Source organism: Mesorhizobium sp. M1142 (assembly GCF_040318565.1).
Taxonomy (GTDB): Bacteria; Pseudomonadota; Alphaproteobacteria; order Rhizobiales; family Rhizobiaceae; genus Mesorhizobium.
The window spans coordinates 1-52185 of sequence record NZ_JAMYMK010000026.1 but is presented as its reverse complement, the minus strand read 5'-3'; the positions used below and the strand labels follow the sequence as shown (position 1 = coordinate 52185).

The 52185-nt window shown below is 60.7% G+C and carries 42 protein-coding genes and 1 pseudogene; 32 read left to right on the top strand and 11 right to left on the bottom strand.

Annotated features, from left to right (window positions below):
• On the top strand, nt 1–833 hold an 833-nt coding region (locus NKH42_RS28220), incomplete at its 5' end, for a recombinase family protein (RefSeq protein WP_352906315.1).
• Between the two features lie 379 nt (nt 834–1212).
• Here NKH42_RS28220 and NKH42_RS28215 read toward each other — a convergent pair.
• The 3 genes from NKH42_RS28215 to tssH form a co-directional block, all read right to left on the bottom strand.
• The gene (locus NKH42_RS28215) at nt 1213–1593 is read right to left on the bottom strand and encodes a hypothetical protein (RefSeq protein WP_352479406.1); all 381 of its coding nucleotides are present in this window, start codon (nt 1591–1593) and stop codon (nt 1213–1215) included.
• A gap of 528 nt (nt 1594–2121) precedes the next feature.
• Entirely contained in the window at nt 2122–2355 is a 234-nt protein-coding gene (locus NKH42_RS28210; protein ID WP_352479407.1) for a hypothetical protein, read from the bottom strand.
• A gap of 254 nt (nt 2356–2609) precedes the next feature.
• On the bottom strand, nt 2610–5360 hold the full coding sequence (gene tssH / locus NKH42_RS28205; protein ID WP_352752061.1) for a type VI secretion system ATPase TssH: 2751 nt from the start codon (nt 5358–5360) through the stop codon (nt 2610–2612).
• A gap of 337 nt (nt 5361–5697) precedes the next feature.
• On the opposite strand from tssH, the gene tssA reads away from it, so the two are divergent.
• The 18 genes from tssA to NKH42_RS28115 are packed head-to-tail and all read left to right on the top strand — an operon-like array spanning nt 5698 to nt 25677.
• Nucleotides 5698–6876: a type VI secretion system protein TssA gene (gene tssA / locus NKH42_RS28200; RefSeq protein ID WP_352752059.1), complete on the top strand. Its 1179-nt coding sequence runs from the start codon at nt 5698–5700 to the stop codon at nt 6874–6876.
• 6 nt (nt 6877–6882) lie between these two features.
• Nucleotides 6883–7419 (top strand): type VI secretion system contractile sheath small subunit, encoded by a 537-nt coding sequence (tssB, locus tag NKH42_RS28195; RefSeq protein WP_352479410.1) that lies wholly within the window; start codon nt 6883–6885, stop codon nt 7417–7419.
• Nucleotides 7420–7421: 2 nt separating this feature from the next.
• Complete coding sequence (gene tssC, locus NKH42_RS28190) at nt 7422–8924, top strand: type VI secretion system contractile sheath large subunit (RefSeq protein WP_023720342.1); 1503 nt, start codon at nt 7422–7424, stop codon at nt 8922–8924.
• Between the two features lie 46 nt (nt 8925–8970).
• Nucleotides 8971–9432, top strand: a complete 462-nt coding sequence (locus NKH42_RS28185; RefSeq protein WP_023678576.1) for an Hcp family type VI secretion system effector — start codon at nt 8971–8973, stop codon at nt 9430–9432.
• Entirely contained in the window at nt 9419–10174 is a 756-nt protein-coding gene (tssE, locus tag NKH42_RS28180; protein ID WP_352752056.1) for a type VI secretion system baseplate subunit TssE, read from the top strand. Before NKH42_RS28185 ends, tssE begins: the two co-directional genes overlap by 14 nt.
• Nucleotide 10175: 1 nt before the next feature.
• Complete coding sequence (tssF, locus tag NKH42_RS28175; protein WP_352752054.1) at nt 10176–12050, top strand: type VI secretion system baseplate subunit TssF; 1875 nt, start codon at nt 10176–10178, stop codon at nt 12048–12050.
• Nucleotides 12014–13081, top strand: coding sequence for a type VI secretion system baseplate subunit TssG (gene tssG / locus NKH42_RS28170; protein ID WP_352752052.1), 1068 nt, complete (start codon nt 12014–12016; stop codon nt 13079–13081). Before tssF ends, tssG begins: the two co-directional genes overlap by 37 nt.
• Nucleotides 13078–14547, top strand: a complete 1470-nt coding sequence (gene tagH / locus NKH42_RS28165) for a type VI secretion system-associated FHA domain protein TagH (RefSeq protein ID WP_352752051.1) — start codon at nt 13078–13080, stop codon at nt 14545–14547. Before tssG ends, tagH (NKH42_RS28165) begins: the two co-directional genes overlap by 4 nt.
• A 3-nt stretch (nt 14548–14550) precedes the next feature.
• Entirely contained in the window at nt 14551–15006 is a 456-nt protein-coding gene (gene tssJ / locus NKH42_RS28160) for a type VI secretion system lipoprotein TssJ (RefSeq protein WP_352508035.1), read from the top strand.
• A 39-nt stretch (nt 15007–15045) separates the two neighbouring features.
• Nucleotides 15046–16380 (top strand): type VI secretion system baseplate subunit TssK, encoded by a 1335-nt coding sequence (gene tssK, locus NKH42_RS28155; protein WP_352752050.1) that lies wholly within the window; start codon nt 15046–15048, stop codon nt 16378–16380.
• A gap of 4 nt (nt 16381–16384) precedes the next feature.
• Entirely contained in the window at nt 16385–17707 is a 1323-nt protein-coding gene (gene icmH / locus NKH42_RS28150) for a type IVB secretion system protein IcmH/DotU (protein WP_352752048.1), read from the top strand.
• Nucleotide 17708: 1 nt separating this feature from the next.
• Nucleotides 17709–21245 (top strand): type VI secretion system membrane subunit TssM, encoded by a 3537-nt coding sequence (gene tssM, locus NKH42_RS28145; protein WP_352974675.1) that lies wholly within the window; start codon nt 17709–17711, stop codon nt 21243–21245.
• A complete protein-coding gene (tagF, locus tag NKH42_RS28140; protein ID WP_352508031.1) occupies nt 21227–21766 on the top strand; it encodes a type VI secretion system-associated protein TagF in 540 nt (179 codons plus the stop codon). Before tssM (NKH42_RS28145) ends, tagF begins: the two co-directional genes overlap by 19 nt.
• A gap of 2 nt (nt 21767–21768) precedes the next feature.
• A complete protein-coding gene (locus NKH42_RS28135) occupies nt 21769–22638 on the top strand; it encodes a DUF4150 domain-containing protein (protein WP_352479422.1) in 870 nt (289 codons plus the stop codon).
• Nucleotides 22635–23057, top strand: a complete 423-nt coding sequence (locus NKH42_RS28130) for a hypothetical protein (protein ID WP_352508030.1) — start codon at nt 22635–22637, stop codon at nt 23055–23057. Before NKH42_RS28135 ends, NKH42_RS28130 begins: the two co-directional genes overlap by 4 nt.
• Complete coding sequence (locus NKH42_RS28125; RefSeq protein ID WP_352479424.1) at nt 23057–23539, top strand: hypothetical protein; 483 nt, start codon at nt 23057–23059, stop codon at nt 23537–23539. The genes NKH42_RS28130 and NKH42_RS28125 overlap by 1 nt, the downstream gene beginning before the upstream one ends.
• 3 nt (nt 23540–23542) lie before the next feature.
• Nucleotides 23543–24631, top strand: a complete 1089-nt coding sequence (locus NKH42_RS28120; protein WP_352508029.1) for a DUF2169 family type VI secretion system accessory protein — start codon at nt 23543–23545, stop codon at nt 24629–24631.
• Nucleotides 24628–25677: a hypothetical protein gene (locus NKH42_RS28115; RefSeq protein ID WP_352508028.1), complete on the top strand. Its 1050-nt coding sequence runs from the start codon at nt 24628–24630 to the stop codon at nt 25675–25677. Before NKH42_RS28120 ends, NKH42_RS28115 begins: the two co-directional genes overlap by 4 nt.
• 1 nt (nt 25678) lies before the next feature.
• Here the strand turns inward: NKH42_RS28115 and NKH42_RS28110 are convergent, their stop codons facing one another.
• The 3 genes from NKH42_RS28110 to NKH42_RS28100 are packed head-to-tail and all read right to left on the bottom strand — an operon-like array spanning nt 25679 to nt 29612.
• Nucleotides 25679–26842, bottom strand: a complete 1164-nt coding sequence (locus tag NKH42_RS28110) for a hypothetical protein (RefSeq protein WP_352508027.1) — start codon at nt 26840–26842, stop codon at nt 25679–25681.
• Between the two features lie 9 nt (nt 26843–26851).
• A complete protein-coding gene (locus tag NKH42_RS28105) occupies nt 26852–27274 on the bottom strand; it encodes a DUF6484 domain-containing protein (RefSeq protein WP_352479429.1) in 423 nt (140 codons plus the stop codon).
• A gap of 10 nt (nt 27275–27284) precedes the next feature.
• The gene (locus NKH42_RS28100) at nt 27285–29612 is read right to left on the bottom strand and encodes a type VI secretion system Vgr family protein (RefSeq protein ID WP_352508026.1); all 2328 of its coding nucleotides are present in this window, start codon (nt 29610–29612) and stop codon (nt 27285–27287) included.
• Nucleotides 29613–29916: 304 nt separating this feature from the next.
• Between NKH42_RS28100 and tagH (NKH42_RS28095) the strand changes: the two genes are divergently transcribed.
• The 7 genes from tagH (NKH42_RS28095) (at nt 29917) to NKH42_RS28065 (ending at nt 43083) form a co-directional block, all read left to right on the top strand.
• The gene (gene tagH, locus NKH42_RS28095; protein ID WP_352508025.1) at nt 29917–30960 is read left to right on the top strand and encodes a type VI secretion system-associated FHA domain protein TagH; all 1044 of its coding nucleotides are present in this window, start codon (nt 29917–29919) and stop codon (nt 30958–30960) included.
• Nucleotides 30961–31534: 574 nt separating this feature from the next.
• The gene (gene tssL / locus NKH42_RS28090; protein WP_352906305.1) at nt 31535–32770 is read left to right on the top strand and encodes a type VI secretion system protein TssL, long form; all 1236 of its coding nucleotides are present in this window, start codon (nt 31535–31537) and stop codon (nt 32768–32770) included.
• Nucleotides 32771–32795: 25 nt separating this feature from the next.
• Nucleotides 32796–36356 carry a type VI secretion system membrane subunit TssM gene (tssM, locus tag NKH42_RS28085; RefSeq protein WP_352508052.1) on the top strand — a complete coding sequence of 1187 codons (3561 nt, stop codon included), beginning with the start codon at nt 32796–32798 and terminating at the stop codon, nt 36354–36356.
• 513 nt (nt 36357–36869) lie between these two features.
• Nucleotides 36870–37643 (top strand): PP2C family protein-serine/threonine phosphatase, encoded by a 774-nt coding sequence (locus NKH42_RS28080; protein WP_352479434.1) that lies wholly within the window; start codon nt 36870–36872, stop codon nt 37641–37643.
• 5 nt (nt 37644–37648) lie between these two features.
• On the top strand, nt 37649–40237 hold the full coding sequence (locus NKH42_RS28075; protein ID WP_352752040.1) for a serine/threonine-protein kinase: 2589 nt from the start codon (nt 37649–37651) through the stop codon (nt 40235–40237).
• 12 nt (nt 40238–40249) lie between these two features.
• The gene (locus NKH42_RS28070) at nt 40250–40756 is read left to right on the top strand and encodes a DUF1036 domain-containing protein (protein ID WP_352508022.1); all 507 of its coding nucleotides are present in this window, start codon (nt 40250–40252) and stop codon (nt 40754–40756) included.
• Nucleotides 40753–43083, top strand: a complete 2331-nt coding sequence (locus NKH42_RS28065; protein WP_352752038.1) for a M23 family metallopeptidase — start codon at nt 40753–40755, stop codon at nt 43081–43083. The genes NKH42_RS28070 and NKH42_RS28065 overlap by 4 nt, the downstream gene beginning before the upstream one ends.
• Before the next feature lie 99 nt (nt 43084–43182).
• Here NKH42_RS28065 and NKH42_RS28060 read toward each other — a convergent pair whose 3' ends face one another.
• A complete protein-coding gene (locus NKH42_RS28060) occupies nt 43183–43719 on the bottom strand; it encodes an OmpA family protein (RefSeq protein ID WP_352479445.1) in 537 nt (178 codons plus the stop codon).
• A gap of 185 nt (nt 43720–43904) precedes the next feature.
• Between NKH42_RS28060 and NKH42_RS28055 the strand changes: the two genes are divergently transcribed.
• Nucleotides 43905–44477, top strand: a complete 573-nt coding sequence (locus tag NKH42_RS28055) for a DUF6931 family protein (RefSeq protein ID WP_352508020.1) — start codon at nt 43905–43907, stop codon at nt 44475–44477.
• Between the two features lie 129 nt (nt 44478–44606).
• Here the strand turns inward: NKH42_RS28055 and NKH42_RS28050 are convergent, their stop codons facing one another.
• From NKH42_RS28050 to NKH42_RS28040, 3 genes are all read right to left on the bottom strand, one after another.
• Nucleotides 44607–45086 carry a hypothetical protein gene (locus NKH42_RS28050; protein WP_352508019.1) on the bottom strand — a complete coding sequence of 160 codons (480 nt, stop codon included), beginning with the start codon at nt 45084–45086 and terminating at the stop codon, nt 44607–44609.
• 611 nt (nt 45087–45697) lie between these two features.
• Nucleotides 45698–46951 (bottom strand): caspase family protein, encoded by a 1254-nt coding sequence (locus NKH42_RS28045; RefSeq protein WP_352479438.1) that lies wholly within the window; start codon nt 46949–46951, stop codon nt 45698–45700.
• A gap of 11 nt (nt 46952–46962) precedes the next feature.
• Complete coding sequence (locus NKH42_RS28040; RefSeq protein WP_352508017.1) at nt 46963–48072, bottom strand: OmpA family protein; 1110 nt, start codon at nt 48070–48072, stop codon at nt 46963–46965.
• A gap of 541 nt (nt 48073–48613) precedes the next feature.
• Between NKH42_RS28040 and NKH42_RS28035 the strand changes: the two genes are divergently transcribed.
• From NKH42_RS28035 to NKH42_RS28015, 5 genes and pseudogenes are all read left to right on the top strand, one after another.
• Complete coding sequence (locus NKH42_RS28035) at nt 48614–49612, top strand: NAD(P)/FAD-dependent oxidoreductase (protein WP_352508016.1); 999 nt, start codon at nt 48614–48616, stop codon at nt 49610–49612.
• A gap of 45 nt (nt 49613–49657) precedes the next feature.
• Complete coding sequence (locus NKH42_RS28030) at nt 49658–49963, top strand: hypothetical protein (RefSeq protein ID WP_352752036.1); 306 nt, start codon at nt 49658–49660, stop codon at nt 49961–49963.
• A gap of 168 nt (nt 49964–50131) precedes the next feature.
• A pseudogene (locus tag NKH42_RS28025) lies at nt 50132–50266 on the top strand (IS630 family transposase); the annotation flags it as partial.
• 173 nt (nt 50267–50439) lie between these two features.
• Entirely contained in the window at nt 50440–50808 is a 369-nt protein-coding gene (locus NKH42_RS28020) for a hypothetical protein (protein WP_352508055.1), read from the top strand.
• On the top strand, nt 50723–51007 hold the full coding sequence (locus tag NKH42_RS28015) for a DUF982 domain-containing protein (RefSeq protein WP_352508014.1): 285 nt from the start codon (nt 50723–50725) through the stop codon (nt 51005–51007). Before NKH42_RS28020 ends, NKH42_RS28015 begins: the two co-directional genes overlap by 86 nt.
• Before the next feature lie 476 nt (nt 51008–51483).
• Here the strand turns inward: NKH42_RS28015 and NKH42_RS28010 are convergent, their stop codons facing one another.
• A complete protein-coding gene (locus NKH42_RS28010) occupies nt 51484–51849 on the bottom strand; it encodes a low affinity iron permease family protein (RefSeq protein ID WP_352508013.1) in 366 nt (121 codons plus the stop codon).
• Between the last annotated feature and the right edge of the window lie 336 nt (nt 51850–52185).

The window sequence follows — 52185 nt, the reverse complement described above, 5'->3', positions numbered from 1 at the left end:
GAGAACAGAAAGGGCTCGCTGGCGACCGCGTTCTCCTTGTGCCCGGCCCGCCAAACGAAATCGAGCTTGTGAGGCGCATCTTCAACATGTTTGTTGTTGAAGGGCAGAGCATGGCCGGCATATCGGTTCGTCTGAACAAGGAAGGAGTGCCCTCCACATACGGCTATGTGTGGACGACCGGGCGCGTCGCATCTCTTCTCAAAAGCGAGTTGATGATAGGCTACTATGTCTACAACCGAACGTCGCATAGTATGAGCAGCCAATCAAAGCCCAACACTCCCGATAAATGGGTCCGAATCCGGGTCATGGAGCCCATTGTAACGGTTCAAATATTCCGGAGGGCGCAACTCGCAAGGGGAAAACGCGGATACACCTATACAAAGCCCGAAATGCTCAAGAATCTGAAGCGGCTATTGAAAGAGAAGAAACGACTCAGCCTCACCGTGATCAATGCTTGTCCGTATACTGCGTCAGGACAGTGCTATGTCCGGCTTTTCGGCAGCTTGAAGGCGGTCTATGCGGCGGTCGGCTACGTACCGGATCGGCGGGGAGCTCTGCGAAAGTACTCGAACGAAGAGCTTCTAGACGGATTTCGGCGGCTGCGCGCCGCTCACGGGCACCTCACATTGTCGCTGATTAATGCGGACTCCGCTCTGCCCATATACCGTGTGTTCAAAAAGCGGTTTGGCTCGATGGCCGCGGCCTATACGCTGGCTGGCTTTCCAGGGCTGGAGTCGGAGCTAAAGCTGAGCGCGCTAGCGCGTATACGGCCCAGTGGCCCGGAAAGGCTCCGACGCGACGTCTCAAATGCTCAGGGCAAAAAAGGCGCATGACAAGAACAGACCGAAGCTGCGGCTCTTCAATGAGGAGCCCCGACTCTGTTTGTCACGGAGCTGTCCCGCCGCTCCCACCTGATCTCGTCTAGCAGGGTTCTCTGGTTGGGGTCATCGAGGTCAAGCTCCTCCTGATAATCGACCGGACCATGTCGCCCCGCGGGTCACGCGCTTCTCTTCGCGGTCGACGTTAGCCCGCCGCATGATGGGGTCAGTAGAGCGAGGCGTCTCAGTTCGTTGAACGTAAGCGCGAATTTCCCTGCACCTGTTGAGTGCTCTGATGCATGAGGTGTCCACCAAAATAGGTGGACACCTTGTGATGGAAGAAGATGAGCAGAAACTGCGGGTGAGGCTTGTCGGTCCGGACGGGCGACGCCAGTCAGCGGTCCGTCCACGAACTGCTGGCGCGAGCGGCATCGAAGCACACTTTGCTGCGGTGATCACTTTTCAGGCCGGCTTCCAACGCGGCAAAGCCACGCTTATAATCGCGGGTATTTATATATTTATCGTCTTGGGCCATAAATTTTCCGAAAGCGTCTTCGTTGTAAACTGTTTGAGAACAATTCAAATACGCGGCTTTCTGATACCCAGTTTCGTAAGCGATCGAACCGGCGTGGACGGTGGTTGAAACGAATGAGGTGATACAAATCGCCATTGCTGCAACGGACACGCTGCCCACGCAAAATGATTTCATGGTTGTTGCCCTCTCCCAAAACGCGAAGAACTTGCCAAAAATCTTGCCCTGAAACAAGACACCCATGGAATCGCCCTCAACGCAGTTCGCACGCGGTAGCCGCGTAGCCTTGGAATCGTCCCAACAGAGCCCGCCGTGCCGAAAGGTGCGGCGGGCTTTTGTTCGCTCCTAGCGGTACGCTCTCTCGGTCTGATTTTGAGCTATGAATGCACGCTCGGCGACGAACCGGTTGGTTGACGAGATCAGCGACAGGGCTTCGTGAAACGGGCGATCTCGCGAAGGAAATTGCGCGAGGGAAGTGATCCGCGCCCTTCCGGAGCGGGATCCAGATACAATACCCCATGGCCGTCCGAATAGCGGTTGTCCTCGCGCTTCTTTTCGCCTTCGCCTACGGTTTCGCAAAACTCGTGAAACACTATGGCGGCGTTCGCGACCAGCCCTCTCCGTGTGAAAACTTGCCGCATCCTGATTGTCCTGATCCCAGCGCACCTCCTCAGAAAGAAACCAAGCTTTGAGCTGGTGCGTGCGTGGAGCTGCAGCATTGGAACGGCTAGGCCTGACACTGTCGAATGCATCACTCCGTCGCTTTTTCGTTTAGGGGCCGCTCATCGACTGGCAAATTAGCGAAACCAAGCGATCGAGCGCATCCTTGTGGAGCGCACCTGTAGGGCGCCACGCAAGGAAATCATCCACGCTCTGCCAGTGCACCGGATTTGACCCAGCGTTCGGCCGGCTGAATTCCACATAGAGATGCAGATCGTCAGGCACAAAGACGATTCTCCACGTTCCCTGTGCGTCGGCGGCGAGGCTGTAAGCGAGGACGGTCATGGCGGGCACTCCTTCGCCCCGAAGCCTGCCTATCCCCGCCGCGCAAATCCATCGCAAGAAGTTGGTATTGACAGCGGTTTTTTGCGTTTTGTCGGACGTGATTGACCTGCACTCCTGATCATGAGCGGAATGAGGACATTCAGTCGGGGGCATGGGTCGGGAAATGACATTTCAGGCAGCCGCATTGATGGTAACATTGGTTGCCGCAACGCTTGCCACAGCCGAGGAAAGGAGCCGCCATAATATTCGCGCTCCTATTCGAAGGAATAGGTAAACCCTTGGCCTGAAGCGCCAACAGTGACCTTTGTCATCTTTTCACCAGCGAGCGACCGGTTCAGCACACCGCGGCTCAACTCCGGGAGGAGCGTGTTGGTCAGAATTGCGTCGATCATCCTGCCGCCCGATTCAATTTCCGTGCAGCGGGTCTTGACCAGATCCATGACACCGTCGCCGATTACCAATTCCGCGTCGTTGGTTGCACGCAGCCGGCGAGCAATCTTAGCAAATTGATGACGTGTGATCGCTTCGATCATCGAATCGGAAAGCGGAAAGTAAGGGATGGTCACCACCCGGCCGAGAAAGGCCGCTGGGAAGACCTTCAGCAACGGGCTGCGTAATGCGGTGTCCAGTTCATCGAGCCCTGCCCGTACCGCGCCATTCCTTGTGCGGTCCATGATGACTTCGGAGCCGACATTCGACGTGAGAAGGATCAGCGTGTTCTTGAAATCGATCCGTCTGCCTTCACTGTCGTCCATCATCCCTTTATCAAACACCTGGAAGAAGATTTCGTGCACGTCCGGATGCGCCTTCTCGACTTCGTCGAGAAGGATCACCGAATAGGGCTTGCGCCGCACCGCCTCGGTGAGAATTCCGCCCTTGCCGTAGCCGACATAGCCGGGGGGCGCGCCCTTCAAGGTAGAGACCGTATGCGCCTCCTGGAATTCGGACATGTTGATCGAGATCAGGTTCTGCTCTCCGCCGTAGAGCGTTTCGGCCAGTGCCAAAGCGGTTTCGGTCTTGCCGACGCCCGAGGGGCCGCAAAGCAGGAATACACCCACTGGCTTTTCCGGAGCGCCGAGACCGGCGCGGCTGGTCTGCACGCGCTTGGCGATCATCTCCATCGCATGATCCTGTCCGACAACGCGCTCGGACAGAGTGACCGCGAGCCGCAGCGCCTTCTCCGTCTGACTCGACAGCATCCGGCCCGTCGGGATGCCCGTCCAGTCCTGAACCACGGCCGCCACGGCGTTGCGGTCGACCGATGGCAGGATCAGCGGTGTTTCGCCTTGCGCCTCGGCCAGTTCGCTCATCAGTTCGCGCAGCCGAGCGAGATCGGCAGCCGGATCGGGAGGCGCAGGACCACCTGCCGCCGGAACCTTCGCCTCGGCATTGGACAGTTCGGTCTCAGGCACCTCCCCGCTCTTGGTCTCCGTGGCGGCCTCGTGCCCTTCCACGGCATCGAGCGGCACGCCGTCGCCGCGCAGCCTTGCACGCAATTCGAGTATCTCGGCCACCAGCGCCTTTTCGCGCTCCCAGCGCTGCTGCGCGGCTGCGAGCGTGCGTTCGGTCTCGGCAAGCCCAGCCTCGACCCGTGCCTGCCGCTCGGCCACTTCGATGCCGATTGCAGCCTCGCGGCCGATAATGCCGCGCTCGACCTCCAGCGCCTGGCGGCGGCGCATGATGTCCTCGACCTCGGCTGGCGTGGCGTGCTGCGATACCGCAACACGGGCGCAGGCGGTGTCGAGAAGGCTGACCGCCTTGTCCGGCAGCTGCCGCGCCGGGATGTAGCGATGTGACAGGCCGACCGCCGCGTCGATCGCCTCATCCAATATCTGAACCTTGTGGTGCTGTTCGAGGACGCCGGCCACGCCGCGCAACATGAGGATGGCCACCGATTCCGAAGGCTCGTCAATCTTTACCACCTGGAAGCGGCGGGTCAGTGCCGGGTCTTTCTCGATGTGCTGCTTGTATTCCGCCCAGGTCGTGGCCGCTATCGTGCGAAGCTCGCCGCGTGCCAGCGCCGGCTTGAGCAGATTGGCAGCGTCGCCGGTTCCGGCAGCACCACCGGCGCCGATCAGGGTGTGGGCTTCATCAATGAAGAGGATGACCGGCGATTCAGAGGATTGAACTTCGTCGATTACGGCCTTCAGCCGTTTTTCGAATTCACCCTTTACGCTAGCGCCTGCCTGCATCAATCCGACGTCGAGCATGCGCACGCTCACTCCCTGAAGTGGGGGCGGTACATCGCCTTTGGCGATGCGCAGAGCAAAACCCTCCACGACTGCAGTCTTGCCGACGCCCGCCTCGCCGGTCAGGATCGGATTGTTCTGCCGGCGTCGCATCAATATGTCGACAATCTGCCTGATCTCAGGATCGCGACCGACGACCGGGTCGATCTTTCCATCGCGGGCGCGCTGGGTCAGGTCGGTGGCGTATTTGGCCAATGCCGAATCCCCGCCCGGAGTCCGCCGCGGGGCCTCTGTCGCGGTGACCGTTGGCGCAGCGCCGGCTTCGAGTGAGCCCTCCGTGACATCGGCGAAGCGCGTCACGACGGCGTCGGCGTCGATCTTGTCGAACTCGCCGCTGATCTTCGACAGCAGGCCTTCCAGCACCGGTGTCTTCAGGCAAGCAAGCAGAACATGTGCGCTGCGGACCTCCTCCACGCCGAATTCCAGTGTTGCTAGATTCCAGGCCTCCTGGATGGCGTGGAAGATATGGTCGGAAAACTCTTCGATCGAGGTTGCGCCATAGGGCAGCTTGTCCACCGCGCGCGTCATATCGGCCGTAAGTCGGCTCGCATCCAGTCCTGCATCGGCAATCATCATTTGCACATCCGAGCGGTCGGAGAGCACCAGCTGCTCGATGAAGTGGACGAGTTCGACGTAAGGATTGCCGCGCAGCTTGGCACTGTCAGCCGCTGCCTTGAAGGCGCGCAAGCCTAGAGGGTTGAGCTTGCCGACCAGTTCCTTGCGCTTGAAGCTCTGCGATGACCGGCGCTGTTCCATCGAACGTGCTCCTGCACTCTGCAAGTCGATAACCTGCCACATAAGCAGCCGCTTGACAAAGTGCGGGATGAACAAAGGTTTCGATGCCCCGTTATGCGGGCTCCCATCATTCGTCGAAGATGCCGCATCGCGGCCGCAAACAACCACGAGCCTGACAGCCCAGGTGAGACGCATTCCCGATCCACGGCCCGGCAAACACGCCGGCGGATTCAACAATCAAGACAAGGCTGCATTAGCTTTTGTTAATTTTTTCCGTACTCGCTGAATTGTGGAAAAGCGCAACCGTGTGATAACGTAGGGACAGGTCGGCCTCAGGGCCGGTGACTGGGGGATCGGTGTGATCGACGTCGCACTCTGGCTTGCTCCGCTCGATGGTGAAAATCCGTCGGGAGAGGATTTGCGTAACGATCCGGCGTTTCACGAACTGGAGCGCCTGACAGAGCCTCAGGTCAAGGTTGTCCATGATGGCAACAACAAGCCGGTCTCGCAAAGCACCATTCCCGTCGACTGGCCAGCAGTACTCACCAAGGCCGAGGAATTGCGCGCGCGTGGCCGCGACCTGCGCCTGATTGTAATTGTCACACGCGCGCTGGCCAACGAGCATGGACTGGTCGGGTTGGCCCAGGGTCTGACGCTTATTGGGCGGACATTCGACCAGCATTGGGAAACCATGCACCCGGCGCTGCGGCCCAACACGTCGCCTCGCGAAGCCGCCTTGCGCCGCATCAATGCGCTGCTCGACCTTCAAAATGGTCAGGACGGGCTGTTGGCCAACCTGCGGCAAATGACTTTGTTTGCGCCACGCTCGATCGGACCGATCAGCGGACGCGATTTGGAACAAGCTGCGCTCGACGACCGCCTCATGCTACAAGAAGCAGCGTCAGGATTGAACGCGGCCGAAAAAGCAGCGCTTGTCAGTGCGCATGGACAATTGTTGAACCGTGTCCGTGCCGGGTGCGCGGCACAGGCGGATCAAGCCAACGAGGAAATGCAGTCGCTCATTACCGATGCGCGCGCGGCGGTTGCGGCACTGGAAGCCGTCGAGACAGCCCTCAACGCTCGCCTTGAAGGCAGCGGCGGGACCACCATTCCGGAATTAAAACGGTTCCTGCAGCGTTTGCTGACAACCCTCGAGCGCAACTCGGCTGCCGGCGCGATGGCGAATGGCGCAGTAAAGCCGTCCGCTTCGCCGGCAGAACCCGTAATGCCTGCCCGAAACGGTCATGGAGCCGATACTATGGCAAGTGTGGCTAGCTACGCTGACTCGAGCACCGGACTTCCCGACCGGATTACTTCGCGCGACGACGTGGTGAAATGCCTGGACCTCGTCGTCGCCTTTTATGACCGGACCGAACCGTCGAGCCCGATTCCCCACCTCGCCCGCCGTGTGCGCCGGATGGTGCATATGGATTTTGTTGAACTGATGGAAGATCTCGCCCCGTCGGGACTGAAGGAGTTCCGGCTGCTTGCCGGCGTTCCCGATGCCAAGAAGACGGCTCAGAAGGATGAAAGGTAGCAAGCAATGCCAGCCGAAAGCAAAGCCAAGGTCATCGAACGAAATCGCGCGCCGCGGGTGCAGATCGCCTACGACGTGGAAACCTATGGCAGTCCAACGACAATCGAGCTGCCGTTCGTCATGGCCGTCATGGCGGACCTTTCAGGCGCTTCGCAGACCAAGGAAGCGTCGAAGTCGGTACTGGACCGCTCCTTTGTCGAGACCGATGCGAACCGTTTCCCGCGGTTCATGGAGGCACTTGGACCACGCGTGAAAGCCCGCGTGAAGAATACGCTGCCTCAGGCCGAAGGCGCCGAGCGGGACGAGGAGCTGGCGCTCGACCTTACCTTCACCAAGATGGGCGATTTCGCGCCGGACAAGATTGCCGAGCAGGTCCCACAGTTGGCCGAAATCCTCAAGATGCGCCGCCAGCTCGAGGAACTTCTCGGCTTCATGGACGGGCGTGTGGATGCCGAAAAGCGCATTGCGCAACTGCTGAACAACGAACCGCTTCTTGGCAAGATCGCCAGCCAGGCGCTGGCGGACGACAAGGCAGGGGAATGACCATGGCCGAACAGCAAAAAACCGCCGCCGTCGCCGAGGCGGAAACCATCGATCTTGGAGAATTCAGCGGGCTCCTCGAGAAGGATTTCAAGGTCAAGAAGGACGACAGCGAAAAGCTGCAGCAATTGGTGCGCAATCTCGCACTTGCAGCGCAGACGCGTTCCGATACCACGACCATCTCGTCGAATGCTATCAAGTCGATCAAGTCGCTGATCGCCGGGATCGACAAGATGCTGTCGGAACAGGTCAACGAGATCCTGCACGCGCCGGAAGTGCGCGAAATGGAGGGCACATGGCGTGGCCTGTGGTATCTCGTCAACAATACCGAGACCGATCAGAAGCTGAAGATCCGGGTGATGAACATTTCCAAGGAGCAGCTGGCCGACACGCTTGAGGATTATGAGGGCCAGATGTGGGATCAGAGCCCGATCTTCAAGAAAGTCTACACGGACGAGTATTCGATGCTTGGCGGCGAGCCGATCGGCTGTGTGATTGGTGCCTACGAATTCTCCAACCACCCGCGCGACGTCGGTCTGCTGCGCAACATCTCCGGCATCTGCGCCTCAGCGCACACACCCTTTATCGCAGCTGCCTCGCCGCGCCTGTTCCGCATGGACAGCTGGCAGGAATTGCCGAACCCGCAGGACCTGCAGCAGATCGTCTCCAACCCCGCCTATGCCTCGTGGCAGTCGCTGCGCGAGAGCGAGGATGCACGCTACATCGGCCTGACCATGCCTCGCGTTTTGGCACGGCTGCCGTATGGCACCGATACCGTTCCGGTGAAGGGCTTCACCTTCGAGGAGGAGGTACATGGCGATCATAACAAATATGTTTGGATGAACGCCGCCTTCCCGATGGGCGTGAATATAAACCGCAGCCACAAGCTCTATGGCTGGGGCACGCAGATCCGCGGCGTCGAAAATGGCGGCACGGTCCTCAACCTGCCAGTGCACAGCTTCCCGACCGATGATGGCTCGATAGCGATGAAGTGTCCGACGGAGGTCGCCATCGACGACCGGCGCGAGGCGGAGCTGGCCAAGCTCGGCCTGATGCCCATCCTGCATCGAAAGAACACCGATCTCGCCGCCTTTATTGGCGCCCATTCGCTGCAGGACGACGAGACAAGGGCGGGACGGCTGGTCGACCCCGATGCGCAGGCCAACGAGCGGCTGAGTGCCAACCTGCCCTACCTTTTTCCGGTCTCGCGCTTTGCCCACTACCTCAAGGCGATCGCGCGCGACAAGGTCGGCTCGTTCAAGGAGCGCTCCGACATGCAGATCTGGCTGACCGAATGGATCAACCGGTATGTGCTGGCCAACCCGGCCTTTGCCGACGACAAGGCGCGCGCCAAGCGCCCGCTCGCCGCCGCCGAGGTCCAGGTGGACAGCGTGGAAGGGCGCCCCGGCTACTACAATGCGCGCTTCTATCTGCGCCCGCATTATCAGCTGGAGGGTATCAATGCCTCGCTCCGACTGGTTTCGGAACTTCCGTCGGTGAAGACTTGATTTGCAGCAACAACATCTTGGTTTTTGAAAGCGGTGGAGAAAAACAATGCCCACAAATACGAAGATTGATGGCTTTCTAAAGGTTCCCGATATCAAGGGTCCAAGCACTCGAGATGGCCATGAGGACGAAATCGAAATCCATGGCGTCGATTACAAGATGATCGCGCCCTATGATCCAAATTCGCTCTCGCGCCGCGGTCGTGTTTCATTGGGAATGATCAAGTTCACCAAGCACTATGACAAGTCTTCGCCCTACCTGAAAAAGGCGCTGTTCGAGAACAAGGCGCTGGACGAAGTCGTGTTTTCGGCACGGCGGACCATTGATGGCGAGACCAAGGATTACCTGGTCGTCACACTCACCGACGCCTCGATCATGGAATACGACATGTCGCAGGCCGAGGATGAGGAGGACCTGATCGAGGAAGAGGTCAGCTTTGCCTACAAGAAGATAAAGTTCGTCTACGACGACAACGACGAAATCGAAATGGATGTCTATGTCGGCAAGTGAGGCCCGGCGGCCCGGCGCGGACAAGTCGCTGGGTAGCGGCAGTTCGCGAGCAAAGCGCGAAGCGGTCCAGCCCTCTCTATGGGACCGCCTCGTAAACGATCTGCCGGGCGTGACCTCCGAGATAGACGGGCTGCGCCAGGCGCTGCAGGACGAGCTTGGCGCGGAGCGGCTGGACAACCTGGTTGCGGCCAGTGCGCGGCTCATCGACGCCGACGCGGAGTTGACCGCCGACCAGAAGCGGCGTCTGCATCGCCTGGCCTTTCAGAGCCAGCACCGCGCCGAACTCGAAAGCCGCAGCGTGGTGGTGTCGGTTCGTGTGCTCAAGGAGGCTGTGCGGCGCGATGTCGAGGCTTTGTTCAACACCGAACGGTTCGAGGCCGTACCGCTGCTCTCCGATCTTGAAAGCGAGCAGGCAGCGGACAACCCGCCGTCGCTCGCCGATTTTCCGGAGGTGCGTCGCAGCGTCGTCAATTACGGCGTGCCTTCCTTCTCGGGCCGTTCCTCCCGCGACTTCGATCGCGAGGCCCTGGCGCGCGAGATCCGCTCGGTGCTTGCCACCTTCGAGCCGCGGCTCAAGGACAGCGCAACAAAGGTTACGGTAACCCTTGGCGACAAAACCGTGGGCCTGAAGATCGAGATAGATGCGGTGTTGATCATGACGCCGACACCCGAACGCATGCGCCTGCGCACCACCATCAATCTCGATAACGGCTTGGCTCGGACCGAATTTAGGGAAGCCTGAGATGGATCGGGTCTTCGTAGAATATTACGAGGAGGAACTGACCCATATCCGTGCGCTGGCGGCAGAATTTGCCGACATGCATCCGGCGGTGGCGCGCAACCTTTCACTCGATACGGTCCCCTGTCCGGACCCCTATGTCGAGCGGCTGCTTGACGGTGTTGCTTTCTTGGCCGCGCGGACCCGGCTCAAGGTTGATGCGGAACGCTCGCGCTTCTCGCGAGCCGTTCTTGATGTTCTCTATCCCGATCTTGTCACGCCGGCGCCGGCAACGGCCATGGTGGTGCTCAAACCTGGACAGCAGGTCCAGACAATGATTGGGGGTCATGTCGTCAAGCGCAATACGCGGCTGGTTTCCAGCCTCCAGCCTGGCCTGTCGACGCGTTGCACGTTCACCACCGCCCAGGACATCACGCTGTGGCCGATAGCCATCACCTCGGTCGGGTACTTTCAGGATCGCAGCGCCTTGGCGGCAGCCGGCATCACGCGGATCGGCGGTGTGGATGGCCAGGCGGCGCTTCGCATCACGCTCGCTCGCACTGGAAAAGGCAAGCTCGACGAACTGTCGCTCGACCGCCTTGATCTCTACTTTGCCGCGCGCACCAAGGCACCATTGCTTTTCGACGCGATTTTCGGCGCCTGCTCGGCTCTTGGTACACGAGCGGAAGGCAAGGCCAACCCAATATCGGCGTTGCCGGCCCCTGAAATGGTGGGCATCAGCGATGACGAGGCGTTGATGCCTCGTACACGTCCGACGTTCGAAGGATATCGTCTTCTGCGCGAATACTTCATGATGCCGGAGCGCTTTCACTATGCTCGGATTTCGGGGTTGCAGCCCGTTGTGCGCAGATGCACAGCCGAGCTCGAGATCATCTTCATCTTCAGGCGTCCGGTGCCTGAACTTGCCGATCTGGCGGCGGCCGATTTTGAACTTTTCGCAACGCCGATCATCAATCTGTTCGAACGTGAGTGCAATGTCGTCGAGCTCGATCCACGCAAGACGCGGCAGGTGCTGCATGCCGACCGCACGCGGGCGCGCGACTTCGAAATCTATCGGGTTACCCGCGTCGAGGACGCCGAGAGCGAGGGGAGCGACGCCGCAATCCCGGAGCTCTTCAGCCTGGGACAAAACCGCGGCAGCGGTTGGGTTTACTCCACCGAACGGCGCCCGCGGCGCCCGACGGAGGAGGAGCGGCGTGACGGACTCACCCGCACTTCATACACGGGCGACGACGTTTTCCTGGCGATTTCACGCCCAGCGGAAACTCCGCCGAACCGCCCGCTGAAGCGTGTCGACATCGTGGCGCTTTGCACCAACCGCGATCTGCCGATCCTTGATGACAATCCTACCTTGACGCCGGAAGCCGGCGATCCGGTCGAAACAATCCGGCTTCTCGGCGCATTGCGCCCGCCTCGCCCAGCCATCCCTGCAGCACTGCCGGCGGGCGCGGCGGGTGAATCGCGAGCCGACAATCTCGCCTGGCGGCTTGTAGCGCAGCTCGCGCTCAACTTTCTAAGCCTTGCAAAGGAAGGTCGCGGCGTCGACCCGCTGCATGCGCTGCTTGAGCTTTACGCCGACAGGGGAGACCCGAGCCTCGCCCGCAATGTGCACTCGATTGTGCGCATCGACTCCCAGCCGGTCATCGAACGACTCCAGATCGATGGGCCGATGTGTTTCGGACGAGGCACGGAGGTGATATTGCATGTCGATCAATCGGTCCTGGCGGGGCAAAGCACCTTGCTGCTTTCGGCCTTGCTGGCACGGCTGTTTGCCCGTCACGCCGGAATAAACGGCTTTGTGCGAACCCGCACATGGCTGCTGCAGAAGCAGGAGGATGTGCCATGGCCGATGACGCCCGGCAATCGCTACCTGATCTAGACAAGCCTGGCGTGCACCGGTCCGAAGAGCTGTCAGATGCGTTCGACTTCTTCGAGCTGTTGCGCCGACTCGAACGAAGAGGCGGGCTGTTCGGCTATTCCGGAGCGCCGGAGCGCGAACCCTCGCGGCTCGGGCAGCACGTCCGGCTCAGCTTTTCGGCCAAGGACTTGGCAGAATTTCGCGAAGCGACTGACAAAGCGCCCGCTAGGGTCACGGTCGCCAACATTGGTCTGATGGGACCTGAAGGCCCGATGCCCCTGCATTTGACGCGCTGGGTGCTCGATCGCCTGTCGCAACGCTGGTTCACCGGTGCCGATGCGCAGCAGACCAGCGACACGACCTTCATGGACTTCGTCAACATTCTTCAGAACCGCATGATCGCGCTGTATTACAGGGCGTGGGCGGATGCGCATCCGGCGGTTCAGGTCGAGCGCCCAGTTGGTGGGCGCGTTCGCGCCATGCTTGAAGCCATGGCGGGGTTAGGGCTTCCCGGCACCCACAACCCCGAACTGGACGCCGTGAAGCTGCGCCAGGCCGCTTCGCTTGCCAATCAGGTAGACGGCCCCGAGCGGCTGACGCTGTTCCTGTCGGAGGCGTTCAAGGTGCCGGTCCACATCAGGGAGTTCATCGCTGCCTGGATGACCATACCAGCGGCGCTCCAGACCCGCCTTGGCAAAGCCTACGCAGCGCTCGGTCGCGGAGCAACGATCGGTCCGCGCGTCTTCAATCGTCAAAGCAGGATCGAGCTCCGTGTCGGCCCGCTGGGCTATGAGGACTTCAAGGCGTTCCTGCCGGGCGGTCAGCGCCTCAGATTGTTCAAGCAGGCCGTTAGCGACATGGTCGGCGAATCGCTCGACGTCGATGTGCGCATCGTGCTGGCGCGCGATGCCGTTCCGCCACCGCGTATTGGAACCGTGCAACTCGCCCGGACCGCGTGGCTTGCGCGGCCCGCTGAAAGGGGCGATGCTGAAGACTTGCGGCTGCGGACATTAGTCGGCTGGCGGCAGGAAGGGGCGGAGGTCGCGGCATGAGTCTGCTGCTGACGCTGGAGCAAGGGCCACGCACCCAAGCGGTACGGCAGGCCCGGCTTGACGAGGGGGAACTGGTGATCGGCCGCAGCGCGGACGCCGGCTGGAAGATCGACGATCCCGACATGTTCGTTTCACGCGCCCATTGCAGGATCACCGGTGGGCGCGACGGATATTTCGTCACTGATACGTCAAGCAGCGGATTGTTCATAGACGACTCCGACAGCCCGCTCGGTGTCGGCAAGTCGACGCGTCTTCGCAATGGCATGCGGCTGAGACTGGGCGATTACGTCGTATATGTCGATCTGCAGACGCCGAGTGCCCAACCCACAGCAGCAGCAGCCGCAGGGCCAGGTCCGGAGCGCTCCCCACCGGCGTCTCGGGCGCCGGTCAGCATCGGCCGTGACGATTTCTTTTCAGCCACCGTGGAAGAAGAGCCGCAGCGGCCACGTCCAGCCGGGCTGCCGAACCCGTTCGAGCAGCCGATCCCGGGTGCGTTCGAACGGGCCAATTCCAGACAGCGCAGCTCGCCTGCTTTCGATGACCCGTTCAGCCTCGATCCGATCGCAACACCCGTATCCAAAGGCACCGCAGGACCAGCCCGCGCGCCCAACCAGACAGACCCATCCGGCCTCGACTCGGGATCGTTCCCCAACGGCTCAACGGAGCCCCCGACGGCAAAGCTGCCGGAATTCAATGACGACTTCGGTTTTGGGCCAGCCGCGGCGCCCAGCCCGGGACGCGATGCGGGCTCGACCGGTCAGCGCGAGCGCGACGCCCAACCACTGCAAGCGGCCAATCCCTGGGACGTGCCCGTGCGAGCGGCAGATGCCCCTCCGCCAATGCGAGCAGGCCCAGCCGCCAGCCCCGCCCGCCAGCCGCCTGCGAGGCAGCACGCCGAAATGGCGCTTCGCACCGCATTCCTGCGCGGCATGGGGATCGCGGAAGCCGATTTTCCCGGGCGCGATGCCGTCGCCGAGATGGAGAAGTTCGGCCGCGAATATCGGCTTATGATGGAAGGATTGATGCAGTTGCTACGCAAGCGTGCCGAAGAAAAGGGAAATGCTCGCGTTGCGCAGACAATGGTCGGAGCCTCCGAGGTCAATCCACTCAAGTTTCTGCCGACGGTCGACGACGCTATCGTGACGCTTATCGCCGAACGCAGCCCCGGATTTCTGGCCGGCGAAGCGGCTATCGCGGATGCGGTTCGCGACCTCGCACAACATCACGTACGCGCCTGGCGCGGCGTGCAGGCCGCTCTGCGGCGGATGGTCGACCGTTTTGAGCCGGCAGCCATCGAAGAAGAGCTGAAATCGAGTTCCGCGATCGGCACGCTGTTGTCGGGCGGGCGCGGCGCCAAGCTGTGGGAGCTTTATCAGAAACGCCATCGTGAAATCGCCGAGAGCGCGGAAAAGAGCTTTCTCGGCGAAATCGGCGCTGATTTTCGGGATGCATATGAGGAGGAGTAACACATGATCGATCGACGCGAATTTATCGTTGCCTTGGGTGCGACCGGGCTGCTTACGGCCTGTCAAAGCGCCGGGCCGCCAAAACCGTCGGTCATCACGGTCAAGCTGACAGGGACGGCCGGCATGAACCCTGGACCAGGCGGCGGCGACCGGCCAGTGACGGTGCTGGCCATGCGGCTGCGCAGCACCGGTAAGTTCAATTCCGCCGACTACTTTGCCTTGCAGGGGGATGCCGGCTCGGCACTGGCAGGTGATCTCATCGGATCCGACCAGATTGCCGTCGCGCCTGGAAAAACCGCGACCAAGACCATTACGGTTGAACCGGATGCAACGGCCCTGGGCTTCGTTGCACTTATCCGTGAGCCTGGCGGGCGAAACTGGCGGACGACCAAATCGGTTTCGCCCGGATCAAACTTTGCGATCAATGTCACACTCGGCAGCGGCGGCATTTCCGCCTGACGGCCAAGGCAAGGGGAGCTCGATGCAGAGAGTAGCCGGATGAGCGATGCAAACAGGGTGCTGTGGTCCGAGGGCCTTTTTCTGCGGACCCAGCATTTCCAGCAGCAGGACCGTTTCTTCGAGGCGACTGTGCGCGGCGCGTTGCAGGCCGGCCAGCTGCACACGTTCGGCTTTCAGCAATTGACCCTGGATAAGGCATTGCTCGATGCCGGCCAGATCTCGATCCTGTCTGCACGAGGCATTTTCCCTGACGGTACCCCCTTCTCCATTCCGGATCAGATGGACGCGCCGCGTCCGCTGCCGGTCACCCCGGATACAGGCGCCGGCCCAGTGCTGGTCGCCCTGCCGCTCGAGCCGGCCGGCGGCGTTGGCTTCGATCCCGCGCATGCGCCACCCAGCGGTGCGCGCTATCATGGACGGATCGTTTCGGTGCGCGATGCCGTCCAGGGCGGTTCAGACCCCGAAGAAATCGAAATCGCCCGACCGCAATCGCTGTTGCTTGCACCCGGCAAATCGGTCGGCGGCTATACCGCCCTGCCGATAGCCGACATCAAGGGGGTTCGCGCCGATGGCGGCGTTTCGCTGGACGAGACATTCCTGCCACCGGCCCTGGTTACTGGTGCAGTGGCCTGGTACCGGCAATTGCTTCTGGAGGTCGTCACAGGCCTTGACCAGATCGCCGAGGCGCATGGCAAGATGGTCATGGGCGGGCCAGGGCGCAGTGTCGAAGACCTGTTGATGCTCAACCTCGCCAACGCGGCGCGTCCGCGCCTGGCCCATATGCTGGCGCAGGATGTTTTCCATCCGGCCGAACTCTATCTGGAACTGGCCGGGCTTGCCGGTTCGATGGCGACCTACGGCTCGAGCGCGCGGCGACTGGGCGAGCTGCCGGCTTACGATCACATGGCGCCCGGCCCACCGTTTTCGGCGCTGGCGGATGCATTGCGCTCACTGATCCTGAGCCTGCGCTACATCGAGCCGAAATCGCGCGCGCTGCCCGTCATGCGTCATTCGACCAATGTTTGGAAAATCCGCATCGACAATCCGAAACTGCTGGTGGCCAGCCGGATCGTCATCCGGGTCGGTTCGGAACTGTCGGAGGACGCGCTACGCAAGATATTCGTCAACCAGGCGACTGTGGGCTCGGCTGATGAGTTCGAGGGCCTGTGGAAGTCCCGCCTGCCCGGCATCCCGCTGAAACCGCTTCATTCGCAACCCCGCGAAATTCCTTACGACGGCGATCGGCTGTGCCTTGAGCTCGACCAGAAAAGCGAGCACTGGGCATCGCTGCTCGGTGCCCCAGGCTTCGTCATTGGCGTTTCGGGTGTACTGCCGAGTGAACCGCAGGTGGACTGCTATTCGGTGAACAGGTGAAACCATGAGCCGGGATGATCCTTTCGGACTGTCGGAGGATCGCGAACGCACTCGCATCAGGCTGACCGGTACGCCGATGCCGCGGCCGATGGCGGCGTCCTGGCCGGGTGGGCCGGTAAAACGCTCGCGCACGCACCCGAACGGCCTTGTCAACGCCTTCGCGCCCCTGCTCGAGTTTGCGCCTGAGCTTGAAAGCGCGCTGGCACCGGAAAATCCGGAAGTGTTACGCACTCGGCTGCTCGAAGAACTGGTTCGGGCACGCGACACTGCCATGGCGGCGGGGTCGTCGATGGAACGGGCCGATCAGGCAGCCTGGGTGGTGGCCGCCTTGCTCGACGATCTGGCTCTGAACACGCCCTGGGGCGGGGCCAGCGCGTGGCCGCGTCAGCCGCTTGTGGTCATGTTGCGGGGCGATGTCGACGCCGGCACGCAGTTCTTTACACGGCTCGACGAACTGGAACGCCATCCAAACCGAGATCGCGAATTGCTCGAACTCCAGTATGACTGCCTGGCACTCGGTTTTCGCGGCAAGTATCGCGTGCCCGGCCGGTCGGGCGATCGCTCGCTCAATGCCGTTCGTGTGGCCGCGGCACGTTTCCTGCGCGATACCGACGCCGAGAATGCCCCGCTGTCACCAAACTGGAAGGGCGTCATCGCATCCGACGAGCCGCAGCGCTTCATCGTTCCGATCTGGGTGATGGCCCTGGCCGCAACGGTTATCGCCACCGCGACTTATGTCGGGCTCTCGATGGGACTCAGCAGCCAGGCGGTTGAGCTTTCAGCGCTGGTCCGCGCCCTGCCGCCGCCGACACGTGGCGACATCAGCCGCGTGTCGCCAACGGTCGATGTCCCGCCGCCGGAGACTGTGGATTTTGCACTGCTGCCCGAATTTGAGGCCGGGGCGCCGGGCAATCTCAGATCGGCTCTCAGCGGCACGGAGAGCGTTTCGCTGGCCAAGCTGGTCATCCAGGCCTCCAGCCCCGAACTGTTCCAGTCGTCGCGGCCAACACTGACCGAGGGATTCGAGCCGCTGATCGGCTCGATCGCCAAGGTGATCCTCGCCAATCGTGATCTGATCGGCAACATCACTGTGGTCGGACATACGGACGGCGTTCCTCTGCAAAGAACCAATCCGCTGTCGACCAACCAAAGGCTGTCAGAGGCTCGCGCCCAGACCATTGCCGACATGCTGGTACAAAACGGAGTGCCACCGGAACGCGTCCATTCCGAGGGCCGGGCAGCCACGGATCCAGTGGCAGACGACGGCACGCGCGAGGGCCGGGCCCTGAACCGGCGCGTTGAGGTGCTGGTCGAAAAGAGGCTGTGAGATGTTCATCCTGCGCTTCCTCTGGGCGGTCCTGACATCGCGCTGGCTGTGGACACTGATTGGCATCACGCTGCTTTCCTTTGTGATCTGGGTATTCGGTCCGATCGTCAGGGTCGGACCCTACGACCCTTTCGCCTCCGACAATGTGCGCATCGTCATCATCGCGTTGCTCGTCATCTTCTGGCTGATCTGGCTGATCGCTGCGCAGCGTCGGGCGATCCGCGCCAACCGGATGTTCGTTGCCGAAATCGCCGCGCCGGCAGTGGAGAAGCCACTCAGCCCCGGCGAAGAGAATGTCGCTGCCGTCGGAGCCAAGTTCGGCGAGGTCATGGCCGAGTTGAAGCGTCGCAAACTGGGCGGTCGCAAGTTCCTGCGCGAGATGCCCTGGTACGTGATCGTCGGCCCGCCGGCCACCGGCAAGACCACAGCCTTGCGGCAGTCGGGGCTGAATTTTCCGATCGACCTGACGGACGACCTGGAAGGGGTCGGCGGCACGCGCAATTGCGACTGGTTCTTTTCGGAGAGCGCCGTTCTGATCGACACTGCGGGCCGCTATGTCCAACAGGAGAGCCAACCCGACGTCGACGCGGTAGAGTGGCTGGGCTTCCTCGACCTTTTGAAGAAGCACAGGGGCCGTCGCGCGCTCAACGGTGTGATCGTAGCGCTTTCGATCGATGTGCTCTCGGAGGGCGACGACGCCATCAAGGCGCATGGCCGCAAGATCCGGCGTCGGCTGGCCGAGCTCAACGATCGCCTCGAAATCCGCCTTCCGGTCTATCTGATGCTGACCAAAGCCGACCTGATCAAGGGGTTCGAGGCTTTCTTCGGCGGTTTGTCGACGGCTGCGCGCGAGCAGGTCTGGGGGACGACGTTCGCCCTCGATGCGCATGTCGATGCAAAGACGATCTCGCGGGAAATCGCGACGTTAGCAAGCGAGCTCGAGCGGCGGCTGGTGCCCCGGCTGGAGGATGAGGACAAGCTTGCTGGCCGCGCCGAAATCTTCAGGTTTCCCGCCCAACTCGCCAGCCTGTCCGAGCCGATCCAGGTACTGGTCGAGGCGATGTTCGGGGAAAGCCGGTATGAGGAGGCCGCCTGGCTGCGTGGCCTTTATCTGACATCGGCGACCCAGGAAGGGGCGCCCATCGATCGGCTGACCGCGGCGCTGTCTGCCTCCTTTGGCCTTCCGCCGCGCCGGGCGTTGGCCGCGCCGCGTATCGAAAAACGCAGCTTCTTCCTGAAGAACCTGCTTACAGAAGTCATCTTCAAGGAAGCCGGCCTCGGCACGTTCGATCCGCTGGCGCAACGCCGCCGCGTCTGGATCTGGCGTGGCGCGGCTGCAGCATGTGCCGCAGCCGCCCTGCTGGTCAGCGGGCTGTTCACCTGGTCCTATTACGACAACCGCAAGGCGATCACGGCCCAGGCAAGCCAGTTCCAGGCGCTGCAGACGCCACTGACCTCGGCCGCGGCAAACCCGGCATCGGTCGAACAGCCTGCCATCGACGGCGCTCTCGGCGCCATGGATGAGGTCGCCAATGCCCGCACCCCACCGCCTGGCGCCGCGCAGGATCTGCTCGGACCATCGGCCTCGGCGGAGCTGGTGCGAGCACAGACCGACACATACGATCACGCTTTGCGCAATATTCTTGAGCCGCACATGGTGGCGCTGCTCGAGGCGACGATGTGGCGGCAGATCCGCGATCCGGACTTCATGCTTGGCGCGCTGAAGACCTATCGCATGATGACCGGCCTCTCCCAGATGAATCCGGATTTCGTCCAGAACTGGTGGGTAAACAGACTGCCCGAATTCGCGGCCGCGGCCCCCTTTCCGACAGCTGATGCGGAAGAGCACCAGCTTGCCGCGATCCGTCGCATGGCGGTCGACGCCAGCTATATCGCCCCGGACCAGGCCCTGGTTGCCGAGGCACTGAAAACCGTCTGTACGATTTCCTTGCCGGCGCGTGCCTACAAGCAGTTGCTGGCCGACCCGGCGGTGACTGCGCTCAAGGAATGGATCCCTGCAAACTTCGCCGGCCCAAACGGCGCCAAAGTCTTTGCGCGGCGTTCCGACAAGACGCTTCGGGTCGGCATTTCGGGAGCGTTCACCTATGCCGGCTTCCATGACGCCATTCTCGACCGGGTCGAGGATGTCGCCGCCCAGGCAGCACTCGACCGGGCGGTGTTTGCTGGCGGCTGCTCGGAAAATTCCGAAACCTCGGTCTCGGCGCTGTCCGAGGATATTCTGAAGCTCTATTACGATGACTACATCGCGCAATGGGACAGCTTCCTGCGCGATATGAGGCTGGCGCCATTGACCGACCTCAACGTCGCCAGCGAGAATCTCAAGGATCTATCGAGCGCCGATTCCGCGCTGAAGCGCCTGGTCACCGCAGTGGTCCAGGAGACTGAGCTTACGCGTTCCGATGAAGCGCCGGCAATCGACAAGGCTGCGGCGGCAGGCGGCTCAAAACTTCTGGGCAAGCTCGGCAAGCTTGGCAAGATCGTAAAAACCGGAGCAAAGCTTTTGCCGCGTGCGGGCTCCGCCGACGAAGTGGATCTTACCGGCAGTCTGGTGGCCGAGCATTTCAAGCCGCTCAAGGGTGCCATCGCCGAGGTCGAGGGCCAGCCGCCGGCGCTCGACGCCGCCATTGTCGCGTTGACCGCATTGTCCAACGTGCTGCAGACGGTAACGGCCAATCCCGATCCCCAGGACGCCATCAAGAAGCAGGGCGGCCTGGCAGAACTGACTGGAGCGGTTGCCAGGCAGGCGCAGATCCTGCCCGACCCGATCGACGATTGGTTGGGCGGCATTGCCGGCGATACCAGCGGGCTGACGCAGAAGGCGGTCACCTCGGAGCTCAACGCGATCTGGCGAGCCGACATCCTGCCGTTCTGCCAGGCAGCACTCAACAATCGCTATCCCTTCAGCCCTGACAGCGCCGTGGACGTCAATGTCCGCGACTTCGCCCGTCTGTTCGGACCGGCAGGGCTGATCGACACCTTCATCAACGACCATCTGATCAGTTATGTCGACACATCGGCGCAGCCATGGAAATGGCGCGCCGATTTCGGCCTCGACCCGTCGGCGCTGGCCGCGTTCGAACAGGCAAGGCGGATCCGCGATGATCTCTTTCCGGGGGGTACAGGGCCGCTGATGAGTTTCACGCTCGAACCGAAGGACCTGTCGCCCAATGTTGCGCGCGTGACGCTCAACCTCGACGGCCAGAACCTCGTCTACTATAACAATGCAACGAGGCCGCAGCCGATGACATGGCCCGGCAAGGACGGCACAGGGGTCATCTCGCTTGCCTTCCAGCCGATCGATGGCTCGCCCGAAATCTTGCTCAACGAGACCGGCAGCTGGGCGTGGCTGAGAATGTTGCGCAGCGGTCGCTTCACCGGCACCGCGCTGTCGGATGTCTACAGCCTGCGCCTGGGGACGAACGGCATGTACGCCGATTTCCAACTCAAGGCCGCCAGCGTCGAAAATCCCTATAACCTGCAGATGTTCAAGAAATTTTCATGTCCGCCGCAGATATGAGCACTGGATTTTTCGGCAAGATCCCGACGACGGGCGACTTTGTCGCGTGGAACTTGCCGCGGACCTTCATCGACCGCTGGGACCGCTGGATGTCGATGGAGTTGCTAGCGCGACCAGACGAGGGCGAACTTGACCCGCATGTCTGGCGCTTCACGGTGCCGGCTGGCATCTTCTGCGATCAGCCTTGCGCAGGCGCGTGGCGGATGAGCGAGGATCGCGTCGGGCGCAGATATCCATTCGTAGTCGCCGCCGTCGGACGCCCGCCCCGCATGGAAGACGAATGGTTCGATGCTGTGTCCGAGATCGCAGGTGACGCGGTGGCGCACTACTGGACGAGTGCCATGGTTGCCGAGCGGATCAACGCGGTTCAGCCGACGCCGGCCAACCACGCGGAGCCCAAGATCGTCTTCTGGTGCGACGGCTGGAACGTGCACGAATGCCATTTCAAAGACATTCATGATCTGGCCGACAACGCCCTGCCGGTTATGCGTACCGTGCCTCTGCCGGCCGAGGAAAGCTGATTATGGCCATTACCGTCTTCGCCGAGAACATGGGCTTCTTCCACAAGGGCAGCAATGGCAAGGGGATCGCGCCGGGCGATGTCTGTCTGTCGCCGCCGTCGCCGCCGGCGGGCCCGGTTCCGGTGCCCTATGTCAATATGCTGTCCTCTTCCGACCTGTCGAAGGGTACCAAAAGCGTCAAAATCGACGGCGAGCCGACGGCGATCGAGAATTCTTCGGAGATTTCGACCAGCACCGGCAACGAGCCGGCGACCCAAGGTCTCGGTGCAGGCGTCATCACCCACAAGATCAAAGGCAAGGGCGTTTTCAAATTGTGGTCGTTCACGGTCAAGGCGGAGGGCAAGGGGGTCGATCGCCACGGCGACATGATGGCTCAGAATACGGCAAGCGATATACCCAATTGCATCGACCAGACAGCGATCAATACCTTCAAGGCGCTGCTGAGACGCAAGGGTATCACACCCGGCCCCTGTCCGAGCAAGCCTTACGACGCGAAGGTCCACAGACCAGATAAGGATCCTTCCCCGGCCCAGAAGAAGGCGGTCCGCAACAAACCATGCTGGGAATGCAAGCGGGACGACGCGCGGGTAAAGCGCGCTCACTGGCGCACGACGCGACCGAGCGGTGGGGCGATTGTACGATACGAGGATCCTGTCCATGGGAAGGATATGGCGCGCGGTAAAGGCCATATGACCCATGACCATCAGCCGCCGCTGTGCGTGGCCTGGGCGCTTGGCGGATGCAATATGAAACTTGCGGATTTCAAGAAGTATTTCGAACGGGCAAGCAGGGTCAAGCCGCACTGCGAAGCGCATTTTCGCAGTCAGGGAAGCCAGGCGGAAGCCTATGCGACAAAGCTAGGTGCGCCATGATCGCGATCGCCAAGAGCTACGACGATATCCAGCAGCGCTACATCGCCGAACTGCGCGCGCTCCTGCCCGAAATCAATGCTTGGTGGAGCGGCATCGTTGCAGTCGAAAGCTTTGATGCCATCTCACTAATCTGGCCGACTGGAATTTCCGGGCACCCGCGCTTTCTGCATATCTTTCGCACGCACTATTTCGAGGTGGAGAATCTGAACCGAAAGAACGAGCACGAATTCGTGGAGGAAGCCGAGAAGTCGCTTGAGGAAAAGTGGGGTGTCGACGACCTCGGCGACAGCCCCCGCTATGTCGGCCATATAGACTTGCTGATCGACGACATCCCCAGCAAGGCCCCCGATCTGACCGAAGTGGTCAACGGCTTCGTTTTTGTGCCGATCGGGCTTGACCAGGACGAAGAGATCACCTGATGGCGCTTATCACCTATTTTGAAACCGACCGCGGCATTCGCCGCCTGCTGCGCCAGCCCGGCTACATCGAGCCCCGGGATGCGAAAATCGCGGCGCGCAAGCTCGCCCAGAGTTCGGGGCGGCATCAGGATCTTTTCGACGGGTACTTGGAAGACATCCAAATGGCCTACGAGATCGCGGCGCCCTGGTGGGCAGACACGGTCAAAGCACAACAACAGCAAGGATTGAACCGCGACGAGGCTATCCGCAAGGCGTTCAACAAGCGCGCCGCCGGCGCTGCCGCGCATGGCCACGTGGTGTGGATTGTACGCAATTACTGGCTCGATTGCTGCGACGCCAACAAGAGCTCTGGAGAGGTCATCTATCCCGAAACCCTGCTTCTGCAATGGTTGATCGACGCTAGGAAGAAGGAATTGGTGCGCCTGATCGCCTGTATGCCGTACTGGCCGATCGGCATGGATGAGAACAGAACCTGGTGCTGACCGATGAGCTTTGCGGTCTGGTTGGAGAATCGTACCCCTTTCGCTGTAGGGTCTTACACACTGCCTGATGCGGAAGGTCAGGAGGTTTTCCTGGGCATTTTTTCGGCGAGCTTCCAAGGCGCGGAGGAAACGACAGCCCTGGAACCGGCCCAGGAACAATTGCCGGTGACGCTCAGCGACGTCTTTTTCGGCGATCCTGCTCTTTCATCGACGCGCTACGAGGCTGACATCGCTATGCGCAAGCCCGGCGTGGACGTTATCGTCAACGGCACCGCATACGCGCCGAACGGGAAGCCGGTTCGAGAAATGCAAGCCGGACTGAAGTTCGGGCCATTGCAAAAGGTACTCAGTATCGTCGGCGACCGCATGTACGATGCCGGCAGCTATAGCGCGCCACATCCATTCACACGGATGCCTATCGTCTATGAACGCGCCTACGGCGGCACCACCGCCGATCTGAAGACCCATCCTCACAATCCGCTGGGAGTGGGTTTCGCCCTTGCCCGCTCGGCTGATCCAGCAGTCAAGACGCAGGCGCCAAACATAACCTACCCGGCCGAGCCATTCATGAGTCCCTCGGACAAGCCGCGGCCGGCCGGTTTCGGGGCGCTCGGGCGCGGGTGGCAGCCGCGCCTGCCGTTGGCAGGGACCTATGATCAGGCCTGGATCGACTCCCAGTGGCCCTTGCCACCGAAGGATTGCGATCCGCGCTACAATCTCGCGGCGCCGGCGGACCAGCAACTTCCCGATCTCAACGGCGGCGATCAGGTCACTCTGATAGGACTCACTCCCGGCGGCCGGTGGAAATTTAAGCTCCCAAGCGTGGTCGCGCCCATCCGCCTGATCTTCGATGACCGCGTCGAAGACCAAGTTTTCAAAGTGGATACGATCATCATCGAGCCCGACATATTTAGGGTCACGATGAAGGCGCGGGTGGCTATGACGACGCGGCGCAACCGGCCTGCGCTGCGCGAACTTGTCTTCGGGCACGTCACGCCGGCGCTGATTGCGGCGAAACGAAAGGGTAAGGACTATTTTGCGCTGCGCGGGACTGACGGAACCATTAGCGAACGCCCGGCGTGGCTCCCATGAATCGGCCATTGTATATCGTCGGCGGTGGCGCGGTGACGCCCGCCGGCCTGAACCGGCGGCAAACGCTCGCCGCGATCCGCGCCGGGCTCTCCGCCTATGAAGAGTACCTGCTGGCCGAGCCTATGGGTGCATCGCAGATCGTCTCGCGCATTCCCACTCACTGGTCACTGAAAACCACCGATTGGGACTGGCTGGTCAACATGGCGGCGCGCGCCATCATGGACGCGCTCGCATCGACGGCGGCGGATCCGCGAACGACCGTGCTGATCCTGGTGCTACCGGAGCAGTTCAGGAACCATGCGGCCTTCGAAGAAGAATACCCTTCTGGCTTCCTGAATGCCGTCGTGCGCTCATGCGGCGGACCATTCCATGAGGCATCGCGGGCGCTCGATGGCGGCGCCGCCGCAAGCATTGGCGTGCTTCAGAAAATGCCGGAGATACTTGCCCATCCGGGCGTCGAGCGCGTCTTGCTCGGCGGCGTCGACAGTCTGGTCAACGACAAGGATATCGCTCGGCTCGCCGAGGCGGGACGGCTGAAGGGCTCTGACAATTCTCAAGGGCTTGTTCCCGGAGAGGCGGCAGCCTTTGTTTGCTTGCAATCGAGACCAGATTCGAAGTCATCGTGTCTCGCCGCCATCCATGGCGCCGGCTTTGCTCAGGAAGCCGATAGTGTTCTGACGGAGCGATACAGCCAGGGCAAGGCGCTGCTTGGTGCGCTTCAGGGTGCCTTGAATGGGACCGACAGTGGTCCGCAAGAAACTGACATCGTCTTTGTCGTCAGCAATGGCAATGGGGAGCGCTATAGCGGGTGGGAAGCAAATATAGCAAGATCTCGCTTCTATCGTACACGGCGTGAGATCTTGCCGATTGCCTATCCGGCGATGACCGTCGGCGAGGTGGGAGCGGCCGGTGGGGCGCTGGCGCTACTTGTGGCGTCCGACAGTTTCACCGCCGGCTACGCGCCCGGTCCGGTAGCTATGTGCGAAGTTGCGTCCGAAGCCGGATTGCGCGCCACGGCGCTGGTCAGCCAGGTAAAGTCCAGCTGAATTACATCCAGGCGGGGAAGCGCTGCGTGCGCCGCCAGTCGGCCAATGGGAGGTCACGGTTGTCCAAAGAGGCTCGGATGGCCGCGAGCCGCAGCCGACGCATGGAGCGGAATGCGACGTGTTTGCCCGGTCCCCGCCCATCGTCCCACCATGCACTCGCGCGTTCGGCCATTGGAAGCGGCGAGTCCTCGATCTTGGCGAATGGCTTTCCAAGCGGCGAGGTATCGACTGTGAAGACGTCGGTATCATTGAAATCGACCTCGAACAGATCGCGCCAAGCGAGGCCCGCGGCATAAGCGGATTGGGGCTCGCGCATGCGTTCGATCAGCCAGGGGACGATTGATCTGTCGCCAAGCATTCCTATGGTGGCTAGAGCCGGTAGTCGCAACGAAGGTTCGTTTAGACATTTCTGAAGCCAGGCCTTTGCGGGAGTTCCCGCCGAGGCGAGTAGCCGGATTTCGATCACCTCACCTTGGGGAACACTACGCGAGGCAAGCAATTCATCAAGAACAGGCAGGGCCATACGGTCCGCGCCGAGGAGACAAGCGGCGATCGAGGCCGCCAACCGTTCCGGCAGCTGATCGGCGGCGAGACGCTCAGCTACCGCCGGGAGCAGATCGCGGCGGCGCAACGCGCCAGCCAACCGCAATGCTCGTATACGGATCTCAGCCTGGCTATTTGCGACTAAATCGCCGAGGCTCGGGCCGGCATCGGCGCGATGGTGCCAGAGCGCCGAAAGCCCGATGCATTTTAGCATCGTTTCCCTGGAATCGACCCACTTGGCGACAAAAGGACGGAGTTTCTCGCGCGGTGTCCGGGCGATGGCGCCTGATATACCCTTGATGCCGGTTTCGCCGAGTGCGGCGGCGGCCTCGATCACTGCGGCAAGCGGCTTTTCCAGTCCCCAATGGAGCGCCAGGCACGCCATGACAAAGAGCTCTGGGGCTTCAGAATAATCGGAGAAACGCGCCTTCGCCGCCGCCCACGCAGCCTCGCCCGACGCGAACAGGCCTTCAAGATTGGCGTCCAGCCGCTGGTCGATGCGGCCGATGTCGATTTCGCCCAGTAGCGGTCCATCGATCTCGCGGCGCCGCCGTGACCAGAGGAAAGCGGCGTCCTCCGCGTGCTGGTCAACGATGGCGGGGATCGTCGCAAGGCGCTGCATCGGCTTGACCTAATTCAGGTGAACGGCCGCCCCTCGTATACGGTTCGTACCGGTCGCGTGGCTGTTGAGCTGTGTGCCGCGAATGGAGACGCGCCCGTTCTTCTCCAAAATGATGGACGCCAAGCCACATCTGAACTCAATGCGATCGCGAGCATTCAATATCACCGTCTCACCGTCGCGCAACACTTCGACGGGATGCGGATTGGGACGCGGATCAACTATCCGTCCGACCACAAGCGGCCGGGCGGGGTCACCCGCTTCGAACAGCAGCGCCACTTCCGAGCCGACAGCGGAAGCGTCGAGAGCGGCGAGGCTGCGGGCCTTGAGCGCCGTGTCGCTGGGATTGCCGACGAAAACGACGAGCGGCGAGCCATCATCGAAGCCGATCAGCAACCCAATTATCACCCCATCAACACGCTCCACAACGTCCATCGCTCGGCCCTCAATTGTTGTGAACACTGCTGCCTTTGATTTTGGTCTTGCCGTCGGCCTTCACGTCGATGTCGCCGCTGCCGTCGAGCCTTATGTCCTTGCCCTTGACGCTAATAGTGCCGTCCTTTTTGAGGATGATGCTGGCATCGCCGCATTTCAGCGTGATCTCGTCAGCCGCCTCGACGTAAAGCTTCTTGCCGAACTTCATCACGCCGTCTTCGCCGACAATGACACTGCTCGCCTTGGCGACTTTTAGCGAGTAGGCCCCGCCGACCTCGATCCCCTCGTCCGCTGCAATCTTGGCCAGCCGCGCCTTGCCGACCTGCGAGGAATGGGCGCCGCCAACAGTAAAGCTCTGGTCGGCGGCGACGTCAACCGTCTGCGCGGCGCCGATCTGCCATTTGTCTGCCGAGCCAATCGTGTGGCTCTGCGCCGCGCCTACAGTAACCGATCGTGTCGCACCGATCGTATTCGTTTGCGGTCCGCCGACGCTTCGTGTCTCGGAGGCACCGACCGTATCGACGCGCGCCGCCCCAACCGTGATCGTCTGGACAATCGCTACGGTCTGCGAATGGTTGGCGTCAATGTTTTCCGTAGAGTTCGCGCCGATGTGGATCGTCTCGTTCGATCCGACTGTCAGCGATCGATTCACCCCAACTGTCTCGGTGTCGTTCGACCCGATGTTAGTTGTCTGGTCGACGCCGACCTTGACAGTTTTGTTGTTGCCTACGTCCTCGTCGAGATTGTGCCCGACAGAGTGCTTGGCGTCGTGGTCGATGCGGTCGGACTGATCGTGCTGCACCAACTTGTTGCGGTCGTGCTTAATCAGAAGGTGATGGTCCTTCTGCGCCTGGAAGTTGACCAGTTCGGAGCCTGCCTTGTCCTCGAACATCAGTTCGTTGTAGCCGCCACCACCTTTCGACGAATCGGATTTCCAGCCGGATTGCGTGGCGTTGCCGGGCAGTCCATAAGGCGGCATCTGCGCGGCGTTGTAGACCCTGCCGGTTATGATCGGCAGGTCAGGATCGCCTTCGATGAAGTCGACGATGACCTCCTGGCCGATACGCGGAATCTGGATAAAACCCCAGCCGCTGCCGGCCCAGGTCTGCGAAACCCGCACGAAGCACGAACTGTTCTGGTCCTTCTTGCCCAGCCGGTCCCAATGGAACTGGACCTTCACGCGCGCATATTTGTCGGTGAATATCTCCTCGCCGGACGGACCGACCACAGTCGCCGTCTGAGGGCCGCGCATGATCGGCCGTGTCGTGACCCGTGGCGGACGATAGGGCAATGCCGTGGGTGCCACGCCAAGGATCACCTTGAAGTTCTCGCTCTCGACATCCGCATGGGCTCTGTAGCCGGGGTCGAACAGCCTGTATTCGGCGCTCACCACCAGATACTCTTGGTTCTGGTCCTCGCGCGGAAAGCCGTCCAGCTTGAAGGTGCAGCCTGAATACAGGCCGCGCACGGTTCCAACCGCGGCGATGCGCTGGTGCACCGCCTGGATTTCCTCGCGCCGGATTGCCGCCAGGCTGTCGCCGCGGCCCACTTCGAGATGCGCGCCGGGCTGACGGTAATTTTCACCCGCAGCCAGCTTGTGATTGAACGGCTGGGCCGATTTGGCCATCAGGTCGGCGCCCGGCTTTTTGAAATCATAGTCGGTATGGACATAGGCGCCCGGCCGCACCGAACTGCCCGGGATCCATTCCGTGATATATTCGACATCCCGCCGGGAGCCCTGCCCTTCAAAGTGATAAGGCACTTTTTCATAGCCCGGCGCCGGCTTCAGCTTGCTCATCGAATCGGCAAGCACAAGCGTGTGCTTGCCCTCGCCATGCTCGAAGAAATACAGGATGCCCTCGTGCTCGAGGAGTCGCTGCACGAAATCGAGATCGGTCTCGTCATACTGCACGCAGTATTCGCGCGGCGGATAAGAGCCTTGCAGGCGCTTCTCGTATTTTGCGGTGCTGTATTTTGAAAATACTTCTTCGACGATTTCGACGACGCTCATGTTTTGGAAAATGCGGCAGTCGGTCGTAGTTCCGAGAAACCAGAGCCATGGTCTGACGACCGTTTCGTAATAGGCCAGTTGGTCCTCGATCCGGGTAAGTCTAAACTCGGACACCAGGCCGCTGAACCACCGTTTTGGATCGGATTCACCTTCGATCGAGACGGCCCCACCCAGCATCTTCAGCGGATCGATGTCGTGGTCGGTACTTACGAACCCAACGGTGTAGCCAAAACAACGGCTTATCTCATCGCGCCCGACAAGGTGCGTGAAGGTCAACAGCTCGGCGCCAATCGGCGTCTCCACAACCGTGGCACGTTCATTCGGCATTGGTCGTGCCCCTCCTGGACCCGGCCGCCAGTGGATTTGAAGGTCCTGCTATACTGTCCTGCTATACTAACGACGGCAGGTTCAGGAACTCAAAGCCAAACAATTCTCACTGGGTTGCTGGTCCGTGTCGAGCGTACCACATGTTGTTGCGAGGGCCAAAGCGGCATGCATAGCTGGGCGAAGCAGCAAGATCGAGGGTTCGCCCGCTGCCTTGCGCCAATGTGATGCGAAATTGGATTAGCCACGTTAAAAACATGGAGTATCGTGCCGACAAGGCCGCCAGCGATCACACAGGCGATTGTGCATGTTAATCAGTCTGCAGATCAGCAATGTCGATGCCCTGCCCGCTGGCGTATCCCCCGGCTACAGATCGCGTGATCGCACCTTCAAAATCGGACGCGAAAATTGCGACTGGATCTTACCCGACCCGGACAAGTTCATTTCCGGCCGGCATTGCCAAATTCGATACGAGGCAGGCGCGTTTTGGCTGCATGACATCTCGCGCAATGGCACTTTCATCAACGGATCGAGCCAACGCATCACCGGTCCACACCGGCTGGCGCACGGCGACAGGCTCCTGGTCGGCCGCTACGTCATCTTTGTATCGATTGACGAGCGCGCCTCGCCGACCCATCCGCAAGGCGACGAAGGTTCGACACAACGACACATGCCTATCGCGGCCGATCGGCCGCTTGACTCTGGAGGCGAGCCCTTCTTGAATTCGGCACAGCGATGGCTTGGGCAACGAGCACCGTCGCCGCCCGCGTCGGTCCCGTCGACGAGAGACGAGGTGCTGCGGGAAATCGCGATTGGAGCGGGTATTTCCCCGGAACTGCTGCAGTCGCGGGACCCGCATGAAGTTGCGGCCGAAATTGGCTCGGTCCTGCGGGTGGTGGTCGAGCAACTGGCCATGCTGCTGAAGGCACGTGCGGCCGCCAAAACGCTGGCCAAGAGCACGCACCGGACAATGATAAGCTCCGCCGACAACAACCCGCTTAAGTTCGTGCCGGGGATCGACGACATCCTCGAAATCATGTTTGCACGGCGCAGATCCGGCTATCTCGATGCAAGGCACAGCGTCGAAGATGCGTTCCGCGATCTCAAGACGCACGAATTTGCGACTTATGCCGCCATGCAAGCTGCGCTGTCGCGACTGCTTGACGACCTGTCGCCGGAAGCGATCGGCAAAAAGCTTCCACCGACATCGTTCACCTCCAAGAAGGCCCAAGCATGGGACGCTTTTGTCGCGACATGGCGGACCATGGAGGAAGCCCATGAAAACGGCATGCTGGATATATTCTTGGCCTATTTCGGCGAGGCGTATGCCAAAGCTGACAAGCACAAATAGACCGGCCCAATAGACTGCGCCGTTCTAGCTGACGAAGAAAAGCGCATCGGCGCACCGCATCATGTTCCAATCGACAACATCTGAGATTACGATCACATACGACCGTTCGCCAGGCGGGTAAGCCTGATTGACCTGGGGGTCTGCGGCAGATGTCATATCGCGGCGACATCGTTTCTTGTAGCAAAGACTGCTGCGGACCAAGGGCTCGCTGGCCGGCCCCTTGCTTGCCCTATCCGGCCAGGAAAGATCTGGCGCCTCTCGAACGCGAGCGCGGACATTGCATCGCGGCGGCACATCGGCAATGAGCTCGAAGGACGATCCTTTCGGCCCGGTCGGCAAGACCGTCATCCGCACCAATCCAGGGCGCGGGCAGAATGCCAAACCAGCCGCAAACGAACCGATTGCCAAGTCGGTCAGGCCCTTGGACGTCAAGGAATCGACAGTTTTCGATCCTGACATAGGTCGGCATATGCCGCCGAACTGGACATCCGGAACCATTTTTTATCAGGGAGCGTCGTCCGGTGCAGCGGCCAAAGCCGAGACAGCCGAGTCAAGGCCGATCATTCAGCAGGAGGTGCTGCTCGAAGCCGCCGACACGGTCAAATATTCGACAGCAAATCCGATCCTCGCGGCGTCAGCACCATTGCTTGTCCTGTTCGGGCATCTCAGGCTTGTGCCGGTTGAAAGACAGGCGGCGCCACTGGCCGAGCATATCGCCGAAGCGATCGAGAGGTTCGACCGGACGCTGGAGAAGTCGGGCGTTGCCGAAGAGGATGCGCGGATCGCGAAGTTCGCCCTTTGCGAAACTGCCGACGATCTTGTTGGCAACCTGCCCTGGACCGGCAAGGACACCTGGGCACAGCGCAGTATGTTGTCGCGGTTTTTTCACCTCGAAGCCACGGGCGCCGGCTTTTTCGAAGCGCTAAACAAGGTGCTGGCCAATCCGGAGCCACACTTAGACCTGCTGGAGCTGATGCATGTCTGCCTGTCCCTGGGATTTGAGGGCCAGTATCGGGGCCTGGCGCGCGACGATATCAGTCTCGAACGTGTGCGGCGCGACGTCTACGAGACGCTTCGCTACTTCAGGGCCCGCGCCGGAGAGGACATCTCCCCCCGCTGGCAAAGCATGGCGGCGACGATGGTGCCGTCTTCGACCCGCCTGCCGCTCTGGGGCGTTGCCGCCGCGGCATCAGCCCTGCTGACGGCCGCGTTCTTCACGTTGCGCGCGTTCGTGACCGATGAAGGCGATGCTGCAGCCAGACAGTTGCTGGCGCTCAATCCCTCGACACCCGTGACGATCGAGCGCGCCAGTGTGGTACCCCCACTTGCCGAACCGGCGACAGTTGCCTCGCCTGCCGTAACCGAGCAGATCGACCGCATCCGCTCGGCACTGTCCACGCAAGTCGAGCGCGGCGGGATGACCATCGGCACAAAAGGCGACTTCATCGTAGTGGAGATCAACAATCAATTGTTGTTTCAGCCGGGCAAGACCGAAGTGAAGCCTGAGTCTCAGTCACTGGCCGAACAGATTGCCGCAGCCCTTGAGCACGAGCCGGGGCCAATCAGGATCGTTGGCCACACGGACAACGTGAAGCCACGGAAATCGAGCGCGTTCAAATCCAACTTTGACCTTTCGGTCGCCCGCGCGAAGGCTGTTGGAACAATGATCGCCGCGAAACTTAGCGATCCCGCGCGAGTGACCGCTGATGGCAAGGGCGCAGATGAGCCAATTGCCGACAATGCGACGTCCGAGGGCCGCGCCAAGAACCGCCGTGTCGACGTGATGATCCCCAAGGAGGAAACGCTGTGAAGACCGCCGGTGGGAAACGCCAGTGATGCGTTGGCTGCCGCGGATATTCAGCACGGCCGCGTTGGCCGGTTTCGCGGCAGCGATCTGGTTTGCTGGACCTTTGATCCGCTTCGCCGATATCCGGCCGCTGGGACCTGTTTGGTTGCGCGCGACAATCATCGGCACGATCGTAGCGACCGCGGCCCTCGTTTACGGAGTGCGCGTCTGGCAGGTGAGAAAGGCGCAAAAAGCGCTCGAGATCGTCATTGCTCGCGGCGACGGGGGCAATGACGATTCACCGGTGCTCGAGGCGCGCATGAGTGAGGCCATCGGAACACTCAAACGCTCGAGCGGCAAGCGCAATTTCCTCTACGATATTCCATGGTACATCGTCATTGGCCCGCCGGGCGCCGGCAAGACGACGGCACTGGTCAATTCGGGTCTGAATTTTCCGCTTGCCGGTTCAGGAGACGCCCAGCCGGTGGCCGGTGTTGGCGGCACCCGCTCCTGCGATTGGTGGTTCACTGAAGCGGCTGTGCTGATCGACACGGCAGGACGTTACACCACGCAGGATTCCAGTGCTGGAAGCGACAGCAAGAGCTGGCTTGCGTTTTTGTCATTGCTCAAGAAATTCCGCACAAGGCAACCGATCAACGGGGTCATCCTGGCCATCAGCCTTGCCGACCTCATCAGCCTCGATGACCAGCAGCTAGATGCCCAAGTCGTTGAAATACGCAGTCGCCTGAGGGAGATCCACCAGACGCTTAAAATCCAGTTTCCGGTGTACCTGCTGTTCACCAAGGCCGATCTTGTTTCCGGCTTCATGGAATACTTCAGCAGTTTCGAGGAGCCGCGCAGGCGCAAGGTCTGGGGCGCGACATTCCAGACCACAGACCGCAACAAGAACATGGCCGGTGAGGCTCCGGCCGAATTCGATGCGCTGGCGAACCGCTTGGCGGACGAGATGGCTGACCGCCTGCAGGAAGAGCTTGATCCGGTCTCGCGCATATCGATCTTTGGCTTTCCGGCCCAGTTTTACGCGCTCAAGGGGCGAATTGCCAATTTCGTGACCAGCCTGTTCGATCCGGTGCGCAGCCAGGTGAACGTCAGTTTGCGTGGGATCTACTTCTCGTCGGGGACGCAGGAGGGAACGCCCATCGATCAGGTCTTGGGCGCAATCGGCCGCAGTTTCGGCAACAATTCCCGCCCCCACCTGTCCGGGACCGGCAAGAGCTTCTTTTTGCACGATCTCCTGACCGATGTCATTTTCGCTGAATCCGGATGGGTTTCCTATGACCGAGCGACCGAGAGGCGGGCAGCGGCCCTCAGATATGGCGGCTTTGGCATCATAGCCTTGATCACTGCAGCGGCCCTTGGCGCGCTCGGGATGAGCTTCATGGCCAACCGCTCGCTGATCGCGTCTACGACGCAGGCGACGAGCCAATATCGCGAGACAGCGGACGCCCTGCTCAAAAGCACGACGGTCGCGGATGTCGACCTTGAAAACGTCATCGGGCCACTCGACCAATTGCGCAACATGCCGGCCGGTTTCGAAAGCAGTGACTCACCGATCCCGATCGACGAAACGTTCGGCCTGAGCCAGCGGGAAAGGCTTAGTTCTGCATCGACAACGGCCTATCGGCAAGCACTGGAACGAATGTTGCGGTCGCGTCTGCTTGTTCAGGCTGAGCGGACGGTCCAGGCGACGATGGCTGAGCCCGCCACGCTTTACGAACCGCTCAAGATCTACCTGATGCTCGGCGGCAAGGCACCCAAGGTCGATGACGCACTGATCATCTCTTGGATGAAGCAGGATTGGGAAAAGAACCGGTATCCAGGCGAGAGCAACCGGGAAGGACGCGCGCAGCTCGAAAAGCACCTACGCGCCATGCTCGCGTTGGACGATGCCTATGATCCAGTTTTCGAACTCAACCAGCCGCTTGTGGAAGCCGCCCAGCGCTCGCTCGGGCGCATGAGCCTTGCGGATCGCGCATCAGCATTGATCAAGTCGGCGGTGTATGCGGCTGCGCTGGACGATTTTGCCGTCTCCCAAAAAGCTGGACCGGAAGCGCAGCTTGTGTTCGAGCGCGTCGATGGCGGCGATCTGTCGAAGCTTCGTATACCCGGTCTCTACACCCAAGCCGGATTCAACAACTTTTTTCTCGGACAGCTTTCGCGCATTGCCCAGACACTCGTCGACGACCAGTGGGTTCTGGGCGGTGGCGGCGAGCAAGGCGACATCGATCAGGCGTTGCTCAAACTCGGCCCCGAACTTCTCGATCGCTACGGCAGGGAGTTCGCAGCCGCGTGGAACAGCGTTCTCGATGGTTTGAAATTCAAGGCCATGCTGAACGACAAGCCGCACTATGTCGCGCTTTCCGCCGTAGCCTCACCAAGCTCGCCGATCGAACAGCTTTTTACCGCGATGGCCGAGGAAACAACCCTGGCGCGCGACTCTGTCTCCGGCGCCGACTCGGGCACTGGGATGCAGGTCGGCACCGTCCTGCGCCAGTCCCAGGACGCCGCAGACATGGCCAAGGGCCTGGCTCGCATCGGCATCCAAATTGGCTCCGCAAAATCGCAAAGCCGTGCCGGTACGGGGTCCGAGAAATTTCATAGCCAGAACCCTGGGGCAAACATCGAAGCGCAGTTCAGGTCCTTCCAGGCTCTGGTAAGCGGTCCTTTCGGACACCGACCGATCGATGCGCTGACCCAGAATTTTCGCGACATCCACCAGAGCCTGCGACTGGCAACCGAGGTCCCTTCGCAGACGGAACGTGTCAACGCCAACCTGCAGCTGCAGATAGCCACCCTTCGCGCCAATGCATCGCGTCTGCCCAAGCAACTCGGCAGAATGGTCAACGCAACTGCAGACGAATTTGAGGGCAACGCGGCTGAAATTTCGTTGACGAATCTGAATGAGATGCTCGACCAGGCCGTCACGCAGCCCTGCGAGAAGGCGGTCAACGGCCGCTACCCCTTCGCCGGCGATGGTACCGAGGATATTGCGATGGCGGACTTCGCCAAATTGTTCTCTCCGGGCGGCCTGATGGACCGGTTCTTCGCACAAAACCTTGCTTCCTTGATCGACATGAGCGGCCAGGACTGGAGCTGGAAACAGGATGCACGCTTTGGGCGCGACCTGTCGAAGTCGACGCTGAAAAACTTTCAGCTGGCTGCGGAAATCCGCGGCGCATTTTTCCCGTCGGGCGGGTCAATGCCGTCAGTCAACCTGACCTTTACCCCGTTCTCGCTGAATGGAGATGCAGATGCTGCGGTGCTCGACGTCGATGGCCAGATCGTCCAGAGCAACCAGGCGGCTAACACGCCAAGCACTGTGTCCTGGCCGACCGGTGCGGCCTCGACATCCGCCAGTCTGAGGCTGACGCCGGAAATGCCGGGCCGCGAATCCGTTATCAGCTTCGAAGGGCCGTGGTCGCTGAAGCGGTTGCTGGACAAGGCGACGATCACCAGAAAAGACGGCACTGTTGAGGCGCGCTTCGTAATCGGCGGACGCGACGTCAGCTATACGATCCAGACCGGCTCCGGACCCAGCCCCTTCTTCCTTCCCGCACTTTCTGCTTTCAGCTGTCCGAAGGCGTTTTGAGAAGGATTTGACCTCGCCGAAGGCAAGTAAGATCGCGAAACCAAGCTAGGGTGAGGATCGATATTTTGAATATACCGACGCTCCTGTTTTAACGACGGGGTCGGCAATTTGCGCTGGGTGGCACGTCGCTCGCTCGGATCCTGAAAGATGCCGGGTCCTGACAGTGGCATCTAGGTCGTCGTCTGGAGCACCGATCAAGGCGAGATCGCACGGCGTCATTCCGGCGTTACCTGACTGGCTGCCTGGTTGGTTGTGGGATAAGAGCTGGAACACTTCGGCACCGGCACGTTGTGACAGGCGGGGAGATCGCAGGATGCGCAGTTGATCAGGCGACGGAGCGCTGTCGCGCCCTCAAATCATCACTTGAGCTCTTTGTCGGGGTGACCCGCCACGAAGGTCACGCGCTCAAAGCTAGATTTCGATATTTTAATATTCGAGCCTGTGGCAAAGTGGCGCCAGCGAGCGCCTTAGAGTGCGCTGCAGAGGACGCTTCGAGAAGCGCTTGGTGGCAAGTTGAGCGATGTCGCCCTTTCCTTTGAAAGCTTCGGCGTAAGCCACAATGGCTGTGTCCGTGAGCACAATGAAGACAACTATCTGGTCGAGCCACGAACCGGCCTGTGGGTGGTGGCCGACGGTATGGGTGGGCATGAAGCCGGAGAGGTCGCTTCAGCCAGCATTGTCGACCATCTGGCCACGATCGGCATTGCCAGTTCCGCCCCGGATCTTCGTGCGCGCTTCGAGGACAGGCTGAGCCGCGCCAACGCCGAGATCCGCAGGATCTCCGAGTCCCGCGGCATAACCATCGGCTCCACCGTTGCCGCCCTGCTGGCGATGGATGGGCGATTTGCTTGCCTATGGGCGGGCGACAGCCGGGTCTATCTGATCCGCAACGGATCCATCTCGCAGATCTCGAAGGACCACACCGAAGTTCAGGAACTTCTCGACCGTGGCATGATCAGCGCGGCCGAGGCGCTCACCTGGCCGCGCCGCAATGTCATCACGCATGCGGTAGGCGTCAGCGACGAAATCGTCATCGATTTCCAGCAAGGGGAAATCATGCCGGGAGACATCTTTGTGTTGTGCACCGATGGGCTGACGGCGCATCTGACCGACGCCGAGATCGGCGCCGCAGTTGTGACTGCAACACCTCAGGCGGCCTGTGAGGCTCTGCTGAAAACGGTGCTGGAGCGAGGCGGGACAGACAATGTCACGATTGTGCTGGTAAAATTCGCAAGCAGAAGCAACGGACACCCCCCCTACCCTGATCTGTCCAGAGCGGAGGGTTGAGGCTGATGAGCGCCGACGACAAGACGCGAATATCGCCGCAGCTGGCCAACACCGCCGTCGGCACGCAGCTCAGCGGCATCTACGAACTTGACGAGCGGATCGCATTCGGCGGCATGGGCGAGGTCTACCGCGGCCACAACATTCAGACTGGCGACCATGTCGCGATCAAGATCGTCCTGCCCGAATTTGCCCGCGACCCGACGATCTTGTCCTTGTTCCGCAAGGAAGCGTCGATCCTCAATCACCTCTCGCACGATGCGGTCGTGCGTTATCACGTCTTCACGATCGATCCAGGGATCGGTCGTCCCTACCTTGCGATGGAATTCGTCGACGGCGAGTCCCTATACGACATCATGCGACGTGGCCCTATGCCGACTGAGCAGGTGCGCAAGCTCTGCCATCGCCTCACGTCGGGTCTGAGCGCCGTGCATCAGGCAGGAGCAATACACCGCGACCTCTCTCCGGACAACATCATCTTGCCCGGAGGTCAGGTCGATCGCGCCAAGATCATCGATTTCGGAATCGCGCGATCGGCGACCGTCGGCGGGGAGACCCTGATCGGCGGAAAATTCGCGGGAAAGTACAACTACGTTTCCCCCGAACAGCTTGGGCTGTACAGCGGCGATGTCAGCGAGCAGTCCGACATCTACAGCCTGGGGCTGGTGTTGGTTGCCGCCCTGCGCGGGAAGCCGATCGACATGAGCGGATCCCAATTCGAGATCATCGAAAAGCGTCGGACCGTGCCTGACCTGTCCGACATCGATGACGATTTTCGTGACATTGTCGAAGCCATGCTGCAGCCGGATCCGCGAGACCGCCCGGTGAGCATGGCGGAAATTGCCAGGATGACGCGTGACGAGGACGAAGGGACAACGCCGCCGACGTTCATCCCAAACCGCGACAGGCCGGGTTTGCCACGAGCGGGGCAAACCCTTGCGCCCGACCCGAAGGCCTCGTCCCCGCCATCCGATGTCTTGGGCCATAGCGGGCCTTTGGCAGGCTCGGGTGGGCAGCGCTTTGTCCCGCATGTCCGACCAGCGCTGCTGTCCGAACCTCGGGCCTCACCGGTCGCTGCGCCGCCACGTGCCCTCGTTGGTGCTGTTCGCGGAACATCTACAAAAGGCCGAGGCATCGCCATCTCTGCCTTCGCGACATTGGCTCTCGCCTCAGTTGCCGGCCTCTATTTTAGCGGCTTTATAACGCCCACCGCACCGAGCGCTGTCAAAACCTCGCTTTCCGCGCCAGAGCCACCGCAACTTGCACCACAAGCAACAACGCCTTTCCCGGATGCATCAATTCCTGAGGCAGAGGCGTCAAAGCCGCTGGCGACGGACAATGATGCGCACGCGCCTGAGCCGCCACAGGCAGTTCCAGCCCCAAAGCCGGAAACGGAAGCTACATTAGCGCCAACTGAAAATCAGGCGGAGGCCGCCGCGGCCAGAACGCAGCCGCCGGCAGCGTCGCCCAAGATGCTCCCGCAAATGCAGGAAAAGTCGAAGCCGTCGGCAAGCGCGGCGCAACTGCCGGCCGAAACCGCAACGCCATCATTTCAGCCCGATACGCCCTCGCCGCCTGCCACGATTGCTCCGGCTCTCCCGCTGGTCGACAAGGCTCCGGCGCCGCGCGCCGCGCAGCCAGACGCCGCACCGAGCCAAAAGCCTGAACAGCAGGCAAGCCCGCAGGCGGGGGCGAAACCGGCCGTGCCAGCTCCCGAACCGGCTGCGGGCCAGGCAGGTGCGACGAGCCCAAAGGAGCAGCAGGCCGTCCTGCCGCCGCCCAAACACCAGGCGAGCGTGCCGGCGAAGACGATACCAGCACCGCCCGTTCCCGAGCCGGCTGCACGCCAGGCGGATACGACGAGGGCAAAGGAGCAGCAGCCCGACCAACCGGCGGCCGGAGAACCAGATCCGGCCATGGTCGCCCTGAACTTGCCCAAGCCGGAAGTTGCCCCAGTAATCGACGAGATAGCGCAACGTGTGTCGTGGGTTCGCGACTTCAGCGGCGGCGACTGTTTCTACGCCGCCGTAACCTCGATAACCGATAAGACCGCTGCGATCGAAGGATTTGGAACCGCGGTCCAGCCATTCGAGCAGATGCTGGCTGATTTCCAGGCAAAGTTCCACGTTGAGCCGGACATCAACGTGCGCCTTATTGAGCCGAGCCAGTGCGAAGTCACCAACTTTCTGCGTTTTCTGGGGCAGACTGCTGGCGAGAAGCCGCAGCTTGTTCTCGATCGAACATCGGTGCCGAACGGTACGCCGATCAGCGGTACGCTGGTAACGCGTGGCGGGCTCATTTCCAGCGTGCTGCTGATCGACCACAAAGGCATGATGTTCAACCTCGATGACCGCATGGTCGTTCACTCGGACAAGGCTACCTTCAGCATCCCGATCGGTCTCGGCGCCGCCGACAGGGCTGCAGGCAAGGCCGTGCCGCAGATCATCATGGTGATCACCGGGCCCCAGGACATCCAGGCGGCTGCGATCTCCACGCCAGTGCCAGCCTCACGGCTGTTGCCCAAAATTCTCGAGGAAATTGAGGCCAACGGTTCCAAGTTTTCGGCCAGTGCCAAGTATTTCCGACTCGGCGGCTAGCATGGGCGTCCGATGGAACTGCTTAGCTCGCGTTCGCCCCGCTCGTCTTCCGACCTGCCCGTAAAGCAGCGTGGTCGGCTTCGAACCTTGCTTGCCTCGATGAGCCGGATGAGGCTTGCGGTCGTTTCGGCCGCCGCGTTGCTAGCCGTGCTCTCGTGCAACGAAGCGCGCGCCGAATTCACGGTGTGCAATCAGACGCTCGACGTCGTCAACCTCGCTGTCGGCCAGGAGGTGGACAATGCCGACCAGACCGACGGCTGGTGGACCATCGGCGCAAATCAGTGCGTGAACGTCATCCGCGAAGAACTGACGAACCGCTACATCTACCTCTACGCCACCGACGTTTTCGGCCACGCGATCCTGACCGGATCGACCGAAATGTGCATTGAGCGGCGACGTTTCTCGATACGCGGCATCGACGAATGCTGGCAGCGCGGCCATATTGCCGCGCGATTTGTCGAAGTCGATACGCTTGAACAGGTGCGGTGGACGTTTTTCCTGACCGGAAGCAGTCCGTGACGCACGCTATCGACACCAGCTTCAAGGAAAAGAAGCAAGCACGCGCTGCCCTTCGCCGGCGCACCTTTTGGCGCAGGCTTCTTGCCGGCCTCGCCACGGTTTTCCTGTGTTCGATTGCAGCCGGCTTCTATCTCACCGCGGACTACTGGTCATTTGGCGACGAAGACGAGGAGCTGCATGCGGTCGAAGGAGCCGACGATGTGCCGGCCGATGCCTCTGTTTATGTGCCTGCCATTATCGGCCTCGCGGGAGACCCGATGTGGATCACGCTCGCACCCGATTCCGGCGCCGCAACGAAAGGCCGCGTCGTTCCGCGTCCGGCCGAACTCGACCAGGCCGGGGTTTCGTCACAGATCGAGATTTTGTCCGACGTCATGCTTAGCGCCAGCGAGAAATTCATGACGACCATACCGTCGACGCAGGAGGATTTCGCATTCTTCCAGGCGCAACGAAAGACGGCCCCCGCAGCCTCCAGCGATCTGCAGAACGATCTTCAGCCATCTCCTGCCGCGGATGAACCCGCCCCTGCCGCCGATCAACTGGCCGAAGCCGATGACCCGGAGGCCGGCTGGGGTGAAACAATCGATGCAGGCGATGCAGCTCTTCCCGCGTTCCACAAGACCCAGATCGAAAACAACACCAGCGTCGCAACTGTCACGAACGAATTTCAGCGGTTCGAGGCTACGGAAGACACGTTCGTGAAGATCCTCAACGATCGCAGTCTGGATAGCGTTGCGCTCGATGCACATTTCTCCGCCGACGACGCCAAGCAGGCAGGCGAGGCGCTGAAGGCGCTCTTCGGCCGGGACGGCCTGGAACCGGGCTATGTCGTGGCCATGCGTGGATACCGACCCAACCGCGAGACGACAACGATGTCCCTCATGCAGGTGTCGATCTACGCCAAGAACGTCTTTGTCGGTACGCTGACGCGCAATGCCGCGGGCGTGTTCGTTTCGGGCGTTGATCCTTGGGTACGGGAAGATCTTTTCAACTACTCGGGCGCGCCGGCGGAAGGCGCCCACAAACGGCAGTATCGTCTGCTCGACGCGATCTACTCGACAGCGGCACGCAACAGCGTTCCGACCGGCGTGATCGGCGAAGCCATCATGTATCTGTCGAGAGGACAGGATCTGGACGCCTTCGCAAGCGAGGACCAGCGTCTTGTGCTGATCTATTCGCAGATGCCGCGCGGCAAGGACGAAGGCGCTGGGCGGGTGCTGTATGTGGGTGTCCAGGGCACGACAAAAACTCTCGACTGTTTCGTTTTCCAGCAGAGCGATGGCCAGTTTGCATGCGTGACAGGCGACGATCAGGTCCGCTCGCTGACGGTCACCAACGGCATGGTCACACCGGTCAACGGGGTGTTGACCTCGACCTTCGGGCCCCGCAAGCACCCAATTCTGGGCACCGTTCGCATCCACAAGGGCGTCGACTGGGCGGCGCCGGTCGGCACGCCGATCGCAGCCGCCTTCGATGGCGAAATCAGCTTCCAGGGCGATGGGGGCGGCTATGGCAATCTGGTCAAGATTTCCCACGGAAACGGGCGCGAGACGCGCTATGCGCATATGCAGAAATTCGCAATCGTGGGCGGCGTCGGCACCAAGGTGAAGGCAGGTGACATCATCGGCTACATCGGCACCACCGGACTGTCGACCGGACCGCACCTGCATTTCGAACTCTACCAGAATGGCGCGGCGATCGACCCGCTGGGCACAGTTACTGCGGTCGCTTCGGACTTTTCCGCCGTGGAAACGCTCACCGACCGCATCGTCCACGTCGAAAGTGGCGGCAGTGCCCGTGCCAAGAACCCGAATTCTTCAGCGACCGGTGCCGGCCAATTCATCACCAAGACCTGGATCCGTATGATGAATACATACCGCCCTGAACTTGCACGCACGCTCTCGACCGCCGACCTGCTTGCCCTGCGTTACGACGCCACGATCTCGCGCGAGATGGTTCGCAATCTGGCGCGAGAGGGCGAAGCCTATCTTCGGGCGCGCGGCCACCAGATCACAGCCGGCCGGCTCTATCTGTGCCATTTCCTCGGCATGGAAGGGGCGCATCAGGTGCTGTCGGCGTCGGGTTCGGCGCAACTGAGCGCCGTGCTCGGATCAGCCGTCATTCAGGCCAATCCCTTTCTCACCGGCAAGACCGCCAGCTATGTCGTGGACTGGGCCGAAAGGAAGATGGGTCGAAAGCTCAGCCCAGCAACGACCGCGAGCCAGCAGACGACGACCACCACTGAAATCCGGCAGACATCGCCCGAGTTCGCAAAGTACAAACACGTGATCATGGCGATGCTGAGCTCCGTGCAGAACGCGCTTTGAGCCATCGCAGGCGTTCGTAAGAAAGGGTTCAAACGACTGCCCTGCTCGCGGCAAAGCCGTTGTGGCTCGAAACTGCCGCACAGTTTTCGGCGGCGTGCGCTACTCGGTCTTTATGCGCATTTCCACACGGCGATTGACAGCATCGTATGGGTTGGGGCTGCGCGGATGCGCTTCGCCCAGGCCGATCGGATTAATCCGAGCCGCCTCAATGCCGCTTGATGTCAGGAAGGACGTCACAGATTGCGCTCGTCGCTGTGAGAGCCGCTCATTGTAGTTCGCCGGACCGGAAGCGTCAGTGTAGCCTTCGACGACGAAATGGAAACTGCTAAGCCGGTTGTCCTTCAGGGCCTTGGCAAACTCCGCGAGCTCGGCGCGCGCGGTTGCGTCGAGTTCGGCCGAATCGAGTCCGAAATTGATCAGCATGTCGAGACTGGATTTGCCGGCGGGTCCCTCGTTTGGCTTACTCTTGCTCTTGCACTGCTCCTCGGTGCCGACACAAATTCCGCGCGACTTGCCAAGATCGGCCGCGCCGGCAAAAAACTTGACGATGTCTTCTGATTTCTGGACAGGGTCGGCGCAAACATGCGTTGAGAAAACCATGACCGCCAACACCAAAGGTGAACTGGCCCACCGCATAGCGGTTACTCCTGTTGAGCATCCGATATTATCAAGCGTGAACATACCAAATTCCGAAGCAATTGTCTGCGGGAAGCACCGAGCCGCGACTGTATCGCCGTTATCACTCCGCTGCGAGTAGAGACTTGACCAGCGCCGCGCTGCGGGCTTGAGTGCTGACAGGCTCTCGATGAAAGCGTGGCGTCATGGCCAACGGGCTCCGATTCAAAACGGCACGAGATCTTTTCCTAGCTTGTCCCGCCGCTGCCCGAGACATGCGAACCCTTCCAACCGAACAGCATTCGATCGAGTTTTGCCGCGATCTCCTTGCAGGGCGCGTTCCCGAAGAGGCAATCACCTTTTGTGCCTACCTGCTGCCGGATCGGGCTGCGGTCTGGTGGGCTCATGAATGCCTTGGGCATTTGAGCGAGCTGCTCGATGAAACCGATCAACAACTGCTCGCACTCGTCAGCAACTGGGTCAGCGAACCGGGCAGCGCCCACCATCGTGCCGCGCTGGGCCAGGCAGCGGCAGTGCCCCCTACAACCCCGGGCGCCTGGATTGCCTTGGCTGCCGGATGGCGTGACAATGGCCTTGGTGCTTGCCGATCCGTCGGCCGCACAGCAGTACCACCCGCCTCACCGCCGTTTCCTGCCGCCCATGCCGTCAATGCCGGAGTTCTGGCAGGGCTGGCGCGTGTTGCACTCGCGGACCGTTTTGCCATTCTATCTGCCTTTGTCGAAATGGGTCTACAGATGGCCGACCCCTCAGTGCCCTAAGGTCATCTTGCCCGGAACTTAGGAGAGATCAACAAACGATTTCCTGTGGAATGGGAGGTCGGAAATATTCCGTGTTTCTTTAAGCGGGTGATCGGATAACTGGCTCGCGCGATGACGACCTTGTGCCCCCTAGGCTCCACAAAGGCCTGTGGGCACAGCGTTGTTATGTACCCTGGCGACGTCCTCGATCAGTTCGGTTAAGGTGCGGACCCGTAAGTCGGACCTATCCCCTATGTTTCCCACATCTTTGGTCACCATCCCCGGCGAAGACATGGACACCGCCCCGCTCACCTTAATGTTGACGGTAAAGGTTCTTCTAGGCGCCTTCTCCAATTCTCGCTTCCTGTAGATCTGGAAACGAATCGACGGGGTTAAAGCTTTGACCTGCCGGCGTGGCGCGGTGTCTATGTCGACAGCCACCTCGCCTGCCACGTCAGCCTTGGCCGCCTCCAGCGATGCAATCACGACGTCGTTTAGCCAAGCCTTTGCTTGCTCGCTGAAGTCCGCCATGGGGGCATCCCGTTTTCCCACCTCCGCGCCGCCGACGGGCTCCTCCTGCTGACGGCGAGCTTTCTTCCCGCGCTCAAGGGCTTCTTTAAACTTTGCCATCCCTGTTGCTCCGATTTGTCATCAGACCACCCCCGTCAGATCGGCTATGGCGCCCTCCCATTTCACTAGAACGCGCACAGTCGGGGTACGTTGCGTTGGGGAGCCTTTGGGTTCGCCACTGTCCTCATCTGGCACGCTCAGAAACCTGACAACGGAATGGTGATTCTTGCCGGCGGCGCGCCGTAAACGGTGTGATTAAGGGCGTTTACGTTGAAGATTGCGATGCTGGTCATTCGCCACCTCAGGCCGATCCGTCGATTTACAGAGCGCCGCTGCCGGCAGGCTCCCCAGCTTCGAACCACAGTCGGTAGCTCTCCCGCATGGCTCGAGCACCAGCCTTCGAGGGGCCAACAATGGCGAGACGTTCCAGTTGCGCGAGCGGGTGTCGCGCGGCCATTTTCGGTCGCAGACGCTCGAGCGTAGCCCGCGGTTCAACATCCGCCACATAGAAATAAGCCTCCTTAGAGGCTGTTTCGAAATTCGCTCTGGCGAGTCATATGGTGGTGGTTTCGAGAACCGGAGCAGCGGACATTTGGGTCCGTGAGAACCGGAAGCGCAGATTGGTCCCATGGCCCGTTTGACCACGAATTTTCAAACCGAAGGCCCAGATCTTACTTGCAGCCGCCTTGCGCCCACTTGGCTAGCGCCACCTTGAAGCGCGTCCCGAGGGGATGTTGCAGACGCAGCACGGACACATCGTTGGCGGCGAAATTCTTCGCCTGTTCGCACAGCCGAACCTCATCCCACTCGTGGCAGCCATTGCAGTGCTTGCCCTGCCACACCGCTTTATCGAGCCCTTCCACGGGAGCAAAGAGAGGCTTGCCCATGATCAGCTCGGCGATACTCTTGCCGTCGATCTTTGGATCTCCAAAATCGACAGGTCGGTCGAAAAAGATCGGATCGTCCGAAGCCAGTTTCGGAATTTTCTGCCGCAGGACATTAAGCGCAAGCTGTGCCTCATCGTCGCCTGACGAATTTGCGGTAGCGTTGCGCCCATCCGAACCGTCTTCCGCATGTTGCGGAGCGGTCGCTTCGCCGACGATCAGCGGCGCGTTGAGATCGACCCTGTGCAAAACGACCTCGGTGGTCAGCGAGACATTGATCCACGGGCGCTGCTTGCCGGCCGTTGCTTTGAAGACATCGGCGGTGACCATGTTCATCGCGTCGGTGATGGAGACGTTCGAAGCCCCGATATGGGCAAGCAACGCGGACGTGAACGGCGAATGCTCGCTCGATCCGTCATAGGCAACCTGATTGGGACTGGTGGAAAAGGCGACCAGTGTACCCGCACCGCCATTCTCGATCGGGATTTCGGCAAGCCCGCTTCTCGCTCCCTTGACGCCTGCGGCCTTTGCCAAGACTTCAGCCAGGGGATTGTCGCGACAGGCGTCGAGGAAAATCAGTCTTATGCTGGTCTCGCGCGACATTTGCCGCAAAACGAACTCGACAGGCACCGCCTCGAAATCCAGCGAAGTCTCGTCTTCCAATGCTGCATCAACCGGAAGGAGATAGTTGCTGCCCGAAACCTGCAAACCATGGCCGGCGTAAAAGAAAAGCGCAATGTCGGCGCCGCGAACCTGCTTTGCGAACTGCGCAATCGTCGTCTGGGTCTGCAATTTGGTCAGATCGAAACCGGAGACGACTTCAAAGTCCAACTTCGAAAGGCGGTTGGCAACAGCCTGCGCGTCCCGGACCGGGTTGGTCAGCGCCGGCGCATGCTGGTACTGGGAGTTGCCAAGGACCAGAGCAACACGGCGTTCCGCATTGGCCGCCGTCAATGTCAATAATAGCGAGAGCGTCGCCAGCCCGATCGCGCGCGGGGCACTGCCAAAACAGGCAATCAGATGGAAGCCCCACCGGAACAAGAGGTCCTTCCTCAGTTGACGAGTTTGGTGGCGGAAAACTCGATCCGCCGATTGAGCGCCTTGTTCTTCGGCGTATCGTTAGCCGCGACAGGCCGCTCCTCGCCATACCCGGTTGCCGTGATCTGCGTTCGTGCAATACCCGCGGCGACGATGGCATCGGCAACGGCCTGGGCTCTGCGCTCCGACAGCAGCTTGTTGGAGGCAGGCGAACCATCGGAATCGGTATAGCCAGAAACTTCTACCTTCAGGCCTGGGCACTTGCCGACCACGCCAACCACCTCCGCCAACAGCGGGCGGCTTTGGTTGTCGAGCCGCGCGCTCGCCGACCGAAAGTAGATGGCCCCAGTGCGGGAGAGCACCGCGAACCGGTTAAGGCACTCTTCTTCGCTGAAATTCGCTTTCGCGGCATCGGTGGCGACGGGCCCGACGTCGGCAGTACTTGCCGCGACTGTCTGCACGGCCGCGGGCTTACTGTCGCCAGCGTTGAACACAAAATCGAACGATACCGAAGCGGTCGGAACAATGTTGGTCACATTGGCGGCTTGCTGCAGCTTGTCGACATTCGGCAGCAGTCCGAAGTCCTCGACATGCACGGCAACAGGCGCCTCCGAAGCGACGGAGACCATGCTGTCGCTGATCATGGTTACGACGACATTGGCCTCAAGATCCTTGTCGACGCCGTGCAGGTTGAGGCGAAATGGCAGCACTGCCTTCACCCTTCGCTTGGTCGCCAGGTCTGCAAATGCGGCAGGGTCCACTTTTGCTGTCAGTTCGGCGGACGGATATTTGAATGTCTCAAAGAAAAGGAACCGCATGCGGACATTGCGAAGGTCGACACCAGTGTCGACGGAGTTAAGGTCAAAAGTGATCTTGGCCTCACCCGTCGAAGAAAGAGTGCCGGCTATGTTCCTGATCTTGTTGGTTTCGACGATCGTATTCTTCTTGACCGACTGGTAGGTGAGCACGGAGGCGGTCGGGTCGAGTGTCCAGTTCGTCTGTGCATTGGCGCTTTCCAGCCCAGGTAACAGCAGCACCGATACGGCAACGATCAGGCCAAGGGTGTTTAGGGCGAAGCAGCTTCTCGAGCCCGTTTTCCACCAGTCTCCGACGACTTCGAACATTGGACCCCCCACAGGACAACAGCCTTCCGCGTTGCAACCGCGAACTGTGCCGTGCCAAGGAGCATAGAACAATTGTCGAGGCTTGGCGAGCATCGGCGAATCGACCGCAAGGTGTAAATTCCGCTCAGGTCCCCGGGCTGCGGAAGTCCGGCAAAATGGTGATGGACGAACACTTGCTACCCAGCAGTCTTGTTGGCGGATATTGGAGCTGACTGAAGAACCCGCTATAGCACCTGCCCCGTCTTTGAAGGCCGGTCACGGTGGACCAGCCCAAGTGAGGGAAAAGCCCGCCTGCTCCATCCTGCTTCTGCCGCGGACACCTACTCCCCAGCCCGTCGTCGACGCTATTCTGTCAGTCTCCATCTCCATTCCGCGCTGAAGATGGCTTCCCTTGGCAGGTCATCAAAGCACTATCCCAATGGCTGAACTGTCCGGCGAATTGGGAGCTCCACGTTTGTAACCAAATGGCGTGCTCCGCGTTCTCTTCAACGGCGTTCGACTATGCGCTCGCGATGCAGCCGTGTGATTTCAGGGTTTCTGGATGGTCAACCGGGACAGGAGCCGGCATGAAGGAAGCTTCGACTGCCTGATCGTAGGTGGCGGGCCAGCGGGCCTAGCAGCTGCGACTTATCTTGGAAGATTCCGAAGGCGAGTAATTGTCGTCGACGCAGGTGAAAGCCGTGCAAAGCGGATTTCCTTGACGCGCAACTGCCCAGGCTTCCCGGACGGTATCACCGGCGCTGACCTACTTGACCGCCTCGAACTGCAGGCTGCTCGATACTGCGCGAGCTTGGTCCAAGACAGGATCGTATCCATTCGCAAAACGAAGGCTGGGTTTTTGGCGGGCGCTTCATCTCCCATTCGTGCCCGCTCGGTGCTCATTGCTACCGGCGTTGTTGATATCCTGCCAGATTTTCCTGGCGTTACCGACATGATCCAAGCTGGCGTCTTGCGATTGTGCCCTATCTGCGACGGCTATGAAGCCATCGACAAACGGGTGGCCGTCATCGGACCGATCGAACACGCAATGAAAAAGGCGTTGTTCATGCGCACCTTCACACGGGATCTCACTTTGCTGATTACCGATCCATCCGAGCCCTCCCCCGACAAGCGTACCAAGCTCAAGAGGGCCGGTATCGAGATCGGCGTATGCAGACCCAATGCCGTTTGCGCCACGCGCCGGGAGGCGGTCGTGGAACTCATCGACGGCGGAACGCTGTCGTTTGACACCATCTACCCTGCGATGGGCTCGACCATCCGCTCGAGGCTCGCGGTCGACCTTGGTGCATGCTGTGACAAAGCGGGCAATCTCGTCGTAGATTCGCGCCAGCGCACCGCAGTCACCGGCCTTTATGCAGCCGGAGATGTGGTCAATGAGATCAATCAGCTTGCCGTAGCATTCGGTCACGCAGCGGTCGCTGCAACCGACATGCACAACTATCTTGCAAATGGCGACGGCGAATATTGGTCCAGGCCGAACACGGCCCACGGTGACACCAAGCGCACGGTGCCAGGCGCCGACGCCGAAAACAAAGCATGAGGAACGAAGAGGCACGGCGACCGTTCGTGATCATTGAGTTTCATCATGTATCTTTTTCAAATCCTGCTACCTCGCGCGGACAATTCCGGCAGACCGTTCCCCAAACAGGAATTCGACCGGCTCAAAGAAGAACTGGCCCAGCAGTTCGCCGGCGTCACAGCCTTTTTGCAGGCACCTGCGGAAGGGTTGTGGCGGCAAGGCGGCGAGTGCAGCTATGATGAGATCGTCATCTTCGAGGTGATGACGGAGGAGATTGATCTGCAAGCCTGGCGAACACGCCGTGCTGACCTTGAGCGACGCTTTCGTCAGGACGAGGTGATCATCCGTTACTCATCGATGGGCGTCGTGTAAGATGCGTAGAGGTTCGGTTCCAGCGGCGGGCAGGTTCGACGCAGGTTGACCAGAGTGGCAAAGGCGCGGCGCTCGAAGTCCGTTACACGATGCACATCAGCTCGCGGCGATCAGCAACTCTTTTTAAGTTCGGGTCTGTGACGGAATCTCTGTAGTAAGGCTCACGTCGTCCGGGCGCTGCTGCGAGCAAAGGCCGAGAGAACCATCAAGGCTCTCTGGGACGCGGTCGGCGCGGTCGTCGACCTCTTCACCCCAGCCGAATGTGCCAACTACTTCAAAGCCGCAGGATATGAACCGGATTAACAGGACGTGCTCTGGGTTTGTGCCAACGCGTACTTCAACGGCTCTGCACCGACGACACGTCGACCCCTCGCCCTTGGATGGCGACGTCTCGCATCTCGCATTTTGAGGGGCAAAAGCACGAGGGCGAGCTCCTCGAAGCTAGACCCCGAAACGGACAGCCCGGCAGCACCACGGTGGAACGTTTCAGAGCCGCCGTGATTCCGATTTATGGCCTGCCCACGGAGATCATCGTGCCCATGGTTCGTAAACCGCGCCATGGAGCCTGTCGGCGATTTGTTCGCTTCAGAATTCGGCGACCCGCCAACGGGCGTTATTTTGAGTTTAGCTTTGCCCCGAGAAGGCCTGTTCAGTCTCAATTGCATCGTGTAGCGGGACTTAAAATCGCGAAGCTGCGCGTTCATGCAACCTCCGCTTTCTCTTCGCGTTTAGCCCCGTTCAATCCTGGCGAGCGAGAAAATGCCGGCGTTCATTCCGATTACAATTTACCTGAATTGCAGGCCAATGGTGGTTGCATCAATATCCGACGCTGCGAAAGCACTTGAACAACCATGGCCATACGTGGCCAAGCCGCGGCGGCTCGAAGCCGTCCGAATGATCAGGGAATGCTTGGCCGGTCATTGCAACCAACAAGCTGCGATCGATGCCTTCAAGGCGGCCGCAATCGAACAGGGACTTTTTACGCAAAGGCCTTCGAGCGTAGGCCTAACGAAATTAGATGCGGTTGTTAGAGACGTGGTGTGAGCTCATACCGCTCTCCGCATCTGGACCGCAGGCAGGCTTCGCCGACATCACTATGCCGACGCCTCCCACGGCGTCGACGTTCCCTGGAGAATGCGGCAGCGCTCGACGGCGGTGTTCTTCCAAATAATGCGGGTCAAAGCCGGGAGACCTGCCCATAGCTTGGAATTGCTTCCGCCAGCTCTGCGAAAAGATGCACTCCCACGGAATACGATGGGCCGCAATGATTCCGACCGGGGCACAAACAGTCCTCGAGCTGCCCCCCTAACTGCAAGTCCGGCGAGCCCGCTCGCGTCCATCCCGGTTTGCAACGGCCAGACTTCTTGCCGACTACCACAGTGCGCATACGTTAGATCAGCCATTCTCCGCTTATAAGCTTACTGCTGCTGCGCATCTCGTTGCGCTTGGCAGCCGCCGGCGGGACTTGAGCGACCGCTTCGTGCAGGACTCAGCTTGCCATGATGGCTTTTGAGTAGCGCTCAGGCGTCAGAAACTCCCCCGTGCTTGGTTTCTTGATCAGCCGCCGCCGCTTCCATTTCGAGCCGCGCCAAATGGGCCTTAATTTCCTCAGGCTCGGCGTGCTCCAGCCCGACGACATTGTTCCTCGTTTCCTTCAATGCAACGATAATTTCATCGAGCTTGGCATGGATGGCAGCAGTGTCGCGATAACCCTGGATCAGAACAACGCCGGTAATCACAATCGCAGCTACTGAAAGCGCATAGGTGATTACGCTTGTTAGGCCGAAAGGGACCATCGCAGTGCAGGCTATCATGGCCACGATGATCAGATAAAAGCCTGGCGGCCGGGACAGAAAATCAGCAATTACAAAGAGAAATCGGTTCATGTGAATCCCCAACCAAATGATGAAATCCGATTCGGGCTCGTTTTTGGGTGCTCGTCAATGCGGTCCGAAATGCGGACGGCTCTCGCCATGAGCCAGCGGAATAAGGAGCCCGGACTGTGCATGAAAGGTTGCTGTGCAGTCTCCTTACTTTTCCCTCATGCGGGAATGTGGCGTCCCATCATCCTCTCCGGATAGGACGTGAGGGTTGGCTTACTTAGTCACCTGCTTTCGCTGTCGCCAGCGGTGCCATAAGATGCGCAAGCTGGCATCGCAAGCCGCCGCTGGCGGTGCGCCGTTGCCGCCGCGATACCATCGGCTCTTCTGGTTGTGGTTCGC

Coding starts and splice junctions, on each gene's coding strand:
- NKH42_RS28215 (WP_352479406.1), bottom strand. CDS start 1,593: ATGGGTGTCTTGTTTCAGGGCAAGATTTTTGGCAAGTTCTTCGCGTTT.
- NKH42_RS28210 (WP_352479407.1), bottom strand. CDS start 2,355: ATGACCGTCCTCGCTTACAGCCTCGCCGCCGACGCACAGGGAACGTGG.
- tssH (WP_352752061.1), bottom strand. CDS start 5,360: ATGGAACAGCGCCGGTCATCGCAGAGCTTCAAGCGCAAGGAACTGGTC.
- tssB (WP_352479410.1), top strand. CDS start 6,883: ATGCCAGCCGAAAGCAAAGCCAAGGTCATCGAACGAAATCGCGCGCCG.
- tssC (WP_023720342.1), top strand. CDS start 7,422: ATGGCCGAACAGCAAAAAACCGCCGCCGTCGCCGAGGCGGAAACCATC.
- NKH42_RS28185 (WP_023678576.1), top strand. CDS start 8,971: ATGCCCACAAATACGAAGATTGATGGCTTTCTAAAGGTTCCCGATATC.
- tssE (WP_352752056.1), top strand. CDS start 9,419: ATGTCGGCAAGTGAGGCCCGGCGGCCCGGCGCGGACAAGTCGCTGGGT.
- tssF (WP_352752054.1), top strand. CDS start 10,176: ATGGATCGGGTCTTCGTAGAATATTACGAGGAGGAACTGACCCATATC.
- tssG (WP_352752052.1), top strand. CDS start 12,014: ATGGCCGATGACGCCCGGCAATCGCTACCTGATCTAGACAAGCCTGGC.
- tagH (WP_352752051.1), top strand. CDS start 13,078: ATGAGTCTGCTGCTGACGCTGGAGCAAGGGCCACGCACCCAAGCGGTA.
- tssJ (WP_352508035.1), top strand. CDS start 14,551: ATGATCGATCGACGCGAATTTATCGTTGCCTTGGGTGCGACCGGGCTG.
- tssK (WP_352752050.1), top strand. CDS start 15,046: ATGAGCGATGCAAACAGGGTGCTGTGGTCCGAGGGCCTTTTTCTGCGG.
- icmH (WP_352752048.1), top strand. CDS start 16,385: ATGAGCCGGGATGATCCTTTCGGACTGTCGGAGGATCGCGAACGCACT.
- tssM (WP_352974675.1), top strand. CDS start 17,709: ATGTTCATCCTGCGCTTCCTCTGGGCGGTCCTGACATCGCGCTGGCTG.
- tagF (WP_352508031.1), top strand. CDS start 21,227: ATGTCCGCCGCAGATATGAGCACTGGATTTTTCGGCAAGATCCCGACG.
- NKH42_RS28135 (WP_352479422.1), top strand. CDS start 21,769: ATGGCCATTACCGTCTTCGCCGAGAACATGGGCTTCTTCCACAAGGGC.
- NKH42_RS28130 (WP_352508030.1), top strand. CDS start 22,635: ATGATCGCGATCGCCAAGAGCTACGACGATATCCAGCAGCGCTACATC.
- NKH42_RS28125 (WP_352479424.1), top strand. CDS start 23,057: ATGGCGCTTATCACCTATTTTGAAACCGACCGCGGCATTCGCCGCCTG.
- NKH42_RS28120 (WP_352508029.1), top strand. CDS start 23,543: ATGAGCTTTGCGGTCTGGTTGGAGAATCGTACCCCTTTCGCTGTAGGG.
- NKH42_RS28115 (WP_352508028.1), top strand. CDS start 24,628: ATGAATCGGCCATTGTATATCGTCGGCGGTGGCGCGGTGACGCCCGCC.
- NKH42_RS28110 (WP_352508027.1), bottom strand. CDS start 26,842: ATGCAGCGCCTTGCGACGATCCCCGCCATCGTTGACCAGCACGCGGAG.
- NKH42_RS28105 (WP_352479429.1), bottom strand. CDS start 27,274: ATGGACGTTGTGGAGCGTGTTGATGGGGTGATAATTGGGTTGCTGATC.
- NKH42_RS28100 (WP_352508026.1), bottom strand. CDS start 29,612: ATGCCGAATGAACGTGCCACGGTTGTGGAGACGCCGATTGGCGCCGAG.
- tagH (WP_352508025.1), top strand. CDS start 29,917: ATGTTAATCAGTCTGCAGATCAGCAATGTCGATGCCCTGCCCGCTGGC.
- tssM (WP_352508052.1), top strand. CDS start 32,796: ATGCGTTGGCTGCCGCGGATATTCAGCACGGCCGCGTTGGCCGGTTTC.
- NKH42_RS28075 (WP_352752040.1), top strand. CDS start 37,649: ATGAGCGCCGACGACAAGACGCGAATATCGCCGCAGCTGGCCAACACC.
- NKH42_RS28070 (WP_352508022.1), top strand. CDS start 40,250: ATGGAACTGCTTAGCTCGCGTTCGCCCCGCTCGTCTTCCGACCTGCCC.
- NKH42_RS28060 (WP_352479445.1), bottom strand. CDS start 43,719: ATGCGGTGGGCCAGTTCACCTTTGGTGTTGGCGGTCATGGTTTTCTCA.
- NKH42_RS28055 (WP_352508020.1), top strand. CDS start 43,905: ATGGCCAACGGGCTCCGATTCAAAACGGCACGAGATCTTTTCCTAGCT.
- NKH42_RS28050 (WP_352508019.1), bottom strand. CDS start 45,086: ATGGCAAAGTTTAAAGAAGCCCTTGAGCGCGGGAAGAAAGCTCGCCGT.
- NKH42_RS28040 (WP_352508017.1), bottom strand. CDS start 48,072: ATGTTCGAAGTCGTCGGAGACTGGTGGAAAACGGGCTCGAGAAGCTGC.
- NKH42_RS28035 (WP_352508016.1), top strand. CDS start 48,614: ATGGTCAACCGGGACAGGAGCCGGCATGAAGGAAGCTTCGACTGCCTG.
- NKH42_RS28030 (WP_352752036.1), top strand. CDS start 49,658: ATGTATCTTTTTCAAATCCTGCTACCTCGCGCGGACAATTCCGGCAGA.
- NKH42_RS28015 (WP_352508014.1), top strand. CDS start 50,723: ATGCCGGCGTTCATTCCGATTACAATTTACCTGAATTGCAGGCCAATG.
- NKH42_RS28010 (WP_352508013.1), bottom strand. CDS start 51,849: ATGAACCGATTTCTCTTTGTAATTGCTGATTTTCTGTCCCGGCCGCCA.